The organism is Aliibacillus thermotolerans (genome assembly GCF_027853235.1).
GTDB classification, from domain to species: Bacteria; Bacillota; Bacilli; order Bacillales; family Marinococcaceae; genus Aliibacillus; species Aliibacillus thermotolerans.
Genome location: NZ_WKJG01000025.1, coordinates 1 through 55,733, shown reverse-complemented (window position 1 = coordinate 55,733; position 55,733 = coordinate 1). Strand labels below are relative to the sequence as shown.

Annotated in this window: 70 protein-coding genes, 2 rRNA genes and 2 other annotated features; all 72 genes read right to left on the bottom strand. The window is 42.2% G+C overall.

Features of this window, described 5'->3' with window-relative positions; all coding sequences use genetic code 11:
* A partial coding sequence (locus GJS40_RS02650; protein WP_270895939.1) for a transposase occupies positions 1 to 310 on the bottom strand: 310 nt, incomplete at its 3' end.
* Positions 311 to 753: 443 nt separating this feature from the next.
* On the bottom strand, positions 754 to 1,146 hold the full coding sequence (gene rpsI, locus GJS40_RS02645) for a 30S ribosomal protein S9 (protein ID WP_270895938.1): 393 nt from the start codon (positions 1,144 to 1,146) through the stop codon (positions 754 to 756).
* A 21-nt stretch (positions 1,147 to 1,167) separates the two neighbouring features.
* Entirely contained in the window at positions 1,168 to 1,605 is a 438-nt protein-coding gene (rplM, locus tag GJS40_RS02640) for a 50S ribosomal protein L13 (RefSeq protein WP_270895937.1), read from the bottom strand.
* Positions 1,606 to 1,768: 163 nt separating this feature from the next.
* The gene (truA, locus tag GJS40_RS02635) at positions 1,769 to 2,506 is read right to left on the bottom strand and encodes a tRNA pseudouridine(38-40) synthase TruA (RefSeq protein ID WP_270895936.1); all 738 of its coding nucleotides are present in this window, start codon (positions 2,504 to 2,506) and stop codon (positions 1,769 to 1,771) included.
* Between the two features lie 12 nt (positions 2,507 to 2,518).
* Positions 2,519 to 3,316: an energy-coupling factor transporter transmembrane component T family protein gene (locus GJS40_RS02630; RefSeq protein WP_270895935.1), complete on the bottom strand. Its 798-nt coding sequence runs from the start codon at positions 3,314 to 3,316 to the stop codon at positions 2,519 to 2,521.
* Positions 3,309 to 4,187, bottom strand: coding sequence for an energy-coupling factor transporter ATPase (locus tag GJS40_RS02625; RefSeq protein WP_270895934.1), 879 nt, complete (start codon positions 4,185 to 4,187; stop codon positions 3,309 to 3,311). Before GJS40_RS02625 ends, GJS40_RS02630 begins: the two co-directional genes overlap by 8 nt.
* Positions 4,184 to 5,002, bottom strand: coding sequence for an energy-coupling factor transporter ATPase (locus GJS40_RS02620; protein WP_270895933.1), 819 nt, complete (start codon positions 5,000 to 5,002; stop codon positions 4,184 to 4,186). The genes GJS40_RS02625 and GJS40_RS02620 overlap by 4 nt, the downstream gene beginning before the upstream one ends.
* Positions 5,003 to 5,177: 175 nt before the next feature.
* Positions 5,178 to 5,543 (bottom strand): 50S ribosomal protein L17, encoded by a 366-nt coding sequence (gene rplQ, locus GJS40_RS02615; protein ID WP_270895932.1) that lies wholly within the window; start codon positions 5,541 to 5,543, stop codon positions 5,178 to 5,180.
* Between the two features lie 42 nt (positions 5,544 to 5,585).
* Positions 5,586 to 6,530 (bottom strand): DNA-directed RNA polymerase subunit alpha, encoded by a 945-nt coding sequence (locus GJS40_RS02610; protein ID WP_270895930.1) that lies wholly within the window; start codon positions 6,528 to 6,530, stop codon positions 5,586 to 5,588.
* A 179-nt stretch (positions 6,531 to 6,709) separates the two neighbouring features.
* Entirely contained in the window at positions 6,710 to 7,102 is a 393-nt protein-coding gene (gene rpsK / locus GJS40_RS02605; RefSeq protein WP_270895928.1) for a 30S ribosomal protein S11, read from the bottom strand.
* A gap of 22 nt (positions 7,103 to 7,124) precedes the next feature.
* On the bottom strand, positions 7,125 to 7,490 hold the full coding sequence (gene rpsM / locus GJS40_RS02600) for a 30S ribosomal protein S13 (protein WP_270895926.1): 366 nt from the start codon (positions 7,488 to 7,490) through the stop codon (positions 7,125 to 7,127).
* A gap of 22 nt (positions 7,491 to 7,512) precedes the next feature.
* Complete coding sequence (gene rpmJ / locus GJS40_RS02595) at positions 7,513 to 7,626, bottom strand: 50S ribosomal protein L36 (RefSeq protein ID WP_270895924.1); 114 nt, start codon at positions 7,624 to 7,626, stop codon at positions 7,513 to 7,515.
* A 65-nt stretch (positions 7,627 to 7,691) separates the two neighbouring features.
* On the bottom strand, positions 7,692 to 7,910 hold the full coding sequence (infA, locus tag GJS40_RS02590) for a translation initiation factor IF-1 (protein WP_091663629.1): 219 nt from the start codon (positions 7,908 to 7,910) through the stop codon (positions 7,692 to 7,694).
* 77 nt (positions 7,911 to 7,987) lie between these two features.
* Positions 7,988 to 8,734 (bottom strand): type I methionyl aminopeptidase, encoded by a 747-nt coding sequence (gene map, locus GJS40_RS02585; protein ID WP_270895919.1) that lies wholly within the window; start codon positions 8,732 to 8,734, stop codon positions 7,988 to 7,990.
* Positions 8,731 to 9,384, bottom strand: a complete 654-nt coding sequence (locus tag GJS40_RS02580) for an adenylate kinase (RefSeq protein WP_270895917.1) — start codon at positions 9,382 to 9,384, stop codon at positions 8,731 to 8,733. The genes map and GJS40_RS02580 overlap by 4 nt, the downstream gene beginning before the upstream one ends.
* 41 nt (positions 9,385 to 9,425) lie before the next feature.
* Positions 9,426 to 10,715: a preprotein translocase subunit SecY gene (gene secY, locus GJS40_RS02575; protein ID WP_270895915.1), complete on the bottom strand. Its 1,290-nt coding sequence runs from the start codon at positions 10,713 to 10,715 to the stop codon at positions 9,426 to 9,428.
* Positions 10,715 to 11,155 (bottom strand): 50S ribosomal protein L15, encoded by a 441-nt coding sequence (gene rplO / locus GJS40_RS02570; protein WP_270895913.1) that lies wholly within the window; start codon positions 11,153 to 11,155, stop codon positions 10,715 to 10,717. The genes secY and rplO overlap by 1 nt, the downstream gene beginning before the upstream one ends.
* 28 nt (positions 11,156 to 11,183) lie before the next feature.
* Complete coding sequence (gene rpmD, locus GJS40_RS02565; protein ID WP_270895911.1) at positions 11,184 to 11,366, bottom strand: 50S ribosomal protein L30; 183 nt, start codon at positions 11,364 to 11,366, stop codon at positions 11,184 to 11,186.
* Between the two features lie 13 nt (positions 11,367 to 11,379).
* Positions 11,380 to 11,877, bottom strand: a complete 498-nt coding sequence (gene rpsE, locus GJS40_RS02560) for a 30S ribosomal protein S5 (RefSeq protein ID WP_270895908.1) — start codon at positions 11,875 to 11,877, stop codon at positions 11,380 to 11,382.
* A gap of 18 nt (positions 11,878 to 11,895) precedes the next feature.
* On the bottom strand, positions 11,896 to 12,255 hold the full coding sequence (gene rplR / locus GJS40_RS02555; RefSeq protein ID WP_270895907.1) for a 50S ribosomal protein L18: 360 nt from the start codon (positions 12,253 to 12,255) through the stop codon (positions 11,896 to 11,898).
* 36 nt (positions 12,256 to 12,291) lie between these two features.
* Positions 12,292 to 12,828 carry a 50S ribosomal protein L6 gene (rplF, locus tag GJS40_RS02550; RefSeq protein ID WP_270895905.1) on the bottom strand — a complete coding sequence of 179 codons (537 nt, stop codon included), beginning with the start codon at positions 12,826 to 12,828 and terminating at the stop codon, positions 12,292 to 12,294.
* Positions 12,829 to 12,856: 28 nt separating this feature from the next.
* Positions 12,857 to 13,255 carry a 30S ribosomal protein S8 gene (gene rpsH / locus GJS40_RS02545; protein WP_270895904.1) on the bottom strand — a complete coding sequence of 133 codons (399 nt, stop codon included), beginning with the start codon at positions 13,253 to 13,255 and terminating at the stop codon, positions 12,857 to 12,859.
* A 30-nt stretch (positions 13,256 to 13,285) separates the two neighbouring features.
* The gene (locus GJS40_RS02540; RefSeq protein WP_270895903.1) at positions 13,286 to 13,471 is read right to left on the bottom strand and encodes a type Z 30S ribosomal protein S14; all 186 of its coding nucleotides are present in this window, start codon (positions 13,469 to 13,471) and stop codon (positions 13,286 to 13,288) included.
* 27 nt (positions 13,472 to 13,498) lie between these two features.
* Complete coding sequence (gene rplE / locus GJS40_RS02535) at positions 13,499 to 14,038, bottom strand: 50S ribosomal protein L5 (protein WP_270895902.1); 540 nt, start codon at positions 14,036 to 14,038, stop codon at positions 13,499 to 13,501.
* A 30-nt stretch (positions 14,039 to 14,068) separates the two neighbouring features.
* Positions 14,069 to 14,395, bottom strand: coding sequence for a 50S ribosomal protein L24 (gene rplX, locus GJS40_RS02530; protein ID WP_270895901.1), 327 nt, complete (start codon positions 14,393 to 14,395; stop codon positions 14,069 to 14,071).
* 30 nt (positions 14,396 to 14,425) lie between these two features.
* On the bottom strand, positions 14,426 to 14,794 hold the full coding sequence (rplN, locus tag GJS40_RS02525) for a 50S ribosomal protein L14 (protein ID WP_270895900.1): 369 nt from the start codon (positions 14,792 to 14,794) through the stop codon (positions 14,426 to 14,428).
* 35 nt (positions 14,795 to 14,829) lie between these two features.
* On the bottom strand, positions 14,830 to 15,093 hold the full coding sequence (rpsQ, locus tag GJS40_RS02520) for a 30S ribosomal protein S17 (RefSeq protein WP_270895898.1): 264 nt from the start codon (positions 15,091 to 15,093) through the stop codon (positions 14,830 to 14,832).
* Between the two features lie 23 nt (positions 15,094 to 15,116).
* The gene (gene rpmC, locus GJS40_RS02515) at positions 15,117 to 15,320 is read right to left on the bottom strand and encodes a 50S ribosomal protein L29 (RefSeq protein WP_270895896.1); all 204 of its coding nucleotides are present in this window, start codon (positions 15,318 to 15,320) and stop codon (positions 15,117 to 15,119) included.
* The gene (gene rplP / locus GJS40_RS02510; protein ID WP_270895895.1) at positions 15,310 to 15,744 is read right to left on the bottom strand and encodes a 50S ribosomal protein L16; all 435 of its coding nucleotides are present in this window, start codon (positions 15,742 to 15,744) and stop codon (positions 15,310 to 15,312) included. Before rplP ends, rpmC begins: the two co-directional genes overlap by 11 nt.
* A gap of 2 nt (positions 15,745 to 15,746) precedes the next feature.
* Positions 15,747 to 16,406, bottom strand: coding sequence for a 30S ribosomal protein S3 (gene rpsC / locus GJS40_RS02505; RefSeq protein ID WP_270895894.1), 660 nt, complete (start codon positions 16,404 to 16,406; stop codon positions 15,747 to 15,749).
* A gap of 3 nt (positions 16,407 to 16,409) precedes the next feature.
* Entirely contained in the window at positions 16,410 to 16,751 is a 342-nt protein-coding gene (gene rplV, locus GJS40_RS02500) for a 50S ribosomal protein L22 (RefSeq protein WP_270895891.1), read from the bottom strand.
* A 19-nt stretch (positions 16,752 to 16,770) separates the two neighbouring features.
* On the bottom strand, positions 16,771 to 17,049 hold the full coding sequence (gene rpsS / locus GJS40_RS02495) for a 30S ribosomal protein S19 (RefSeq protein WP_270895889.1): 279 nt from the start codon (positions 17,047 to 17,049) through the stop codon (positions 16,771 to 16,773).
* Positions 17,050 to 17,109: 60 nt separating this feature from the next.
* Positions 17,110 to 17,940, bottom strand: coding sequence for a 50S ribosomal protein L2 (gene rplB, locus GJS40_RS02490; protein WP_270895887.1), 831 nt, complete (start codon positions 17,938 to 17,940; stop codon positions 17,110 to 17,112).
* A gap of 30 nt (positions 17,941 to 17,970) precedes the next feature.
* A complete protein-coding gene (rplW, locus tag GJS40_RS02485) occupies positions 17,971 to 18,261 on the bottom strand; it encodes a 50S ribosomal protein L23 (RefSeq protein ID WP_270895944.1) in 291 nt (96 codons plus the stop codon).
* Complete coding sequence (rplD, locus tag GJS40_RS02480; protein WP_270895885.1) at positions 18,258 to 18,881, bottom strand: 50S ribosomal protein L4; 624 nt, start codon at positions 18,879 to 18,881, stop codon at positions 18,258 to 18,260. Before rplD ends, rplW begins: the two co-directional genes overlap by 4 nt.
* Before the next feature lie 23 nt (positions 18,882 to 18,904).
* Positions 18,905 to 19,537, bottom strand: coding sequence for a 50S ribosomal protein L3 (gene rplC / locus GJS40_RS02475; RefSeq protein WP_270895883.1), 633 nt, complete (start codon positions 19,535 to 19,537; stop codon positions 18,905 to 18,907).
* A 56-nt stretch (positions 19,538 to 19,593) separates the two neighbouring features.
* Positions 19,594 to 19,902, bottom strand: a complete 309-nt coding sequence (rpsJ, locus tag GJS40_RS02470; RefSeq protein WP_270895882.1) for a 30S ribosomal protein S10 — start codon at positions 19,900 to 19,902, stop codon at positions 19,594 to 19,596.
* Positions 19,903 to 20,201: 299 nt separating this feature from the next.
* A complete protein-coding gene (tuf, locus tag GJS40_RS02465) occupies positions 20,202 to 21,392 on the bottom strand; it encodes an elongation factor Tu (protein ID WP_270895880.1) in 1,191 nt (396 codons plus the stop codon).
* A gap of 134 nt (positions 21,393 to 21,526) precedes the next feature.
* Complete coding sequence (gene fusA / locus GJS40_RS02460) at positions 21,527 to 23,605, bottom strand: elongation factor G (RefSeq protein ID WP_270895879.1); 2,079 nt, start codon at positions 23,603 to 23,605, stop codon at positions 21,527 to 21,529.
* Between the two features lie 54 nt (positions 23,606 to 23,659).
* Entirely contained in the window at positions 23,660 to 24,130 is a 471-nt protein-coding gene (gene rpsG, locus GJS40_RS02455; protein ID WP_270895877.1) for a 30S ribosomal protein S7, read from the bottom strand.
* Positions 24,131 to 24,165: 35 nt separating this feature from the next.
* Complete coding sequence (rpsL, locus tag GJS40_RS02450; protein WP_270895876.1) at positions 24,166 to 24,579, bottom strand: 30S ribosomal protein S12; 414 nt, start codon at positions 24,577 to 24,579, stop codon at positions 24,166 to 24,168.
* A gap of 107 nt (positions 24,580 to 24,686) precedes the next feature.
* On the bottom strand, positions 24,687 to 24,938 hold the full coding sequence (locus GJS40_RS02445; RefSeq protein WP_270895875.1) for a 50S ribosomal protein L7ae-like protein: 252 nt from the start codon (positions 24,936 to 24,938) through the stop codon (positions 24,687 to 24,689).
* Between the two features lie 67 nt (positions 24,939 to 25,005).
* The gene (gene rpoC, locus GJS40_RS02440; RefSeq protein WP_270895873.1) at positions 25,006 to 28,620 is read right to left on the bottom strand and encodes a DNA-directed RNA polymerase subunit beta'; all 3,615 of its coding nucleotides are present in this window, start codon (positions 28,618 to 28,620) and stop codon (positions 25,006 to 25,008) included.
* 140 nt (positions 28,621 to 28,760) lie between these two features.
* The gene (gene rpoB / locus GJS40_RS02435; RefSeq protein WP_270895943.1) at positions 28,761 to 32,282 is read right to left on the bottom strand and encodes a DNA-directed RNA polymerase subunit beta; all 3,522 of its coding nucleotides are present in this window, start codon (positions 32,280 to 32,282) and stop codon (positions 28,761 to 28,763) included.
* A gap of 266 nt (positions 32,283 to 32,548) precedes the next feature.
* Positions 32,549 to 33,148: a class I SAM-dependent methyltransferase gene (locus GJS40_RS02430; protein WP_270895871.1), complete on the bottom strand. Its 600-nt coding sequence runs from the start codon at positions 33,146 to 33,148 to the stop codon at positions 32,549 to 32,551.
* A gap of 91 nt (positions 33,149 to 33,239) precedes the next feature.
* Entirely contained in the window at positions 33,240 to 33,605 is a 366-nt protein-coding gene (gene rplL / locus GJS40_RS02425; protein WP_270895869.1) for a 50S ribosomal protein L7/L12, read from the bottom strand.
* Between the two features lie 49 nt (positions 33,606 to 33,654).
* Positions 33,655 to 34,155, bottom strand: a complete 501-nt coding sequence (gene rplJ, locus GJS40_RS02420; protein WP_270895867.1) for a 50S ribosomal protein L10 — start codon at positions 34,153 to 34,155, stop codon at positions 33,655 to 33,657.
* Positions 34,156 to 34,196: 41 nt separating this feature from the next.
* Positions 34,197 to 34,352, bottom strand: a sequence feature (ribosomal protein L10 leader region).
* Positions 34,353 to 34,400: 48 nt separating this feature from the next.
* Complete coding sequence (gene rplA / locus GJS40_RS02415; protein WP_270895865.1) at positions 34,401 to 35,141, bottom strand: 50S ribosomal protein L1; 741 nt, start codon at positions 35,139 to 35,141, stop codon at positions 34,401 to 34,403.
* Between the two features lie 62 nt (positions 35,142 to 35,203).
* On the bottom strand, positions 35,204 to 35,629 hold the full coding sequence (gene rplK / locus GJS40_RS02410) for a 50S ribosomal protein L11 (RefSeq protein ID WP_270895863.1): 426 nt from the start codon (positions 35,627 to 35,629) through the stop codon (positions 35,204 to 35,206).
* Positions 35,630 to 35,835: 206 nt separating this feature from the next.
* On the bottom strand, positions 35,836 to 36,657 hold the full coding sequence (locus GJS40_RS02405; RefSeq protein ID WP_270895941.1) for an RNA-guided endonuclease InsQ/TnpB family protein: 822 nt from the start codon (positions 36,655 to 36,657) through the stop codon (positions 35,836 to 35,838).
* Complete coding sequence (locus GJS40_RS14480) at positions 36,563 to 36,826, bottom strand: transposase (protein ID WP_333723858.1); 264 nt, start codon at positions 36,824 to 36,826, stop codon at positions 36,563 to 36,565. The genes GJS40_RS02405 and GJS40_RS14480 overlap by 95 nt, the downstream gene beginning before the upstream one ends.
* A gap of 155 nt (positions 36,827 to 36,981) precedes the next feature.
* Positions 36,982 to 37,515 (bottom strand): transcription termination/antitermination protein NusG, encoded by a 534-nt coding sequence (gene nusG, locus GJS40_RS02400; RefSeq protein ID WP_270895861.1) that lies wholly within the window; start codon positions 37,513 to 37,515, stop codon positions 36,982 to 36,984.
* A gap of 69 nt (positions 37,516 to 37,584) precedes the next feature.
* A complete protein-coding gene (gene secE / locus GJS40_RS02395) occupies positions 37,585 to 37,779 on the bottom strand; it encodes a preprotein translocase subunit SecE (RefSeq protein WP_270895859.1) in 195 nt (64 codons plus the stop codon).
* Positions 37,780 to 38,134: 355 nt separating this feature from the next.
* Positions 38,135 to 38,284 carry a 50S ribosomal protein L33 gene (gene rpmG, locus GJS40_RS02390; RefSeq protein ID WP_270895857.1) on the bottom strand — a complete coding sequence of 50 codons (150 nt, stop codon included), beginning with the start codon at positions 38,282 to 38,284 and terminating at the stop codon, positions 38,135 to 38,137.
* 941 nt (positions 38,285 to 39,225) lie between these two features.
* Positions 39,226 to 39,876 (bottom strand): RNA polymerase sporulation sigma factor SigH, encoded by a 651-nt coding sequence (gene sigH, locus GJS40_RS02385; RefSeq protein ID WP_270895855.1) that lies wholly within the window; start codon positions 39,874 to 39,876, stop codon positions 39,226 to 39,228.
* Positions 39,877 to 39,964: 88 nt separating this feature from the next.
* A complete protein-coding gene (locus tag GJS40_RS02380; protein ID WP_270895853.1) occupies positions 39,965 to 40,477 on the bottom strand; it encodes an NYN domain-containing protein in 513 nt (170 codons plus the stop codon).
* A gap of 2 nt (positions 40,478 to 40,479) precedes the next feature.
* On the bottom strand, positions 40,480 to 41,229 hold the full coding sequence (gene rlmB / locus GJS40_RS02375; RefSeq protein ID WP_270895851.1) for a 23S rRNA (guanosine(2251)-2'-O)-methyltransferase RlmB: 750 nt from the start codon (positions 41,227 to 41,229) through the stop codon (positions 40,480 to 40,482).
* Entirely contained in the window at positions 41,226 to 41,648 is a 423-nt protein-coding gene (locus GJS40_RS02370; RefSeq protein WP_270895849.1) for a Mini-ribonuclease 3, read from the bottom strand. The genes rlmB and GJS40_RS02370 overlap by 4 nt, the downstream gene beginning before the upstream one ends.
* Complete coding sequence (gene cysS, locus GJS40_RS02365; RefSeq protein ID WP_270895847.1) at positions 41,645 to 43,048, bottom strand: cysteine--tRNA ligase; 1,404 nt, start codon at positions 43,046 to 43,048, stop codon at positions 41,645 to 41,647. The genes GJS40_RS02370 and cysS overlap by 4 nt, the downstream gene beginning before the upstream one ends.
* Positions 43,048 to 43,716, bottom strand: coding sequence for a serine O-acetyltransferase (gene cysE, locus GJS40_RS02360; protein WP_270895845.1), 669 nt, complete (start codon positions 43,714 to 43,716; stop codon positions 43,048 to 43,050). Before cysE ends, cysS begins: the two co-directional genes overlap by 1 nt.
* A gap of 80 nt (positions 43,717 to 43,796) precedes the next feature.
* Positions 43,797 to 44,022: a binding site (T-box leader), on the bottom strand.
* A 6-nt stretch (positions 44,023 to 44,028) separates the two neighbouring features.
* On the bottom strand, positions 44,029 to 45,492 hold the full coding sequence (gene gltX, locus GJS40_RS02355; protein ID WP_270895844.1) for a glutamate--tRNA ligase: 1,464 nt from the start codon (positions 45,490 to 45,492) through the stop codon (positions 44,029 to 44,031).
* A gap of 117 nt (positions 45,493 to 45,609) precedes the next feature.
* Positions 45,610 to 46,086, bottom strand: a complete 477-nt coding sequence (ispF, locus tag GJS40_RS02350; RefSeq protein WP_270895842.1) for a 2-C-methyl-D-erythritol 2,4-cyclodiphosphate synthase — start codon at positions 46,084 to 46,086, stop codon at positions 45,610 to 45,612.
* Positions 46,083 to 46,775 (bottom strand): 2-C-methyl-D-erythritol 4-phosphate cytidylyltransferase, encoded by a 693-nt coding sequence (ispD, locus tag GJS40_RS02345; protein WP_270895840.1) that lies wholly within the window; start codon positions 46,773 to 46,775, stop codon positions 46,083 to 46,085. The genes ispF and ispD overlap by 4 nt, the downstream gene beginning before the upstream one ends.
* Before the next feature lie 181 nt (positions 46,776 to 46,956).
* Entirely contained in the window at positions 46,957 to 48,048 is a 1,092-nt protein-coding gene (locus tag GJS40_RS02340) for a PIN/TRAM domain-containing protein (protein ID WP_270895839.1), read from the bottom strand.
* A 141-nt stretch (positions 48,049 to 48,189) separates the two neighbouring features.
* A complete protein-coding gene (radA, locus tag GJS40_RS02335; protein ID WP_270895838.1) occupies positions 48,190 to 49,590 on the bottom strand; it encodes a DNA repair protein RadA in 1,401 nt (466 codons plus the stop codon).
* A gap of 97 nt (positions 49,591 to 49,687) precedes the next feature.
* Positions 49,688 to 52,132, bottom strand: coding sequence for an ATP-dependent protease ATP-binding subunit ClpC (clpC, locus tag GJS40_RS02330; RefSeq protein ID WP_270895837.1), 2,445 nt, complete (start codon positions 52,130 to 52,132; stop codon positions 49,688 to 49,690).
* 28 nt (positions 52,133 to 52,160) lie between these two features.
* Positions 52,161 to 53,237 carry a protein arginine kinase gene (locus GJS40_RS02325; RefSeq protein WP_270895835.1) on the bottom strand — a complete coding sequence of 359 codons (1,077 nt, stop codon included), beginning with the start codon at positions 53,235 to 53,237 and terminating at the stop codon, positions 52,161 to 52,163.
* Positions 53,238 to 53,239: 2 nt separating this feature from the next.
* The gene (locus tag GJS40_RS02320) at positions 53,240 to 53,785 is read right to left on the bottom strand and encodes a UvrB/UvrC motif-containing protein (protein WP_270895833.1); all 546 of its coding nucleotides are present in this window, start codon (positions 53,783 to 53,785) and stop codon (positions 53,240 to 53,242) included.
* Between the two features lie 22 nt (positions 53,786 to 53,807).
* Positions 53,808 to 54,272 (bottom strand): CtsR family transcriptional regulator, encoded by a 465-nt coding sequence (locus GJS40_RS02315; RefSeq protein WP_270895831.1) that lies wholly within the window; start codon positions 54,270 to 54,272, stop codon positions 53,808 to 53,810.
* Between the two features lie 168 nt (positions 54,273 to 54,440).
* Positions 54,441 to 55,151, bottom strand: a complete 711-nt coding sequence (locus tag GJS40_RS02310) for an MgtC/SapB family protein (protein WP_270895829.1) — start codon at positions 55,149 to 55,151, stop codon at positions 54,441 to 54,443.
* A gap of 253 nt (positions 55,152 to 55,404) precedes the next feature.
* Positions 55,405 to 55,521: ribosomal RNA gene (gene rrf / locus GJS40_RS02305) — 5S ribosomal RNA — on the bottom strand.
* Between the two features lie 87 nt (positions 55,522 to 55,608).
* A 23S ribosomal RNA gene (locus GJS40_RS02300) occupies positions 55,609 to 55,733 on the bottom strand; the annotation flags it as partial.

Here is a 55,733-nt window from a genome sequence, read left to right as displayed (position 1 = left end):
AATAAGATGCTTCAGAAGGGACATTGTCAGAAACGAGAAATCCACAATTCAGCTTGAAAACGACATCATCATTTAGTCGTTTAACTAGGTCTTTAACGGTTGGAATTCGTTCCACGTATCGAATGAAGACAGAAATAATCATCGCGGCATAATTCAGCTCTTCAGGTGCGCCAAAACGCGACTTTTTAGTGACTTCATGGTAAATGGCATCTAAATCTATCGCAGAAATAACGGCTTCATATTTTTGGGTAGGTTCCATGTCATATAATTCTTGGATGCTAAATAGACTAGGTTGTCGTATAATGGTCATAAGAAGCGCTCCTCCAGTCTTTTTATGGTTTTCGTGTTATTACCATTATACAAGATTTGGGGAGGTGCTTCTTTTTTCAACGCTCAAAATCATTGGGAGACAAGGGCTATGAGTTATGAAATTCATTCTAATGTATTACAAAAAAATCATAGAAGAAAAAACATTAATTGACCATGTTTTTACATTCTGCCATAATAGCATATCAGAAAATTGTGATAGGAACATTCCTTTAAATTGCGTTGATAGTCGTAGCTATCTTTACACAAACGGGTTTGAGTGGGTTTATTAATGTTTTTTACAGGGTAATGAGGACCTCAATAAATCTTTCTCAAAAAAAATTATATTCAAATTACATTCACTAGCATTTCCCCAAACAAAAACAGGCTATCTCATCATAAATGAGATAGCTTGTAAACGTTGATAAATCAATTTTTTTATTAAGATTAACGCTTAGAGAACTGAGGAGCTCTACGTGCGCCTTTAAGACCGTATTTCTTCCGTTCCTTCATGCGTGCATCTCTTGTAAGGTATCCTGCCGCTTTTAATGGTTTACGGAAGTCAGGATCTACTTCCAGAAGTGCACGAGCAAGCCCATGACGAATGGCACCTGCTTGTCCTGTAAATCCTCCGCCTTTTACTGTTACTTTTAAGTCATATTGACCTTCTGTTCCGGTTTCCACGAGTGGTTGTTTTACAACGAGTTTTAACGTTTCAAGATTAAAATAGTCATCGATGTCACGGCCATTGATTGTAATTTTGCCATCACCAGGGACGACGAAGACGCGAGCTACTGAGTTTTTACGACGTCCGGTGCCGTAATATTGCACTTGTGCCAAAATGAATACCCTCCTTTAATATTAGCCGCGAAGTTCGTACTTCTCCGGCTGTTGTGCTTGATGTTTATGTTCCGATCCGCTATATACGTATAATTTTTTCGCTTGTTTACGTCCAAGTGGACCTTTTGGTAGCATGCCTTTTACTGCTAGTTCAATCATTCTTTCTGGTTTTTTCTGAAGCATTTCTGCTGCTGGTGTTTCTTTTAAACCGCCGCCATATTGGCTGTGACGATAATATTTTTTGTCGCGTAATTTGTTTCCAGTGAGCTGAATTTTCTCTGCGTTAATAACAATGACATAGTCTCCTGTATCGACATGCGGTGTATATTGAGGCTTATGCTTTCCGCGAAGAATAGACGCTACTTCACTGGAAAGGCGACCTAACGTTTGACCTTCTGCATCAATGACGTACCATTTGCGCTCTACTTCGTTAGGCTTTGCCATATATGTTGTACGCATTCGCTGTACCTCCTCTAAATCATTCGTTCAGTATATATCACAGTCTATTGTTTACGTTCATCATTTCATTCCCGGGGCTGTGGGTTGTGAAATGGTTGAAATGCCAAGTAACATCATATAATACCACAGCGTAAATGTCAATGTGAATAGCGGATGTTTACGCTTATTTTTCATATTGGACATGCCATAAATACAGACCGCGTCCCGGGGCCGTCTTTCCTGCCAGACTGCGATCTTTTCCTGCGATCATGTCGGGAATGTCTTCTGCTTTTCTCTTTCCTTGTCCGACTTCTAACAATGTCCCGACCATGATGCGAACCATGTTGTATAAAAAACCATTTCCTCGACAGATGAAAACGAGCTCATCGTCATGTTCTTCAAAGGTTGCCACAGTAACCGTACGTACCATATCTTCTACTTCTGTATTGGCAGCGCAAAAGGATGTGAAGTCATGAGTTCCGATGAAATAACGAGCCGCTCGCTTCATTTCTGCGATGTTTAATGGATGCGGACATTGGTAAGTATAATGACGGCGAAAAACATCTCCTTCCCCACGTAAAATTCGATACCGGTACTCTTTTTCCACTGCATCAAAACGAGCGTGAAAATTGGATGGGACAAAAGTGACGTCATGGACATAGACATCGCCAGGAAGATGGCTATTCATTGCTTTTGGCCAACGTTCAGGCGGAATGGATAGCGGCGTATCAAAATGAATGACTTGTCCAATGGCGTGGACGGAGGCATCGGTTCTTCCGGAAGCATATACTTTCACCGCTTCTTTATGAATATGTTGCAGCGCCCTCTCGATTTCTCCTTGGACAGTTCGGGCATTCGGTTGCTTTTGAAATCCTGAAAAGTACGTTCCATCATAACTCAAAATAGCCTTCACTCGTTGCAATGTGACCTCTCCTCACTGTCTTAAAAACATACATATCATACCAAAACAAAAAACGACCAAACAAGCAGCTGTGTCTCTTCTTCTCCACGTGAGCTTACGTAATTTCGTCCTTCCAACACCACCGTGATAACCCCGGGCTTCCATGGCATAAGCTAGCTCTTCTGCCCGACGAAATGAACGAACGAATAGCGGAACGAGTAAAGAAATAAACGCCTGCGACCGATCTTTCAAAGACCCTTTCGTAAAGTCTGCTCCCCGTGCTACTTGTGCTTTTAACACTTTCTCTGTTTCTTGTAAAAGCGTTGGAATAAATCGAATTGCAATGGACATCATAAACGCAATTTCATGAGGAGATATCCCAAAACGCTCAAGCGGACGAAAGATTTGTTCTAACGCATCGGTTAAATCAATAGGACTTGTCGTCAACGTGAAAAGAGACGTCATCCAGACGAGTAAAAACAAGCGCATGGCAATAAAAGTTCCTTCTTGCAGTCCCCCGCTATAGACGGAAAATGCTCCTAGAGAAAGCAAAATCGTTCCTTCCTTTGTAAAAAATGCGTGCAACAAAAAAGTAAAAGCAATCAAAATAAGAATCGGAATCATTCCTTTACGCATGTAGCGAAAAGAGACGCCGGAAAGGAAAAACATGATGAGCGTACCGACCCATACCGATCCATACCCAATCCAATCGTTCGTCATAAAGATAATGATGAGAAGGAAAAATAAACATAACAATTTTGCCCTAGCATCCATGCGATGTAAAACCGATTGTCCCGGTAAGTATTGTCCAATGATCACATGTTCAAACATGAGGCGTTAATCCTTTCCTATTTCTTTCCTTCACCCATTCTTTTGCTGCTTGTGCCGGCGTTAATTGATAAGAAGAAAAAGTAACTTGAAATTTCTCTTCGATTTGTTTTAATAAGCGAACGGACTCCGGAATATCTAACCCGAATTGGGCCAGTTCTTCTGTCTTCGCGAATATTTCCGTCATCATTCCTTCCATCACAATCTTTCCTTTGTCCATGACGACAAGACGTTCGGCCAATTGTAAAGCTTCATCCATCTCGTGGGTGATAAGAATCATCGTTGCTTTTTCTTCTTGTTGCCAACCTTTGAAAAGCTTGATCATTTCTTCTTGTCCCTTGGGATCTAATCCGGCAGTTGGTTCATCTAAAATGAGCACTTTTGGCTTCATGAGCAACACGCTTAAAATAGCGACCCGTCGCATTTGGCCACCGCTCAATTCAAATGGAGAGCGCGAAAGAATCGTTTCATCTAGCCCGACTTGTGCTAATCTGTCCGGCAATTCTTTTAACAATCGTTTTTTCGACAAGCCGAAATTTAAAGGACCAAAAAGAAGCTCTTTCTCTACCGTATCTTCAAACAATTGATGTTCCGGATATTGAAAAACCATCCCCACTTTTTGACGCAGTGTTTTTAGTTGCTTTCTTTTTGCTTTGCGATCGATGATTTCTCCTCCAACGATCACTTGACCGGCGTCGGGCTTTAATAAGCCATTTATGTGTTGGACAAGGGTTGACTTCCCAGACCCCGTTTGACCGATAATGGCTGTTGTAGAACCTGAAGGAAACGTTGTTGACACTTGTCGTAACGCATGTGTCTCAAAGGGAGTTTTCTTCATATAAATGTGGTTTGTCTTTCGAAATTCTATTTTCATTGGTCCAAACTCTCCCTCATCAACTCTTCTAACATCGATGACATTTGATGTTCATCTAAATTGCTCAATTGTCGGTACAATGCGAAACGATACGGAAGTGGCACTTGCTTTTTTTCGAGTAAGGGAAGGGAAGAAAATAACTCTGAGGTTGGTATATCAATGGAAATGTTCCCCTTTTCCATATATACGAAGCGATCCGACAACAGCGCTTCCTCGAGATGATGAGTGACAGAAAGAATGGTAAGCCCTTTTGTATGCAGTTCTTTCACCAGTTGAAGAACATCTTTTCGTCCTTTCGGGTCAAGCATAGAAGTTGCTTCATCGAAAACGATAATCTTCGGCTCTAAGGCGAGGATACCAGCAATAGCCACTCGTTGCTTTTGTCCACCTGAAAGTCGGTGTGGTTCTTTATCTAATAGTTCATGTATTTGCACTTCTTTCGCTACCCGATTGATTCGTTCTATCATTTCCTCTCGTGACAGACCTGCATTCTCCATTCCAAAGGCGATATCATCTCTGACCGTCGGAGCAACAAATTGGTGGTCCGGGTTTTGAAAGACCATGCCTACTTGTCTGCGAATCTCAGGTAGATACTCTTTCTTATCCGTCGGTCTTCCGTTGATCATGACACGTCCTTTCGTTGGAAGGAAAAGAGCATTACACATGCGAGCAAAAGTTGATTTCCCCGATCCATTCCGTCCCATGAATGTGACCCATTCGCCTTTTTTAATATTTAAATGGACGTCCTGTAGCACCCACGGCCCGTTATCTTCATAGCGAAAGAATACGTGATCTACCTTTACCGCCACTTCCATTTTCCCGCTCCCCTTATGAAAGTAATCTCATATTGTTAACATGTATATTGTATTAGGTTAACAATTAAAAATCAAATAAAATAAAAAGGGCTGGACCACCTAAATGGTTCGTCCAGTCCTTCCTTCATATTACGGAATCATATAAGAAGAAAAAGAGAGTATAAACGAAAAACGTCTATACAAACTCAATAATAGCCATTTCTGCCCCATCTCCACGACGAGGGCCTAATTTTAAGACACGCGTATAACCACCTTGACGATCTTCATAACGTGGAGCGATGTCATCGAACAGCTTTTGAACAGCGTCTTTTCCTGTTTCTTCATCTGCCACTTCTTTACGAACAAATTGGGCTACTTGGCGGCGGGCATGTAAGTCCCCTTTTTTTCCAAGCGTTACCATTTTCTCGATAAAACCGCGCAATTCTTTCGCCTTTGCTTCTGTTGTTTCAATACGTTCGTTGATGATTAAGTCGGTTGCCAAGTCACGAAACAACGCTTTTCTTGCAGCGCTATCACGACCAAGTTTTGCGTAAGCAGGCATGTATATTCCCCTCCTTTTTCTCAAATAGTAAAAATGCGTAGACTAGTCTTCTTTGCGTAGGCTTAAGTTTAATTCAGCCAGCTTCGATTGTACTTCTTCCAACGATTTCCGTCCTAAATTCCGTACTTTCATCATATCTTCTTCCGTCTTTTGTGTCAGTTCTTGGACGGTGTTAATACCAGCGCGTTTCAAACAGTTGTAAGACCGTACCGATAAATCCAGCTCTTCAATCGTCATTTCAAGCACTTTTTCTTTCTGATCTTCTTCTTTTTCCACCATGATTTCAGCGTTTTGAGCTTGATCGGTAAGACCTACAAAGATGTTTAAGTGCTCCGTCAAGATCTTTGCACCTAAGGAAACCGCTTCTTCTGGACGAATGCTTCCGTCTGTCCACACATCAAGGGTTAATTTATCATAGTTTGTAATTTGTCCTACCCGCGTGTTTTCCACTTGGTAATTCACACGGGAAACAGGGGTATAAATAGAATCAATAGGGATGACTCCGATCGGTAAGTCCTCGCTATTGTTTCCTTCCGCCGGGACATATCCGCGACCACGCTTTGCCGTTAATCTCATCTGTAAACTAGCGCCTCGTGTGAGCGTAGCAATATGCAAATCTGGATTCAATATATCGACATCGCTATCGTGCGTGATATCTTTTGCAGTAACGACCCCTTCTCCTTCTGCACTTAACTCGAGTACTTTTTCTTCATCGGAGTATATTTTCAGAGCTAACTTTTTTAAGTTCAATACAATGGTAGTAACATCTTCTACAACGCCCTCAATCGTAGAAAATTCATGCAGCACACCATCAATTTGAACATTCGTAACAGCTGCTCCTGGAAGGGAGGATAATAATATACGACGCAAGGAGTTTCCTAAAGTTGTACCGTATCCTCGCTCAAGCGGTTCTACGACAAATCTACCGTACGTAAGATCCTCGCTCAATTCAACCGTTTCGATATTAGGTTTTTCGATTTCGATCATTCTACAATATACCCTCCTTCAAAACGTCCACACTCCGGGAAAGAAGTAACATACACCGGAATGTTACACTTAGGCAGTTCCCGACACGTTACCAACCAAAAGTCAACAATGCGTAAGATTCGTCCAAACGTAACCTTACCCATTATTGACATTTCAGGAAAAACTATACCTCTCCCGGGTTACACTCTGCGACGTTTTGGCGGACGGCAACCGTTGTGAGGTACTGGAGTGACATCGCGAATGACGCTTACTTCAAGACCTGCTGCTTGGAGTGAACGAATGGCAGCTTCACGACCTGCCCCCGGTCCTTTTACCGCGACTTCTACTGTTTTTAACCCTTGCTCAACCCCAGCTTTAGCTGCCGTTTCCGCTGCCATTTGAGCTGCGAAAGGAGTCGATTTACGAGAGCCTTTAAAGCCGAGTCCCCCTGCACTTGCCCAAGATATTGTGTTCCCTTGTGTATCGGTGATCGTAACGATCGTGTTATTAAAAGTGGAACGAATGTGAGCAATACCGGACTCAATATTTTTACGTTGACGACGTTTACGTCCCGTAGATTTTGGTTTAGCCATGAAAACAAACCTCCTTTATTTATTACTGTTTTTTGTTTGCAATTGTACGACGTGGTCCTTTGCGCGTACGAGAGTTATTTTTTGTATTTTGTCCTCGTACTGGTAAACCGCGGCGATGACGAATGCCTCGGTAGCTTCCGATTTCGATAAGACGTTTAATGTTCAAGGAAGTTTCGCGACGCAAATCTCCTTCTACCGTCAAATTGTTGACGACGCGGCGAATATTTTGAAGCTCTTCTTCCGTTAAATCACGGACACGCGTATCTTCATTTACACCTGCTTCTTTCAAAATCTTTTGTGCAAGAGATTTTCCAATACCGTAAATATACGTTAAGGAAATGACCACGCGCTTATCACGAGGAATATCTACACCTGCAATACGTGCCATTGAAGTTGCACCTCCTTTTGAATTATCCTTGTCGTTGTTTATGCTTTGGATTTGAACAAATAATCATGACCGTACCTTTACGGCGAATGACTTTGCAGTTTTCACACATTGGTTTCACAGATGGTCTTACCTTCATGTTTCGTTACCTCCTTCATTACGCGGAGTACATGCAAGAACATTACGACGGAATCTCTAATCATTTTATTTATAACGATACGTAATACGTCCGCGGGATAAGTCATATGGTGAAATTTCCACCGTTACTTTGTCCCCAGGCAAAATACGAATGAAGTGCATGCGAATTTTTCCAGACACATGCGCCAAGATTTTATGCCCGTTTTCAAGCTCCACTCGAAACATGGCATTTGGAAGCGGCTCGAGTACTGTGCCTTCCATTTCAATAACATCATCTTTGGCCATGAATTTACTCTCCTTCCATTCAGTAAATATAAACCCTTGGTTACACGTCTTATTGGCTGATAACTTGAGAGAGCTATCTACAATTCCGTTAAAATTTCATAACCAGTTGGAGTGACCGCCACGGTATGCTCGAAATGAGCACAATTTTTCCCATCAGTCGTAACGACGGTCCAATTGTCCGATAACGTGTGGACATATCTTTCTCCTGCATTCACCATCGGTTCAATCGCGAGCACCATCCCCGGTTTTAGTCGAGGTCCTCTCCCTGGTGGTCCGAAATTAGGAATTTGGGGATCTTCATGTAAATTTTGACCAACCCCATGCCCAACATATTCCCGTACGATAGAAAAACCATTTTCTTCTACATACGTTTGAATAGCATGAGAGATATTTGATAAACGTGCTTTCGGCTTCACTTCCTCGAGCCCTTTAAATAACGATTCTCTTGTTACATCCAATAACCGTTCGTCTTCTTTTGAGATGTTTCCTACCGGATACGTCCAAGCAGAGTCTCCGTGATAGCCGTCATAATTTGCCCCAATATCAATGGAGACAATGTCTCCCTCTCGTAAAACTCGTTTACCCGGAATGCCGTGCACCAACTCTTCATTTACTGAAATACAAGTGTTTCCAGTAAATCCATTGTAGCCTTTAAATGACGGTATTGCACCATGTTTTCGAATCGTCTTCTCAGCAATTTCATCCAATTCTTTAGTGGTAATACCAGGTCGAATATGCTTTTTCATTTCTTCGTGGGTTAAAGCAACAATCCTACCTGCTTCCCGCATTATTTTGAGTTCGCGATCCGTTTTAGAAATAATCATGCATGGAGTCCTTTCAGTAATTCATCTACCTCTTCAAAGACTTTATGAATCTCTTGACTACCGTCAATGTTTCGAAGGTAGCCTTTCTTTTCATAAAAATCAATGAGAGGCTGTTGTTGTTCAATGTTTACATCTAATCGTTTTTTCACCGTTTCCGGTTTATCGTCATCCCGTTGTACGAGTGTACTTCCATCGACGTCACAAATTCCTTCCACTTTTGGCGGATTATATTTAATGTGATAGGTTTTCCCTGATGTTGGTGAAACGCGACGTCCAGTGAGTCGCTCTTCTAATTCTTCTCTCGGTACATCAATGTTTAACACATAGTCTAATTGTTTGCCAAGAGAAGCAAGAATTTCTTCCAGAGCTTCTGCTTGCTGAACGGTACGAGGAAAGCCGTCAAGAAGAAAACCGTTTTTACAATCATCTTTTCCAAGACGTTCTTTGACGATACCTACTGTTACTTCATCCGGTACAAGTTCCCCTGCATCCATGTAAGATTTTGCTTTTGCTCCTAGTTCTGTTCCTTCTTTAATTGCTGCGCGAAACATATCACCTGTGGAAATATGAGGTACATGATACTTTTCAACAATTTTTTCGGCTTGTGTGCCTTTTCCAGCACCAGGAAGCCCCATTAAAATCAAATTCATGATAACTCCTCCATCGCTTCGATTTCAGCCAACAGGAATCCCTACTTAATGAAACCTTTATAGCTTCGTTGAATTAACTGGCTTTCAATCTGCTTCATCGTATCAAGCGCTACACCGACAATGATCAATAAGCCGGTTCCGCCGATTTGAATCGTCTGAGGAAGTCCCATTTGGGTTGTGAAGAACACAGGGATAATAGAAATAACCGTTAAAAAGAGTGCTCCGACAAAGGTTAATCGATATAACACTTTGCGGATGTACAACTCTGTGGTTTTTCCAGGACGTATTCCCGGTATATAGCCGCCTTGTTTTTTGAGGTTCTCTGCCATTTGTTCTGGATTTACTTGAACAAAGGTATAGAAATAGGTAAATCCAATAATAAGTAGCGCATATACAACTAACCCGAATGGTTGCGTATAATCGAAGTTTTGAATGATCCAACGTGCCACAGGATTATCCTCACCGATAAACCCGGCAATCGTCGGCGGAAAAATAAACAGAGACAAAGCAAAAATAACAGGGATTACCCCAGCTGAGTTTACTTTTAAAGGAAGGTGAGTCGATTGACCACCTACTGAACTACGTCCGACAAGACGTTTTGCATATTGAATCGGCACTTTCCGTAACGCTTGCTGTACATAAATCACTCCGACAATGATAAGAAGCACAGCTAAAGCGAGTAACAGAACGGTGACAATTCCCATGAACAGTTGATCCGCACCTTCGAGTTGGGTCGCGTAAATTTGGTTGATTCCGTTTGGTATTCCAGCTGCAATACCAGCAAAAATTAAAATAGAAATACCATTACCGACGCCACTCGCAGTGATTTGTTCTCCTAGCCACATTAAGAAAGCCGTTCCCGCTGTTAACACAAGCGCAATAAAAAGGTATTTTGGAATGCTTGGGTCCGGAATGAGACCCGGAAACAAATTATTAAAACCAATTGACATTCCAAGCCCTTGAATAAAAGCAAGGATAACAGTGAAATAACGAGTGAATTGCGCTAGCTTACGACGTCCTGCTTCCCCTTGTTTCGCCCACTCCGTAAATTTCGGAACAACATCCATCCGAAGTAATTGTACAACAATGGATGCTGTAATGTAGGGCATCACACCCATGGCGAAAATAGAATAATTGAAGAGCGCTCCGCCTCCAAAAGTATTAAGAAAGCCGAACGCGTTTGCTTGATCTTGAAAGTTTAACACATCCCGATTGGAACCCGGGATCGGGATGAAGCTACCAATACGGAAAACGACGAGCATAGCTAAAGTGAATAAGATTTTTTTACGCAAATCTTTCACGCGGAAAACATTGGAAATAGCGCGAAGCATTAGATCACCTCTGATTTTCCGCCGGCAGCTTCTATCGCTTTCACTGCAGAACCAGAGAATTTATTTGCTTTTACGGTTAGCTCTTTTTCAAGTTTTCCGTTCCCAAGAATTTTTACGCCATCTTTTTTGTTAGAGATGACACCTTCTTTTAATAAAAGTTCTGGGGTGACTTCCGTTCCTGCATCAAATCTGTTCAATGTCTCCACATTCACAATCGCGTATTCTTTGCGGTTCATATTTGTAAATCCTCTTTTTGGAAGACGTTTGTAAAGCGGGTTTTGTCCCCCTTCAAAACCAGGACGAACGCCTCCTCCAGAACGCGCTTTTTGTCCTTTATGACCTCTTCCAGCTGTTTTTCCATTTCCAGAAGATGGACCTCGTCCGACGCGATTGCGAGATTTATTGGCATTCGCTGCAGGTTTCAACTCATGGAGTTTCATGATTCCACCTCCTTACCATTTTTATTGATTACGCTTCTTTTACGGTTACTAAATGAGACACTTTATTAATCATCCCGCGTATGGCAGGGTTGTCTTCTTTCACTACGCTGCTGTTAATTTTTGAAAGGCCGAGTGCTTCCACCGTCGCACGTTGGTCTTTTGTGCGACCAATTAAACTACGAGTGAGGGTGATTTCCAGTTTTTTTGCCATCCTGTATCCCTCCTTATCCTAACAACTCTTCTACGCTTTTGCCACGAAGCTTAGCAACTTCTTCAGCTGTTTTTAATTCAGAAATACCTTGTAGCGTCGCACGAATCATATTAATTGGGTTGTTGGAGCCGTGAGATTTAGAAAGAATATCTCCAATTCCGCCAAGCTCAAGCACTGCACGTACCGGACCTCCGGCAATAACTCCCGTACCTTCTGCAGCTGGTTTTAAAAGCACGCGACCTGCTCCGTATCTTCCTACGATCTCGTGAGGAATCGTCGTTCCTACCCGTGGAACTTCAATCATATTTTTCTTTCCGTTTTCCACAGCTTTCCGAATCGCTTCCGGAACTTCCAGAGCTTTTCCAATTCCTAAACCTACGTGACCATTTTGGTCTCCTACTACAACGATTGCTGCGAAACGAAAGTTACGACCACCTTTTACTACTTTCGAAACACGATTGATCGCCACAACACGCTCTTCTACATCTAATTTACTTGCATCGATTTGCATTCTTTTCCCTCCTTACTTTTAAAATTTCAGCCCATTTTCTCTCGCCGCGTCAGCAAGTGCTTTCACTCTTCCATGGTAAACATAACCACCACGATCAAACACAACGGATTCATAACCTTTTTCCACCGCTCGCTTAGCGATGAGTTCACCAACTTTTTTAGCAGCTTCTTTATTTCCGCCATGGTTTACATTCACATCGTTTTCCAACGTAGACGCTGCTACAATCGTCTCCCCTTTAACATCATCAATTAATTGGGCATAGATATGTTTGGAAGAACGAAATACGTTTAAACGCGGACGTTCAGCTGTTCCTTTCACCGTTTGGCGAATTCTTAAATGACGCTTTTTACGTTTTTCGTATTTCTCAGGTTTACTCATGCTGCGTTCCTCCTTTCCTTACCATTCACTGGTCCGTTACTTACCTGTTTTACCTTCTTTCCGACGCACATATTCATTTTCGTATCGAATCCCTTTTCCTTTGTATGGTTCAGGGGGACGTACGGCACGAATATTAGAAGCAAGTGCACCGACTCTTTCTTTATCAATTCCTTTGACAACAATGCGTGTATTGGAAGGAACTTCAATCTCAATTCCTTTTTCTGGTTCAAATTCCACCGGGTGAGAATAACCGACGTTCACCACAAGTTTTTGTCCAGATTTAGAGGCACGGTAACCGACACCTGAAAGTTCAAGGGCCTTTTCAAAACCTTTCGTAACACCTTCAATCATGTTGTTGATGATGCTGCGAGTTGTTCCGTGAAGGGACCGATGCTCTTTACTATCAGATGGTCTTTCTACAGTAATTTCTTTTTCATTGATGTTTACGATCATGTCCGGGTGTATATCTTTTTTCAGTTCACCTTTAGGACCTTTTACTGTCACAGTATTTCCGTCTTTTGTTACTGTCACACCGTCTTTCATTTCGATCGGTTTGATACCAATACGAGACATTCACTTGCACCTCCATTTCCATCTATGATTACCAAATATAAGCGAGCACTTCTCCGCCTACTTGTTGTTTGCGAGCTTCTTTATCCGTCATAACACCTTTTGAAGTAGAAATAACGGCAATTCCTAGTCCACCGAGGACACGAGGAATTTGGTCTGCTTTCGCATACACGCGAAGCCCTGGTTTACTAATACGTTTCAGTCCAGTAATAACTCGTTCGTTTTCTGGACCATATTTCAAAAAGATACGGAGAATCCCTTGCTTGTTATCATCGATACTTTCATAATCACGAATGAAACCTTCGTTCTTTAAAATCTCTGCAATCTCTTTTTTCATGTTAGATGCAGGAAGTTCCAATTTTTCGTGACGAACAGTATTCGCATTACGAATACGTGTCAGCATATCTGCAATTGGATCAGAAACGGCCATATTAATTTACCTCCTTCCCAAAAACGGGTTTTACCAGCTAGCTTTTTTCACGCCAGGAATTTGTCCTTTATATGCAAGTTCGCGGAAACAAATTCTGCACAGTTTAAATTTGCGAATAACAGAATGAGGACGTCCGCAACGTTCACAACGAGTATATTCACGCACTTTAAATTTTTGAGGACGCCGCTGTTTGGCGATCATTGATTTTTTTGCCAAGGCGAGTGTTCCCTCCCTTTCTAAAAATTATTTTCTAAATGGCATACCCATTTGTGCTAACAGCTCACGAGCTTCTTCGTCGGTTTCCGCAGTAGTCACAATGACGATATCCATTCCGCGTACTTTATCCACTTTATCGTAATCAATTTCAGGGAATATTAGTTGCTCTTTGATTCCAAGCGTATAATTTCCTCTTCCATCAAAAGCATTTTTAGAGACCCCACGGAAGTCACGAACCCGTGGTAATGCCACATGAATTAATTTTTCAAGGAAATCATACATCCGCTCTCCACGCAATGTTACTTTTGCCCCGATTGGCATTCCTTCACGAAGCTTAAAACCGGCAATTGATTTCTTCGCTTTCGTAATTAAAGGTTTTTGACCGGTAATTGCAGCAAGTTCTTCTACCGCTTTGTCTAATGCTTTTGGGTTTTGCACCGCATCGCCGACACCCATGTTTACGACAATCTTTTCAATTTTCGGTACTGCCATCACGGAAGAGTAACCGAACTTTTCATGCATGTGAGAAACAATTTCGCTTTTAAATCTTTCTTTTAACAGGCTCATTGCAAAGACCTCCTTTCATCAACAGATCCATTACTTATCAAGTGGTTCGCCAGATTTCTTAGCGATGCGCACTTTTTTTCCGTCCTCAATTTTATATCCTACGCGTGTAGGTTCTCCTGTTTTAGGATCAATTGGCATCACATTGGATACATGAATAGGTGCTTCTTCGTTGACAATACCACCTTGTGGATTATCTTGAGAAGGTTTTGCATGTTTTTTAACGATATTAACCCCTTCTACGAGCACCCGTTGTTTACTTGGGAAAGCTTTTAAAATAACCCCTTCTTTCCCTTTGTCTTTTCCCGTAATCACCTTCACTTTATCTCCTGTTTTTACATGGAGTTTCGGTTGAGTCATCATCGCACCTCCTTCATCCGCGCATTTTGTTTAAAGTACTTCCGGCGCTAAAGAAATAATTTTCATATAGTTCTCATCACGTAATTCTCTTGCTACCGGACCGAAAATACGAGTTCCTCGCGGGCTTTTATCATCTCTTACAATCACTGCTGCATTTTCATCGAAACGGATATAAGATCCATCTGCTCGACGTGCGCCACTCTTAGAACGTACAACTACCGCGCGAACGACGTCTCCTTTCTTGACAACGCCGCCTGGTGTTGCTTCTTTCACAGAGCAAACAATCATATCCCCGATATTTGCAGTTTTGCGACCGGAACCACCTAGCACTTTAATGCATTGTAATTCGCGCGCACCAGAGTTATCTGCTACCTTGAGTCTGCTTTCTTGTTGAATCATCGTCCGTTAACCTCCCTTCGTCGAAGAAAAATTCATTATATAATAACCGCTTCTTCTACTACTTCGATCAAACGAAAACGTTTTTCTTTCGAAAGTGGACGGGTTTCCATAATTCTCACGATGTCTCCATTTTTCGCTTGGTTATTTTCATCATGAGCTTTAAATTTTTTCGAATACTTTACGCGTTTCCCGTAAAGGGGATCCATTTTGTACGTTTCAACAAGCACTGTGATGGTTTTATCCATTTTGTCAGAAACGACGCGTCCCGTATACACTTTTCGTTGGTTGCGTTCAGCCATTATTCTGAACCTCCTCCCATAAATTACGATTTATTCAATCCGAGCTCTCTTTCCCGTAAGATCGTTTTTGCGCGGGCAATGTCTTTACGGACGTGCTTGATGCGGGCTGGGTTATCTAATTGACCAGTTGCCAATTGGAAACGTAAGTTAAACAGTTCTTCTTTTAAATCTTTTGTTCGTTCTTCTAATTCAGCTGTTGTCAGTTCGCGGATTTCTTTAGCTTTCATTTGCCTCACCACCCACTTCTTCGCGCTTTACAAACTTCGTCTTAATAGGCAGTTTGTGAGACGCAAGTCTTAGTGCTTCCCGAGCAACATCTTCAGAAACCCCAGCAACTTCAAATAAAATTTTCCCTGGTTTTACAACAGCTACCCATCCTTCAGGAGCACCTTTACCGGAACCCATCCGCACTTCGAGAGGCTTTGCTGTGTAAGGCTTATTTGGGAATATTTTAATCCATACTTTACCGCCACGTTTCATGAAACGAGTCATCGCAATACGTGCAGCTTCAATTTGACGGTTTGTAATCCATGCAGGTTCTAGTGCTTGGAGTCCGTATTCACCAAATGAAACTTCCGTGCCACCTTTTGCGCGCCCTTTCATTCTTCCACGATGTTCACGACGGTATTTTACACGCTTTGGCATTAACATAGTTATTTTCCTCCTTCCTCATCGTTCGAAGCTTTTGCAGGAAGGACTTCCCCACGGTAGATCCAAATTTTCACACCTAATTTTCCATACGTTGTGTCAGCTTCTGCAGTTCCGTAATCAATATCTGCACGCAACGTATGAAGAGGAACCGTTCCTTCACTGTATCCTTCACTACGAGCAATATCCGCTCCACCTAGACGACCGGAAACTTCCGCTCTAATTCCCTTCGCACCAGCACGCATTGTACGCTGAATCGCTTGTTTTAGGGCGCGACGGAAAGAGACACGGTTTTCCAGTTGACGAGCAATATTTTCCGCAACAAGTCTTGCATCTAAATCTACTTGTTTTACTTCAGAAATGTTGATGTGCACTCGTTTACCGGTTAATTGGTTCAACGCTTTTCGTAACGCTTCAACTTCCGATCCGCCTTTACCAATCACCATTCCTGGTTTCGCTGTATGAATCGTAATGTTTAATCGTTTCGCCGCACGTTCAATTTCAATTCTTGAAACAGAAGCATCTTTTAATCGTTCTTCAATGTACTCTCGGATTTTTACGTCTTCATGTAATAAATCCGCATAGTCTTTCTCTGCATACCACTTCGAATCCCAGTCACGAATAACGCCGATTCGAAGTCCAATTGGATTTACTTTTTGACCCACGAATTATCCCTCCTTCTTTTCTTTTACAACAACCGTAATATGACTTGTTCGTTTATTAATACGAGTGGCACGTCCCATCGCACGAGGACGGAATCGTTTTAACGTAATTCCTTCATCTACGTATGCTTCGCTAATGTATAAATCTTCCGGTTCCATTTCGTAGTTGTGCTCCGCATTTGCGACAGCAGACATGATGACTTTTTCAATAATTGGCGAAGCTGCTTTGTTTGTGTTTTTTAAAATTCCAATTGCCTCACCGACTTCTTTGCCCCGAATGAGATCAACAACTAACCGAGCTTTACGAGGGGCAATACGAACTTGTTTAGCAACTGCTTTTGCTTCCATTGTAAAACCTCCCCTCTAATTAACGACCTGTTTTCTTATCGTCAGACTTGTGACCTTTAAAAGTTCGTGTTGGTGCAAATTCTCCAAGTTTATGACCTACCATATCTTCTGAAATGTAGACAGGCACGTGTTTCCGTCCATCATACACAGCAATGGTATGCCCAACGAATTCCGGGAAAATCGTCGAACGACGCGACCAAGTTTTAATCACACGTTTCTCGTTTTTTTCGTTTAAAGCTTGAACTTTTTTCATCAAATGATCATCGACAAAAGGGCCTTTTTTGACACTACGTCCCACGAAAAAACCTCCCTTCGTGATTGCGCTGCGATTCATAAGAACCGCAGTTCAATCCGTTTATTATTTGCGACGACTACGTACAATATATTTGTTTGAGTCTTTATTTTTCTTACGTGTTTTATATCCAATGGTTGGCATACCCCAAGGGGACACTGGAGATACTCTTCCAATTGGGGCACGTCCTTCCCCACCACCATGTGGGTGATCGCTTGGGTTCATCGCAGAACCGCGAACAGTTGGACGTTTACCAAGCCAGCGAGAACGTCCTGCTTTACCGATCGTAATTAATTCATGCTCGAGATTACCAACTTGACCAACAGTTGCACGGCAAGTTCCTAAAATTAAGCGTGTTTCTCCAGAGCTCAAACGTACAAGGACATACTTTCCTTCTCTTCCAAGCACTTGCGCTTCCGCTCCAGCAGCACGAGCCAATTGCCCACCGCGACCTGGCTTTAATTCAACGTTATGAATAATCGTACCGACAGGAATATTTTGTAGTGGAAGTGCGTTTCCTACTTTAATATCTGCATCCGGACCAGAAACAACCTCTTGCCCTACTTGAAGTCCTTTTGGAGCAAGAATGTAACGTTTTTCTCCGTCCTTGTAATGAATGAGTGCGATGTTGGCTGAACGGTTTGGATCGTATTCAATCGTTGCCACACGCCCAGGCACTCCATCTTTGTTTCGTTTGAAATCAATGACACGGTATTGACGTTTATGGCCACCACCTTTGTGTCGAACAGTCATGCGACCTTGATTGTTCCGACCTGATTTTCGGTTGAGTGGCTCAAGCAATGTTTTTTCCGGCTGGTCTGTTGTAATTTCGCTAAAGTCAGATGATGACATATTACGCTGACCATTTGAGGTCGGTTTATGCTTTTTAATAGCCATGATTGTTTCCCTCCTTCACACTGTTATTCATTAAACACCTTCAAAAAATTCAATTTCATCGCTATCCGGTGTAAGGGTGACAATAGCTTTTTTCGTGTTTGGTCTATACCCTTCATAACGACCAAAGCGACGAAGTTTTCCTTTCTGATTCATGGTGTTTACTTTTTCTACTTTTACATCGAAGATTTCTTCAATCGCTTTTTTTATTTGGACTTTGTTTGCTTTGCGGTCCACTTCGAACGTATATTTTTTCTCTTCCATCAAATCAGTAGAACGTTCTGTGATTACGGGGCGCTTGATAATATCTCTTGCTTCCATTATGAGAGCACCTCCTCTACCTTCTCCGCTGCACTTTTCGTAAGAACAAGCTTATCATGCTTTAAAATGTCAAGTACGTTGACATGATTTGCAGTGATCACTTGTACACCAGGAATGTTGCGGGCAGATAAGGCTACTTTTTCGTCGTAGTCGGCTGTCACAATTAACGCGGTATGTTCTACTGAAAGGTTTGACATGATAGAAACCATTGCTTTTGTTTTCGGTGCATCTAATTGTAACTCGTCTACTACGATGAGCGCGTCTTCTTTCACTTTGCTGGAAAGAGCGGATTTGAGTGCAAGACGACGAACTTTCTTAGGCAATTTATAGCCGTATTCACGCGGAGTAGGTCCAAAAACAACGCCGCCTCCAACCCATTGTGGAGAACGAATAGACCCGTGACGAGCGCGCCCTGTCCCTTTCTGACGCCACGGTTTACGTCCGCCTCCTCTCACTTCTGAGCGGTTCTTCACTTTGTGATTCCCTTGACGAAGAGATGCCTGTTGCATCACTACTGCTTGATGAAGGACATGTTCATTAGGTTCAATACCAAAAACTGTATCTGACAGCTCAATATCTCCTACTTGAGTGCCTGATTGATTTAACAATGCTACTGTAGGCATCGTACAGCCTCCTTTCTATCCGTTTATTTCGTTGCTTTCACAGCTGATTTTATCGTGACAAATGATTTCTTCGGTCCAGGAACATTTCCTTTCACAAGAAGCAAGTTGCGCTCTTTATCTACTTTCACGATCTCTAAGTTTTGGATTGTTACTGTTTGACCCCCCATACGTCCAGGAAGGTTTTTCCCTTTCCGTACGTGTGCCGGGTCAACCGGTCCCATTGTACCCGGTCCTCTATGATAACGGGAACCATGTGACATCGGTCCACGTGCTTGGTTATGGCGTTTTATGGCCCCTTGAAAACCTTTCCCTTTAGATGTTCCGGTAATATCTACAATGTCACCTTCAGAAAACGTATCGACACTGACTTCCTGACCAACTTCAAACTCACCGCTATTCACGCCACGGATTTCACGAACGAAGCGCTTGGGAGTTGTGTTTGCTTTGTCTGCATGACCTTTTTCCGGTTTGTTTGTCCGGGATTCTGATTTATCAAGGAAACCTAATTGAATCGCATCATAGCCGTCCGATTCTACTGTCTTTTTTTGCAAAACAACGTTTGGTTCTGCTTCGATGACAGTGACAGGAAGAAGCTCTCCTTGTTCATTAAATAGTTGGGTCATGCCAATTTTTCTACCCAAGATTCCTTTGGTCATTCGTCACACCTCCTAAAATAATTTCCATTTTTTATTTTCACACATGATAAAATGTCTTATAGTTTAATTTCAATATCGACACCGGATGGTAAGTCCAAACGCATCAAGGCATCAACGGTTTGTGGTGTCGGTGTCAAAATATCGATCAAACGTTTATGTGTACGCATTTCAAATTGTTCTCGCGCATCTTTATATTTGTGCGTAGCACGAAGAACCGTGTACACAGAGCGATCCGTAGGTAACGGAATCGGTCCAGACACACTTGCACCTGACCGTTTTGCAGTATCCACAATCTTTTCAGCAGATTGATCCAATACGCGATGATCATATGCCTTTAAACGAATTCGAATTTTATCTTTTGCCATAATGAAAGCCCTCCTTTTTCGCCCGATTTAACAGACATACTCCGTGAAAATTTCCTGACCGCCGGCCATGGCAAAGGGGCCTGGCGTGTCAGCAACCTTTCACATCATTGCAATTCCCACATGACATTCGCAATAAACACGTGGTCACACTTTACCTATTATAGAGATTAGCCCTTGAGATTGCAAGGTTTTTTTAAAAAAATCAATTGCTATTTTCTAAAACAACAAATGATACTCTTCCACAAAATGGAAAGCCCCCGATAATTTGAACGGGGGCTATCGAGAGTCGTTATCGCTATTTATTTTTCAATAGAGGAAACGACACCAGCACCTACAGTACGACCACCTTCACGGATAGAGAACTTTGTACCGTCTTCGATCGCAATCGGTGCAATCAATTCTACTGTCATTTCTACGTTGTCACCAGGCATTACCATTTCTACCCCGTCTGGAAGCTCAATAACGCCTGTTACGTCTGTTGTACGGAAGTAGAATTGCGGACGATAGTTCGAGAAGAATGGAGTGTGACGTCCTCCTTCATCTTTAGAAAGAACGTACACTTCTGCTTTAAACTTCGTATGCGGTGTGATGGAGCCTGGCTTTGCAAGTACTTGACCGCGTTTAACTTCTTCCCGGTCAATACCGCGGAGAAGTGCACCGATGTTGTCTCCAGCTTCTGCATAGTCAAGAAGCTTACGGAACATTTCTACTCCTGTGACAGTTGTTTTCTTCGCTTCATCAGCAAGCCCGATGATTTCTACTTCATCACCTACGTTAAGAACTCCACGTTCTACACGGCCAGTAGCAACTGTTCCGCGTCCTGTGATTGTAAATACATCCTCAACAGGCATCATGAATGGCTTATCTTTGTCACGTTCTGGTGTTGGAATATATTCGTCAACTGCTTTCATGAGCTCAAGAATTTTTTCTTCGTACTCTTCTTCTCCTTCAAGCGCTTTGAGAGCAGAACCAGCAATGATTGGAATGTCGTCTCCTGGGAATTCGTATTCGGAAAGAAGGTCACGAACTTCCATTTCTACAAGCTCAAGAAGCTCTTCGTCGTCTACCATGTCAACTTTGTTAAGGAACACAACGATGGATGGTACCCCTACTTGACGAGAAAGCAAAATATGTTCACGTGTTTGTGGCATTGGGCCATCCGCTGCAGATACTACGAGAATCGCACCGTCCATTTGCGCTGCACCAGTGATCATATTTTTCACATAGTCTGCGTGTCCTGGGCAGTCCACGTGTGCATAGTGACGATTTTCTGTTTCATATTCTACGTGAGAAGTAGAAATGGTAATACCGCGTTCACGTTCTTCTGGAGCACCGTCAATCGCGTCATACGCCATTGCTTCTCCAGTACCAGATCTTTTGTTAAGAACTGTTGTGATAGCAGCAGTTAATGTTGTTTTTCCGTGGTCAACGTGACCGATAGTACCGATGTTGGCATGTGGTTTGGAGCGATCAAATTTTTCTTTAGCCATGATTCATTTCCTCCTTAATCCTAGGTAATTAATATAGGTATTCATTTAATATAGAAGCCGGAAGGTGCGCCGAACTGGGTCACCGTCCTTAGCTTACAACAAAACAGTGGGACAAACAATCTTTTCAAGAAAAATTACTCTCCACTATATTTGGAAACAATTTCCTCGCTCACGCTTTTTGGAACTTCTTCATAATGATCAAAAATCATTGTATAGTTTCCGCGTCCTTGCGTGTTTGAGCGAAGACTTGTTGCATAACCAAACATTTCTGCAAGTGGTACGAATGCTCGGATTAATTGAGAATTTCCACGAGCTTCCATTCCATCTACGCGACCTCGACGGGAAGTAATATCTCCCATGACATCTCCCATGTATTCTTCAGGCACAACTACTTCTACTTTCATGACTGGTTCAAGCAAGACTGGATCACAAAGATCTTTTGCTTTTTTCAACGCCATGGAAGCAGCAACTTTAAATGCCATCTCATTGGAGTCTACATCGTGGTAGGATCCATCGTAAAGGGTCGCCTTCACGTCGATTACTGGATAGCCGGCAATCAAACCGTTTTCGAGCGCTTCTTTGAGACCTTGTTCAACGGCAGGAATGTACTCACGCGGTACAACTCCTCCAACGATGTTGTTGACAAATTCGAAGCCTGCTCCTTCTTCGTTCGGTTCAAATTCAATCCACACGTGACCGTATTGACCACGTCCACCGGATTGACGAATAAATTTCCCTTCACATTTGCCCGCTTTACGGATTGTTTCACGATAAGAAACTTGTGGTGCACCGACTGTTGCTTCCACTTTAAATTCACGTTTTAAGCGGTCAACGATCACATCAAGGTGCAACTCACCCATTCCTTTAATAATCGTTTGACCTGTCTCGCTGTTCGTTTCTGTTTGGAACGTAGGGTCTTCTTCTGCAAGCTTACCGAGAGCAACCCCCAATTTATCTTGGTCCGCTTTCGATTTTGGCTCTACAGATAAAGAAATAACAGGTTCAGGAAATTCCATGGATTCTAGAATAACACGGTCTTTGTCATCACAGAGTGTATCCCCTGTACCGGTATCTTTCAAACCAACCCCGGCAGCAATATCTCCGGAGTAAACGGTTGAAATTTCTTCTCTCGAGTTTGCGTGCATTTGAAGAATACGTCCAATTCGTTCACGTTTCTCTTTCGTCGTGTTTCGGACGTAAGAACCGGCATCTAACTTACCGGAGTACACGCGGAAGAAAGTGAGCTTTCCGACATATGGATCCGTCATTACTTTAAATGCTAATGCGGAGAATGGACCATTATCGTCTGCTTCTCTTTCCACCTCTTCATCACTATCTGGACGAATTCCTTTAATCGGAGGAACATCCAGTGGAGATGGTAAATAATCTATTACTGCGTCAATCGCAAATTGAACCCCTTTATTTTTAAAAGCAGAACCGCATAGTACCGGATAAAATTCTACTTGGAGCGTTGCTTTCCGGATTGCTGCTTTCAATTCTTCGACGGTGATTTCTTCTCCCTCTAGGTATTTCATCATTAAATCTTCATCGAATTCAGAAACCGCTTCAATGAGTTTTTCACGGTACTCTTCAGCTTGCGCTTGGTATTCTTCCGGAATATCCCGCGCTTCTGTTTGGGTACCGAGATCATCCGTATAATAGACTGCTTGCATCGTTACAAGGTCAATGATGCCTTCAAAATTATCTTCCGCACCGATTGGTAATTGGATTGGATGTGCGTTTGCATCAAGACGTTCATTTAACGTGCCACAAGCATATAAGAAGTCTGCCCCTACTTTATCCATTTTGTTAATGAAAACGATACGTGGAACATGGTACGTTGTCGCTTGACGCCATACCGTTTCGGTTTGTGGCTCTACCCCAGACTGTGCGTCAAGTACCGTAATGGCGCCGTCGAGGACACGAAGGGATCGTTCTACTTCCACGGTAAAGTCAACGTGACCAGGGGTGTCAATAATGTTGATACGGTGATCTTTCCACTGAGCAGTTGTAGCCGCCGAAGTGATTGTAATCCCACGCTCTTGTTCTTGTTCCATCCAGTCCATTTGGGCTGCACCTTCATGGGTTTCCCCAATTTTGTGAATGCGCCCTGTATAGTAGAGAATACGTTCCGTTGTTGTTGTCTTACCGGCATCAATGTGAGCCATGATCCCGATATTCCTTGTTTTTTCTAAGGAGAATTCTCTTGCCATGAACTTTTCTCCTTCCTTCCATCCTAGGTTAATAAGTTTATGAAAAAAAGTAGATTACCAACGATAATGAGCAAATGCTTTGTTTGCTTCGGCCATTTTGTGTACTTCTTCTCGTTTTCTTACCGCAGCTCCAGTGTTGTTCGCTGCATCGATGATTTCATTCGCTAAACGCTCTTCCATCGTTTTCTCACCGCGAAGGCGAGCATAGTTGACAATCCAACGAAGTGCAAGGGTGGTACGTCGATCCGGTTTTACTTCAATCGGCACTTGGTAGTTTGCACCACCTACCCGGCGAGCTTTTACTTCAAGTACCGGCATGACGTTTTTCATCGCTTGATCAAAAACTTCCATTGGATCTTGCCCGGTACGTTCCTTGACTAAATCAAATGCTTTGTAAAGAATATTTTGCGCTTTCCCTTTTTTACCGTCAATCATAATGCGGTTGATGAGACGAGTGACCAATTTAGAATTGTAAATTGGATCGGCTAGCACGTCTCGACGTGGTACTGGTCCTTTACGTGGCATACTCACACTCCCCCTTTCCTGTTCAATTTATTACATTATTTTTTCTCGCGCTTCGTACCGTATTTCGAACGACTTGTTTTGCGATCTTCGACTCCTGCTGTGTCAAGCGCTCCACGGACAATGTGGTAACGAACCCCTGGTAAGTCTTTCACACGACCACCGCGGATAAGAACAACGCTGTGTTCTTGTAAATTGTGACCGATTCCAGGAATATATGCTGTCACTTCAATTTGGTTCGTTAAACGTACACGAGCATATTTACGAAGAGCAGAGTTCGGTTTCTTAGGGGTCATTGTTCCTACACGTGTACATACTCCACGTTTTTGTGGGGAGTTTAAGTTTGTTGGTCGCTTTTTCAGGCTGTTGTAGCCTTTATTCAGCGCCGGGGAGTCAGATCCTGTCGGCTTTGTGCGACGTCCTTTGCGAATTAATTGGTTAATTGTAGGCATCGCTTTCCCTCCTTTCATCCTTTCATTTTTAAGACCACCGTTCCAGGTGTTTCAACCGAAGCAAAAGGAAAGTTTTTGCTAATAGAAAGCTTCTATTAGCAAAAACATCATTGCATTTTCAACGCAACCGCGGCCGCTCCTACATCAATTCCACACACTTTACCGAGTTTGCGCATGGAAGGGACGGTATAAATACGAACGCCATTTGCTTCCGCTAATTGGAGTACTTTATGAACCACTCTCTTTTCCGCATCATCAGCAACTACTACCGCATGGACAGCGTTCGCTTCTAGCGCTTTTAACGTTTGCTTCGTTCCTATTAAAACCTCTGCAGCCTGTGAAACTTTTTCATAAGACATTCTCTATCCTCCAAAGCACAGGTTGTTCAGGCACACTTTGATAGCTTATCACCACGTTTTTAATCTGTCAATACTCTTTTGTTTCTTCTTCCAGTACTTTTGCGTCAATGTCTTCCTCATCTTTTACTTCTAATTCCAAGTTACGGAAACGTTGCATTCCTGTACCCGCAGGAACAAGCTTTCCGATAATCACGTTTTCTTTCAATCCGAGCAGCTCGTCTTTTTTCCCTTTGATCGCTGCATCGGTAAGAACACGTGTCGTTTCTTGGAAAGATGCTGCGGATAAGAATGAATCCGTTTCAAGGGATGCTTTTGTAATTCCGAGAATGACTGGATGGCCAACGGCTGGCTGTCCGCCATTTTCTAATACCTTTTCGTTGGCAGCATCAAAATGGTGTACTTCAATCAAGCTACCTGGCAATACATCGGTGTCTCCTGAATCGGTGACACGGATTTTACGAAGCATTTGTCGCACCATCACTTCCACGTGCTTGTCACCAATTTCTACCCCTTGCATACTATACACTTTTTGCACTTCTTTTAACAAGTACTCCTGTACATCTTGTAATCCGGTTACTTTAAGTAACTCTTTCGGATCGATGGAACCTTCTGTCAGCGGATCTCCTGCTTTTACTTTGTCGCCGACGTCTACTTTTAACCGGGCAACGTACGGGGCGGAATAGCTACGTGTTTCCAATTCACCTTTAATGACGATTTCTTTTTTATCGCGCATTTCTTTAATGTCGATCACTTCACCGGCTAGCTCCGAAATGACCGCTTGCCCTTTCGGATTACGTGCTTCAAACAATTCTTGAATACGAGGCAAACCTTGTGTGATGTCGTCCCCTGCAACCCCACCTGTGTGGAAAGTACGCATCGTCAATTGCGTACCTGGCTCCCCGATCGATTGGGCAGCAATAATTCCTACTGCTTCTCCAACTTCTACATCAGAACCGGTCGCAAGGTTTTTACCATAACATTTTTTACAAACCCCATGTCTCGTTTCACACGTAAAGACAGAACGAATGGTAGCGCTTTTTACGCCGGCCTGCTCAATTTCTTTCGCTTTATCCTCACTAATTAGCTCACCTTTTTTAGCAAGCACTTCGGATGTTTCTGGATGACGAATCGTTTTAAAGAGAACCCTTCCTTCCAATCGGTCTGCTAAACTTTCTATCAGTTCATTGCCTTCTTTTAAAGCTTCTACCTTTAATCCTTGATCCGTATGACAATCTTCTTCTCGTACAATGACATCTTGTGCCACATCTACAAGACGACGAGTCAAGTAACCTGAGTCCGCCGTTTTGAGCGCAGTGTCCGCAAGACCTTTTCGAGCACCGTGGGTAGAAATAAAATATTCAAGAACCGTTAATCCTTCTCGGAAGCTCGATTTAATCGGAAGCTCGATAATTCGGCCAGATGGGTTCGCCATTAAACCGCGCATTCCCGCAAGTTGGGTGAAGTTCGATGGGTTCCCCCGAGCACCGGAATCGCTCATCATGTAAATTGGATTCGTTTTTTCAAGACTGCCCATCAACTTATCTTGAATGGTATCTTTTGCTTCCGTCCAAATCGAGATCACTTTGTCATAACGTTCTTCTTCGGTAATTAAACCACGACGATACTGCTTCAACACGCGTTCTACTTTTGCTTCCGCTTCATTTAAAATATCTTCTTTATCAGGAAGCACAACGACGTCCGTGATACCGACCGTAATACCTGCTTTGGTCGAATAATAGAACCCTAAGTCTTTCATTCGGTCAAGCATTTTTGACGTTTCAATAATTTGGAAGTTCTTAAATACAGCTGCAATAATATCTCCAAGGAATCCTTTTTTAAACGGTGGGACTTCTTTTCGTTTCTTTAGTTCTTCTTTTACATTCGCCCCTCGCGGAATCATATATTTCTCCGGCGTCGCTTTTTCCAAGTTCTCTGCTGTTGGTTCATTAATATAAGGGAAAGAGTCTGGTAAAATTTCATTAAATATTAACTTACCGACTGTCGTGAGAAGCAACTTATTATTTTGTTCTTCCGTGAAATTCCCTTTATTTAAGGAAGAGACCGGCAAGGCAATTCTTGTATGAAGATGAACATATCCATTGTGATAAGCCGCCAACGCTTCATTCGTATCTTTAAATACCGACCCTTCTCCTATCGAACCTGCTCGTTCTAACGTGAGATAATAGTTGCCGAGAACCATATCTTGCGAAGGTGTCACGACCGGCTTACCGTCTTTCGGATTCAAAATGTTTTGCGCTGCAAGCATTAAAATCCGCGCTTCTGCCTGCGCTTCCGCTGAGAGCGGGACGTGTACGGCCATTTGGTCTCCGTCAAAGTCAGCATTATAAGCGGTACAGACCAGCGGGTGTAATTTGATCGCTCTTCCTTCGACCAGTACCGGTTGAAACGCTTGAATCCCTAGACGGTGCAATGTCGGCGCTCGGTTTAATAACACTGGATGTTCTTTAATGACTTCTTCTAACACATCCCATACTTCCGCATGGACTCTTTCCACTTTTCGTTTTGCGCTTTTAATGTTATGAGCAAGCCCTCGTGAAACTAACTCTTTCATCACAAAAGGTTTAAAGAGTTCTAAAGCCATTTCTTTTGGAAGACCACATTGGTACATCTTCAGAGCCGGACCTACAACAATGACTGAACGTCCGGAGTAGTCTACCCGTTTTCCTAACAAGTTTTGGCGGAAACGTCCTTGTTTCCCCTTTAACATATGGGATAGAGATTTGAGCGGTCGGTTTCCCGGTCCTGTGACTGGACGCCCACGACGACCATTGTCAATCAAAGCATCCACCGCTTCTTGCAACATTCTTTTTTCATTTTGGACGATAATGTTCGGCGCCCCTAAATCAAGAAGACGCTTGAGACGATTGTTTCGGTTAATGACGCGACGGTATAAGTCGTTCAAATCTGAAGTCGCAAAGCGTCCTCCGTCTAATTGCACCATCGGACGCAATTCCGGGGGAATAACCGGCAATACATCAAGTACCATCCAATGAGGTTTATTCCCTGAATTCCGAAATGCTTCTACCACTTCCAGTCGTTTGATTGCTCTCGTTCTCCGTTGCCCTTGTGCGACTTCCAATTCTTCTTTTAACGCCTTCGCTTCTTTGTCTAAGTCAATATCGTACAGAAGTTTACGAATCGCTTCTGCACCCATTTGTGCCGTAAAAGAGCCACCGTATTTATCATAATAAGCGCGGTATTCCTTTTCGGAAAGCAACTGTTTATATTCTAGTGGCGTATCTCCTGGATCGGTCACCACATAAGAAGCAAAATAAATGACTTCTTCCAGCGAGCGTGGAGACATATCCAACAGCAGTCCCATTCGACTTGGAATCCCTTTAAAATACCAAATATGAGAAACAGGAGCCGCAAGTTCAATATGACCCATTCTTTCCCGGCGAACTTTTGCGCGGGTTACTTCCACCCCACAACGGTCACAGACAACTCCTTTGTAACGAACTCGTTTATACTTTCCGCAGTGACATTCCCAATCTTTTGTCGGGCCGAAAATCCGCTCACAAAACAACCCGTCTTTTTCCGGCTTTAACGTGCGGTAGTTAATCGTCTCTGGTTTTTTTACTTCCCCTCGAGACCAGGAACGAATTTTATCCGGAGAAGCTAGACCAATTTTCATGTATTCAAAATTATTTACATCAATCAAAGGGTTAACCTCCCTTACCATCTTTCGGTTCTCGCGCGAACGATGATTCGATGTTATCTATCTCTATCCATCTAAAAAATCAAAACATAGAGAGTCTTGCTGTCTCTTCCTGAAGAGACAGCAAGATCCATGATTACTCTCTATGAATTCGCAGATTCAACTTTTAAGTTCAATTTATCCGTTGCTGGATCGTCTTCATCATCCAGTTCTTTCATTTCAATCTCTTCTTCTGTACTGGAAAGCATCTTGACGTCCATTCCTAGACTTTGTAACTCTTTGATCAATACTTTAAACGATTCCGGAACACCTGGTTCTGGTACGTTTTCCCCTTTTACAATCGCTTCATACGTTTTCACACGACCAACCACGTCGTCAGACTTCACCGTAAGAATTTCTTGGAGCGTATAAGCTGCTCCGTATGCTTCTAATGCCCACACTTCCATCTCTCCGAAACGTTGCCCGCCAAATTGTGCTTTTCCGCCCAGTGGTTGTTGCGTAACAAGCGAGTATGGACCTGTGGAACGAGCGTGGAGTTTATCGTCTACCATATGAGCAAGCTTAATCATATACATGACACCAACAGAGACGCGACTATCAAACGGCTCTCCGGTACGACCGTCATACAATACCATTTTTCCATCGCGTGGAAGACCTGCTTCTTCTAACGTCTCCCAAACATCTTCTTCGTTGGCACCGTCAAACACGGGCGTGGCCATGTGAAGGTTTAGTTCACGCGCTGCCATCCCTAAATGAAGTTCCAGCACTTGCCCGATGTTCATGCGCGATGGCACACCAAGCGGGTTTAACATAATATCTACTGGCGTTCCATCCGGAAGATAAGGCATATCTTCTTCTGGTAAAATTTTTGAGATAACCCCTTTGTTTCCATGGCGTCCTGCCATTTTATCTCCTTCGTGAATTTTCCGTTTTTGTACTAAATACACACGGACAAGCTGATTCACTCCCGGAGGCAATTCATCGCCGTCTTCCCGGTTAAACACTTTGACATCAAGAACGATGCCATCGGCTCCGTGAGGAACGCGTAAAGAAGTATCTCGTACTTCCCGCGCTTTTTCCCCGAAAATCGCATGCAGAAGTCGCTCTTCCGCGGTTAACTCCGTCATTCCTTTTGGCGTTACTTTTCCGACAAGGATATCGCCATCTTTCACTTCCGCTCCGATGCGAATGATCCCACGTTCGTCTAAGTTCTTTAACGCCTCTTCACTTACATTTGGAATGTCTCTTGTAATTTCTTCCGGACCTAATTTCGTGTCCCGAGACTCCGATTCATATTCTTCAATGTGAATCGACGTGTACACGTCATCTTTCACTAACCGTTCGCTTAAAATAATCGCATCTTCGTAGTTATACCCGTCCCAAGTCATAAAGGCAACGAGAACATTTCGTCCAAGAGCCATTTCTCCTTTATCCATTGACGGACCGTCTGCTAGTACTTCCCCTTTTTCAACACGTTCGCCTTCTTTGACAATTGGGCGTTGGTTATAACTTGTTCCTTGGTTCGAACGAATAAATTTGGACAACTTATACTTATCTAATTCCGTTTCCACTTCTTCTAAGCGGCGCACCCAAATCTCACTCGCTGTTACGCGCTCGACAATACCATTTGACTTAGATACGATCGCAGCACCAGAGTCTTTGGCGGACACATATTCCATTCCTGTTCCAACAAGCGGTGCTTCCGGTTCAATGAGAGGAACCGCTTGACGTTGCATGTTCGCTCCCATCAATGCCCGGTTGGAGTCATCGTTTTCCAAGAACGGAATACACGCCGTCGCTGCTGAAACAACCTGTTTTGGAGAAACGTCCATGTAGTCGACTTTTTCTTTTGGAACGACGATGTTTTCTCCTCGGAAACGAGCGATAATTTGATCTTCGGCAAAAGTACCATCTTCATTCAGTTTCGCGTTTGCTTGTGCGACCACATAGTTGTCTTCTTCATCTGCCGTCAAATAATCACACTCGTCCGTCACCACTCCTGTTTCCGGATCCACCCGGCGGTATGCTGTTTCAATGAATCCGAAACGATTCACGCGGGCATACGTAGATAAGGAGTTAATAAGTCCAATGTTCGGGCCTTCCGGCGTTTCAATTGGACACATCCGACCGTAGTGGGAATAGTGTACGTCACGAACTTCAAATCCGGCTCTTTCTCTCGTCAATCCTCCGGGACCGAGGGCGGAAAGACGGCGTTTATGTGTTAATTCTGCAAGCGGATTCGTCTGGTCCATAAATTGCGACAACTGAGAACTACCGAAAAACTCTTTGATCGACGCAATCACTGGACGAATATTAATTAACGCTTGCGGCGTAATAGAACCTGGATCTTGAATGGACATCCGTTCGCGCACAACCCGTTCCATTCGTGACAAACCGATTCGAAATTGGTTTTGCAATAGTTCACCAACGGAGCGCAGACGACGGTTACCTAAATGATCAATGTCATCCGTTAAACCGACACCATGCAATAAATTGAAAAAGTAATTAATCGTTGCAATAATATCTTCTGGTGTAATATTTTTCACGTCATCGGGAACATTACCGTTGCTAATGACTTTAATATAATCGTCCTCGTCTTGTGCATCTTCTGGATAAATTTTGATGGACTGGATATGGAGGGTTGTATCATCGACTACTCCTCCGGAAACTTTATACCGTTTAAAACCGGTATTATTTTCTAAATAAGGGAGTAGGCGATCGAGCGTTCTGCGATCTAACACCGTTCCTTCTTCCGCTAAAATTTCGCCTGTTTCCGGATCAACAAGCGTTTCCGCTAACCGTTGATTAAAGAGACGATTTTTAATGTGTAATTTTTTATTTACTTTATAGCGACCGACATTGGCAAAGTCATATCTTTTTGGATCAAAAAAGCGCGATTCTAATAAGCTTTTAGCACTTTCCACAGTAGGGGGTTCCCCAGGGCGCAACCGTTCATAAATCTCGAGCAGCGCTTTTTCACTGGAGTCAGTGTTATCTTTTTCCAGCGTTGCACGCAAGTATTCATCTTCTCCGAGCAAATCAATGATTTCTTGATCAGACCCGAATCCAAGTGCGCGCAGAAGAACAGTCACCGGAATTTTCCGCGTGCGATCAATTCGCACGTACACGACGTCTTTTGCATCTGTCTCTAATTCCAGCCAGGCTCCTCGATTCGGAATAACGGTGGCTGTGTATCCTTTCTTCCCATTCTTGTCCACTTTTTCGTTGTAATAAACGCTCGGTGAACGGATAAGCTGGGAGACGATGACTCGTTCTGCACCGTTGATAATAAACGTACCTGTTTCCGTCATGAGCGGAAAGTCACCCATAAACACTTCCTGCTCTTTTACTTCTCCTGTCTCCTTATTCATTAACCGAACTTTGACCCGTAACGGGGCAGAATACGTCACATCTCGCTCTTTCGCTTCATCGATAGAGTACTTCTCTTCACCTAAACTATAATCGATAAACTCAAGAACTAGATTGCCTGTAAAGTCTTCAATCGGTGAAATGTCTTGAAACATTTCCCGCAGACCCTCATCAAGAAACCATTGATACGAAGCGGTTTGAATCTCAATTAAATTAGGGAGTTCAAGCACTTCATTAATTCTTGCATAACTTCTTCTTTGGCGGTGGCGTCCAAACTGAATAAGTTGACCTGTCAACTGAGTCACCCCTTCAATATATCGCATAATCTTTCCCCGTCTAAAGACGGGTTAGGCATCCCAAGAAAACATTTTTTCGTTCTTTATTTGTTTTTAAAAGCAAGAAAAAAATGGTTTCTTCTAAAAAACCACTATTTTTTTACCCGGGAGGCTGATTATATAATTGTTACCTATTTCTTCCTTTTCCATACACGCACAGAAAATCTGCTCGGAAAATGAAGTTAGTTATATGCATTAAATAACAATACCACAAATATTTTTTTTGGTCAATATTTGTGTGCCACAAAAATGTAATATCCTTTTTTCTTTTGAACGGTAATGACGTCATCAAAAAGTTCCGCTAATTTTGCTTTGGCGGAAGCAGCGCCTTGCTTTTTTTGAATCACAGTCCAAAAAGACCCGCCAGGAAGGAGATGATCATATGCGTCTTCAAACAAAGTGTGCACCACTTTTTTACCGGCACGAATCGGCGGATTAGTTAATATCGCAGCAAAACGACGGTCAGATAAAGCCGCAAATAAGTCACTCACAAGAACTTGGACGTTTAGAAGTCCCTTTCTTTTTATATTTTCTTTCGTTAGTTGCACTGCTCGCTCGTTCACATCGACGAGCCACACAGTCCGGTCTGTCTCTTCTGCTAACGTAAGACCAATCGGACCGTAGCCACACCCTACATCTAACAAATCACCTTCAACTTTCGGAAAAGTAAAAGAATCAATTAAAAGCCGACTTCCAAAGTCTACTTCTTTTTTGGAAAAAACCCCGTGATCGCTCATAAACGTCCGTTGTTTCCCACGTAAATAGCTAACTACTTCAAAAGGGTCGCTGGCTATTTTGGGCTTTTTGTTAAAATAATGATCTCCCACCGATTACCACCTTCCTGTCACAAACCTTTGTCTTGTAAAAAAAGGTGCCCTAAAAGGTGATATGGACCTTTTAGGACATCCGCTTTGTCAACTATTTAAGTTCTACTTTGGCACCAGCTTCTTCAAGCTTACCTTTCATTTCTTCTGCTTCTTCTTTCGCAACGCCTTCTTTAATTGTTTCAGGCGCACCGTCTACGAGAGCTTTCGCTTCTTTCAAGCCGAGACCTGTGATTTCACGAACGGCTTTAATCACGTTAATTTTAGAGCCGCCAACTTCTGCAAGAACAACATCAAATTCAGATTGCTCTTCCGCTGCTTCAGCGCCTCCTGCACCGCCAGCTACCGCTACTGGAGCAGCTGCTGTTACTCCAAATTCTTCTTCAATTGCTTTTACAAGTTCATTTAACTCAAGAACAGACATTTCTTTAATCGCATCAATAATTTGCTCTTTACTCATTGTAAATCCTCCTTAAAAAAATATTGGATATCCGTACATTCGTTTTACCTTATTCAGCCGCTTCTTCCTTCTGGTCAGCCACCGCTTTGGTCGCAAGGGCAAAGTTTCTAATCGGCGCTTGCAATACACTAAGAAGCATAGAAACCAATCCGTCGTGAGAAGGTAAGGAAGCAAGTTCCTTAATTTCGTCGAGGGACGCTACTCGACCTTCAATGACACCTGTTTTAATAACAAGATTTTCATGTTCTTTCGCAAAGTTATTTAATACCTTCGCCGGAGCAACGACATCTTCTGTGCTTGTTGCAATCGCTGTTGGACCAACAAGGTATTCATCGATATCCGACAAATTCACTTTTTCTGTCGCACGACGAATCATTGTGTTTTTGTACACTTTAAAGTCCACGCCGGCTTCGCGAAGTTGCTTTCTAAGTTCTGTTGCTTCCGCGACATTAAGTCCGCGGTAGTCTACAACAATCGTCGAAATACTGTTGTCCAGCTTTTCCGCGATTTCTTGTACGACTTGTTCTTTTTGCTCAATCACTTTGCTCACTTGTTACACCTCCTGTCTTCTTCTCGTACATACCGCATCAAGGATAATAAAAAAGAACCTTCATGCACGCAGACATGAAGGTTCTGTTCTCGTCACAAGAGACCCATGGCATCCCATGAGCTTTATCCGAAAACTACCTCGGCAGGAAATTAAGCCGTAAAGGCACCTGCTGTCTGCGGTAAATGATTTATTTTATGAAAGACGCTCTTATTATAACGACTTGTTGGAACTTCGTCAAACAATTTTTACGCACTAAATTGAGAAACGTCTACTTTTATGCCAGGACCCATCGTAGAAGAAACGGTGACATTTTTCATGAACTTCCCTTTAGCAGCGGCAGGCTTTGCTTTTAACACGGCATCAACAATCGTGTTGAAGTTTTCAACAAGTTGGGATGTTTCAAAAGAAACTTTTCCAAGTGGCGCATGAATATTTCCCGCTTTATCAAGCCGGTACTCTACTTTCCCTGCTTTAATTTCTTCCACTGCTTTTTTAATGTCCATTGTCACTGTTCCGGTTTTCGGGTTTGGCATCATTCCTTTCGGACCGAGGATTTTTCCAAGTCGTCCCACTTGTGCCATCATGTCAGGAGTAGCGACAACGACGTCAAAGTCGAGCCAACCTTCTTGTACTTTTGCGACAAGATCTTCTTCCCCGACAAAATCAGCGCCGGCGGCTTCCGCTTCTTGTGCTTTTTCACCTTTCGCAAATACAAGCACGCGCTTCGTTTTTCCTGTTCCGTGCGGAAGTACGACTGCTCCGCGAATTTGCTGGTCGTTTTTCCGTGGATCGACGCCTAAGCGCAAAGCAATTTCTACCGTTTCATCAAAAGAAGCAGTAGACGTTTTCTTTACAAGTTCAAGCGCTTCTTCCGCGCTATATTGTTGCTTTCGATCAACAAGTTTGATCGTGTCTTCGTATTTTTTCCCTCTTTTAGCCAATTTCATTTCCTCCCTAGTTGTGGTTTTATCGGTCAAACCTCCCACTTGAAAAGGCTGCGCACACATCCTTCAACGGACACGCAGCCTTTCAATCAAACACAGTCACATTAGTCTTCAACGGTAATTCCCATGCTACGTGCGGTACCTTCAACCATACGCATCGCCGCTTCAACGTCTGCTGCATTTAAGTCTTCCATTTTCGTCTCAGCGATTTCGCGTACTTTGTCTCGTTTTACCGTTGCTACTTTATTACGGTTGGGTTCACCAGATCCGCTTTTAATACCAGCTGCTTCTTTTAGCAATACGGCAGCAGGTGGCGTTTTCGTAATAAAATCAAAAGAACGGTCTTCGTATACCGTGATCTCCACAGGAATAATCATTCCTGCTTGATCGGACGTACGAGCGTTAAATTCTTTACAAAATCCCATGATGTTAATACCTGCTTGTCCTAAAGCCGGTCCAACAGGTGGTGCTGGATTCGCTTTCCCCGCAGGAATTTGTAATTTTACAACAGTCTCGACTTTTTTAGCCACGCGACACACCTCCTTCGTCCGTGATGTGGTTTGTCGGACATTTGTCCTCCCACTCTTGAGAGAGAAACCTCTCAATGACTATAACAGTCATCTACTGAACATTAAAATCTTATCACTTCGTCTCCTGAACTTCAAGTCATAATTCCAGTAGATATCATTAAAAATTGATGTGAACTACTCGTCATTGAAATGACGAGCTTCCAGTTCTACGCTACGAACTGTTGTCTGTTAAACGTATACACTGTCGGCGTGTCCAACACCACTACTGATTGAGATAGGGAGCCTATCTCTTTCAGATACTTTTTGCCGATGTTCATTGCACCGTTAACATCAGCATTAATCACACGTTGACAATCGTCACACACATACAAACCACGATGTTTACGATTAGATTTTTTCGCAAACTTTTTGGATGGATAAGGCTTGCACATAGAACAGGTTTGTGATGTGTATTCTTTGGACATTCGAGCAACAGAAATCCCTTGTTCTTCTGCCTTATACGTCAACATTTGGATGATTTTCACGAAAGGTAACTGATGAAACTTTTGATTCGTTTTCTTACCGAGCTGAACATTCTTACGTATACCTGTTATATCCCCTATGACAATGGTTTCTACCCCTTGTCTTACGGCAAGGTCAATTACCTTTTTCGTCATGCAGTGTAAAAGGTGAAACGTTTGTGCTTTCCTTTTACGATATAATTGCAACACTCGTTTTGACTTCTTTGGATATTTCACACCTTTGGCGACTTGCTGAGCGTCAGAAATAGCTTGAAAATGCGCTATTTTCTTGTGAAAATACCGTTCCACAGACAGCCATTGTCTACCAGAAATAATATGTGAATTCCCTTTGTAGTCATAACAAGTGAGCGCATTGGTAATCCCTATATCAACGGACATATATTTCACACTATTCTGTTTTATTGGCACATCTTCATATTCTTGTGCGAGGATAATTTTGTATTCTTTTTCTGTTACAGGCTTCACTTCTACTGTTTTGACTTTCGTGATTTTGATATGTTTTGGAATAGGAAAACTTGTTTTGAATACGATATTTCTCTTTTAAAACTTCAGCGATTTCTTGAAAAAGTGTTTTTAAATACTGCTCAATTTCATGATCGAGAACCTTTCTTCGATATTTCACCGACCATACAATGTGATAATTGACGTTATAAACACAAGTTCCAGCATGGGTGATTTTAGATTTTTATTCATACATATAGTATATATTTAAAGATACATATTATCAATATTAACAACTATTATCATAGTTACATATGGTATGGGGTAACTCAAAGAAGGCGACGGATTCATCTCCTCATTGAAATGAGGAGATGAATCCGTCGCTTTGTCCTAAATTTTTTCTACTTGATGAAACTCCAGCTCCACTGGTGTTTCTCTTCCAAACATATTGACATGTACTTTTACTTTTTGTTTTTCTACATTTATTTCTTCGATGGTTCCGGTAAAATCCGCAAATGGACCTTCTTTTACCTTGACAGATTCCTTCAATTCAAAATCCACCTCGGTCACTACATCTTGTTCACCCATTTGTTTTAAAATCCGATCTACTTCTTCCGGCAAAAGTGGGGTAGGTTTAGAACCTGCTCCTGACGATCCGACAAACCCGGTCACCCCGGGAGTATTTCGAACCACATACCAGGAATCATCGGTCATAATCATTTCTACAAGAACATATCCCGGAAACACTTTCCGCGTTACCGCTTTACTTTTCCCATTTTTTACTTCTGTTTCTTCTTCCACGGGTACGAGCACTCGGAAAATTTTATCGCTCATTTCCATCGACTCTACCCGTTTTTCCAAATTTGTTTTTACTTTGTTTTCATAACCGGAATACGTATGTACGACAAACCAGTTCTTTTCCATTCATACGGACAAATACGTCCTTCCCTCCTCCTTGTTGGGTTCTATCGTCACATATATTCCTGCAGCACGTTAGTCCAAAAAGATACGAACAAGCTCTGACAATCCTAAATCAACGAGCGCAAAGAAAATAGTAAAGAATAAAACAGTTAAAATAACGACAATCGTGTATTTTATCAATTCATCTCGTTTCGGCCACGAGACCCGTTTCATTTCTTTCGCTACATCCCGAAGAAATTTGACCGGATTTTTTGTTCCTTCCGCCACACTGCCACCTCCATGCCATACATATCAACTTCTCTCATTTTACCAAGCGCTATCATCTTTTTCATTGACTTTTCTATTAATTTTTCATTAGAAAAACTCGGCTTACCCGCCCGCCGAGTTACATGGCGAATCTTTCCTTTCTGCCTAAACGACCGAGTGCGTTTTTGTCATCTTGAGTAATTCAGAAGTCAAAAGCGCCTAATCGTTTTTCTCCGTCTTTCTGTCTAACTTCACTCTCAGGTGCTCGGGTGAAGATACTTTTACTAACTGCGAAAGTCAGGTTAGAGCAGATCTTTCAACATCTAGCACACCTAACCAGTCGTCTCTGCTTTTCATAACATAAAAAAACAGCCGCTTATTTTGTTTCTCGATGAAGAGTATGTTCGTTACAATATTTACAAAACTTCTTCATCTCCATGCGGTCTGCCTTGACGTCTTTCCTTTTTTCAGTTGTATAATTGCGTGATGCACATTTCGTACAAGCAAGGACAACTTTTGCCCGCATCGAGTTCCTCCTCTAGCTGAAGCTTACCACTTCTACTTTGAAATTAAACACCTAACGTGTCCTTCACTTTACCATAAGGAAAAAACCGTGTCAATTTGTCTTGTAGAAAATCAAGTAGGAGGAGGTGATTAACCTCCGTCATCTCACACCACCGTACGTACGGTTCGCGTATACGGCGGTTCAATTAAGATGGGTAACGCAAGACTTCCTTCCGTGAATAGCTTATCTTCTTATGCCAGCAGTCACTCCACCCTCCAAGAGGTCTTTTACGGAATGGATAAGAATGTCGTCTTTCCTTCCATCTATCCGCTTCATTTACTCTGTATCACCTTTGGCAGAAAGGACTTTGTTTTGTCTTGCAAACTCATCCAATGATACCTAGCCTTGTATGAAGTTCGTGTTCCTCGGACCGGAAGTTTGCCGCCCGCTTCCTTCAGATTCCGCGTCGCCACGGACACCCTTGCGTTAAGCTAACCACTACTTCTGCCTTCGTGGCTCGGGACTCTCACCCTATAGATTACACCCATGCCAGGCGCACGAGAAAAACTCGCTGGATGCGAGTTGATGGAACGCTTATTCAATTGAGCGCTCAGTCAAAATATATGTGAAAAAAGAGCAACGCGTGGTGAGTTTCATCTATATAACGATTCGTTAGATGGGGAGACGTTTCCGCTCGGAAGTGAGCGAAAAACGTCTCCATCTGCGACATGACGGCACTTCCATAATAAGGAATACCGCGTTACCATATCCCACAATCAGCTCTACGAAGTATTTCTTCCGCATAAATACGAAGATGAATGAAAGAAGAATGTTAGCCACGATGCGAAACGACACTTATCAATGTAATCGTTTTCTTTTTGAAAGATTCTGAAAGTAAAGATGCCATTTCAAACATCAATAGAATGATACAATAATTTATATGATTCCATCCCACTTTGCACTTAACTAAAGTGGAGTACTTTGACATGTCTTTCTAGTTTCCGCTTCACTCGTTGAAGCGCGTTATCAATTGATTTTACGTGACGGTTCAATTCGGTCGATATCTCTTGATACGTCCGACCGTCTAAGTATAACATTAATACTTTCTGTTCTAAATCACTCAAAATCTCTTGAATTTTCATCTCAATATCATCAAATTCTTCTCGATTAATATATAATTCTTCCGGATCACTCATTTTTGAACCGCATAATACATCTAGCAATGTTCTTTCAGAATCTTCATCATAAATTGGCTTATCCAGCGATACATATGAATTAAGGGGTAAATGTTTTTGACGCGTCGCAGTCTTAATAGCAGTAATAATTTGTCTCGTAATACACAATTCCGCAAAAGCTCGAAACGAAGAAAGCTTGTCTCCTTTATAATCACGAATAGCCTTATACAAACCAATCATGCCTTCTTGAACGATGTCTTCGTAATCTCCGCCAATGAGAAAATAAGATCTTGATTTTGCTCGGACAAAACTTTTGTACTTATTCATTAAATATTCTAATGCGCTGTGATCTCCCAACCGGATTTGTTCTACGAGTTCTTCGTCTTCTGCATGTCCAGTATCGTAATGATGTTTCTTCTCTTTGAGGTGTAAGCTCAATACAATCCCCCCGCCCTCGCTGATTGTATGAATATAGTAATACGGAATAACCACATTATATAGTACCGTGAATGGAGGCGTCAACCGCTCAACCATCGCCTCGACGCCATTTGTCAAAAATTTCAGCCATTTCTTTTGTAAGGGTAAAATTCGTCATTTTTCGTGGTTTTTGATGATTTTTTAGTTCATCAGTAATATTTCGCTCTACTGCTTCCATTTCCAACCGAAGCTCCCTGGCCGATTTTCTTAGTCCTCCGCTCCCAAAAATAATGCGCTGTTCTGCATAATCCGATGTGGCCACATGGACTCTCGTTTCTACATTTTTTAATTCCCGTACGAGCTTCTCAATTCTCTCATCCGCAGTTTCATTTTCCCGTGTATATATAATTTCGACAAGATGATTATTGTAATTTTTTCCGAGTCCTGGAACCATATGAGCATCGAAAATAATCTTGACTTCCCATCCTTTAAACGCTTGATATTCTGCCATTTTTTCAATTAATAAATCCCGCGCTTGATCGAGATGTTTTTCACGAAGAGATTTAAATTCGGGCCAATCACCGATAATATTATAGCCGTCCACAAGAAGAATATCTTTCATCGCTACGCACGTCCCAATGGTGAACGTTTTCGATAGATTTCATACATGAGTAAACCCGCTGCTACAGAAGCATTGAGGGAAGACACTCTCCCATTCATGGGGATTTTAACCAACAAATCACACTTTTCCTTTACGAGACGGCTCATCCCTTTCCCTTCGTTTCCAATGACAAGACCAATGGGCATGTCACTATCTAACGTACGAAAGTCATCCCGAGTTTCCATATCCGTGCCAACAATCCACAAGCCTTGTTTTTTCAAGGCATCAATTGTTCTTGCCATATTCGTTACCCGAACAACAGGGACGTACTCTATCGCTCCCGCGGATGCTTTTGCGACTACTTGCGTTAAACCAGCGGAACGACGCTTCGGGATAATAACGCCATGTACACCACTTGCTTCTGCCGTACGCAAAATGGAACCAAGATTGTGGGGGTCGGAAATTTCATCAAGCAAGACGAAAAAAGGATCTTCTCGCCGTTCCGTAGCGAGGGCAAATAAATCGTCTAACTCCTTGTATTCATAAGCGCTAACGACAGCAACAACGCCTTGATGGCGAGTTGTTTGTGCTAGTTCGTCTAACTTTTTTCGGGGTGAATATAAAAGGGTAATGTTCTTTTCCTTCGCCCGTTGTACAATTTCTTGGACATGACTTTTCTTCGTCCCGTCAGCAATCCAAATTTTATGAATGGAACGATTGGATCGCAAAGCTTCTGTGATTGGATTTTTCCCAAAAATCCATTCTTCTTTCATCCTTCTTCCTTCCTCTCTTTATGTGCAATCGCAAACATCATTAGTTCGTCAAGACGTTTCGTTCGTTCCAGTAAATACGTGTAACCAATTAACGCTTCCAATGCGGTACTATAACGATACGTATGATGATCCGTATTTTTTGGCAGCGAACCGGATTTTGCATTTCTTCCCCGTTTCGCCACCGCTTTCTCTTCTTCCGTCAGTCTATTTTCTGATAGGAGGGATTGTAAGACGGCCGCTTGTGCTTTTGCCGACACGTAAGTAGACGCTCGTTCGTGTAATTCATTGGGGCGAACATATCGGTGCGCTAATAAATAATGACGAACATACAAGTCGTAGACTGTATCTCCCATGTAAGCGAGGGCAAGGGCGTTTAATTGTTTTGCGTCTACTTGTTTGTCAGTCGCTTTATATATCATGCTTCTTCCCTCTTCCAACGCGTTCCTTGAGCCGTATCCTCTAAAATAATACCTTCTGCTTTTAACATATCCCGAATTTCATCTGCCCGGGCAAAATCACGATTTTTTCGTGCTTCGTTTCTTTCTGCAATCAATTTTTCAATCTCTTCGCTGAGTACTTCTCGTTTTTTCTCTACTGGGATGTGCAACACGTCCCCCATTTCATGAATAAGGGCAAGAAAAGCTTCTAATACTTGTTTTGAAGACTGTTTTTCTCGTAAATACTGGTTCGCACATTTTACGAGTTCAAATAATGCAGTAATCCCATTTGCGCTATTAAAGTCATCGTCCATCGCTTCGATAAATTGTGTCTTATAACGAGCGATGCGATCCAACCAATCGGCTTTCTCACCAAGATCAGCGCTCTGATCGAGACGATATTTTAAATTTTCAGTTGTGGATTGAATGCGGTCGAGTCCGTGTGCTGCGCTTTGAAGAGATTCTTCATCGAAATTAAGCGGGCTGCGGTAATGGGATTGCAGGATAAAAAAGCGTACTACTTCCGGGCGATGTCTTTCAATAATGTCTTCCACGAGAATGAAATTGCCAAGTGATTTGGACATTTTTTCATTATTCACTTGAATATAGCCATTGTGCAACCAATAGTTTGCCATCTTTTTCCCGGTTAATGCTTCCGATTGAGCAATCTCATTTTCATGGTGAGGAAATGTTAAATCTTGCCCACCTGCGTGGATATCAATCGTCTCCCCTAGATATTTTTTTACCATGGCGGAACATTCAATATGCCAGCCCGGTCGACCTTTTCCCCACGGGCTATCCCAAGAAATTTCCCCTTCTTTCGCTTGTTTCCACAAAGTAAAGTCCAAAGGTTCTTTTTTCTTTTCCCCAACTTCAATGCGCGCACCTAATTGCAAATCTTGAATAGATTGTGACGATAATTTTCCATAATCTTTAAATTGACGCGTGGAAAAATAGACGTCTCCATCCGCTTCATAAGCGTATCCTTTCTCGATCAATTTTTTGATAAACTCAATAATCTCCGGCATCGTCTCTGTCACACGTGGATGCATATCTGCCTTTTTTACTCCCAGTGCTTCCGTATCTTTAAAATATGCTTGAATATAACGTTCTGCCAGTGCCTTTACGTCTTCCCCTAATTCCCGTGCTGCTTTAATAATTTTATCATCGACATCGGTAAAGTTAGAGACAAATTGCACTTCATATCCTCGGTACTCTAAATAACGACGCACCATATCAAACACAATCGCCGGGCGCGCATTGCCAATATGAATTTTGTTGTATACCGTTGGACCGCATACATACATTTTTATTTTTCCTTCTTCGATTGGAATCAGCTCTTCTTTTTTTCTAGTAAGCGTGTTATATACCATGATTGCCATCATTCATCACCCTTTCTTACGAGCACATCCTTTTGTTTATAGGCTTCCAACTCTTCCCGCAGTTGTTTAATTTCTTTTTCTAGTTCTAAAAATTTATCTTGTACCGGGTCTGGGAGAATATGATGATCTAAATCGTCATGTTTTACCTTCATTCCATCTTGAACGACCACTTTTCCGGGGATTCCGACAACCGTCGAGTTTTTTGGTACTTCTTTTAAAACGACCGAACCTGCGCCGATTCTTGAGTTTTCACCAATGGTCATCGAGCCTAGAATTTTTGCTCCACTCGCAATCAGAACATTGTCTTCAATGGTCGGATGTCGCTTCCCTTTCTCTTTTCCCGTTCCTCCTAATGTCACCCCTTGATAAATGGTGACATTATCTCCTATTTCACAAGTTTCTCCAATGACAACACCCATGCCATGGTCGATGAACAGTCTCTGCCCAATCGTTGCTCCGGGATGAATTTCTATTCCAGTCAAAAAACGACTCACTTGGGAAATAAAACGGGCAATAAAGTAGAGCTTTTTTTTCCAAAACCAATGGGCAATGCGATGCATCCAAACGGCGTGTACCCCGGAATATGTGAGCACTACTTCCAGACGACTTCTGGCCGCAGGGTCCCTATCAAATACAACGTCGATGTCATTTTTAATTGTCTTCCACATAATGTCCCTCCTCTTCTCCTTTTGCAATAAATGAAATGTCCGTATTTACATAAAAAAGCGTCTCGATGTGCATGTCATTGCACAGAGACGCTTCCCACGCGGTTCCACTCTGTTTAAAGATCCTTCGTATTTCCTAAGGAACTTTCCCTTTCTCATGATAACGGTCAGACTACCGCCCTTGCCTACTCATTTCAGCAAGAGACTCCGGGAGGCATTTTCAGAGTGCGCCCTTGAAATCACTTTCAGCAACTGTGATTTTCTCTGTGCAAGGTACACATTCTTACTTTTTCCCTTCAACGCTTTGGATCTATTTTATTGTTCTTGGACCGCTTTCTCTAAACGGGCCATCGCTACTTCTTTTCCTAATAAGGAAATCGCCACAGGCAATTCCGGGCCGCGAGTTTCCCCTGTGGTAGCGACTCGAATTGGCATAAACAAATTCTTACCTTTTTGTCCCGTTGCTTTCTGGGTTCGTTTCGTCGCACTTTTAATTTCTGCCGGGGTAAACTCGTTCACCGCTTGCATTTCTTCCATAAATTGCGTGAGAACTTCTTTTGCGCCTTCCGCTTGAAGAACTTCTTTTGCTTCTTCATTATACGTTATTTCTCTTTTAAAGAACAAGGAAGTAAGCTCCACAATTTCTGCAGCGTAATGCATCTGTTCTTGATAAATTCCGACGAGCTTTTTCGTCCATTCATATTGTTCGTCATCTAATTCTTCCGGTAACTTTCCTGCTTTTTGTAAATGCGGAATCGCTAATTTTGTTAAACGATCCAAATCTGCTTGTTTTACGTATTGGTTGTTCATCCATGCTAATTTATCCGTATCAAAAATAGCTGGTGCTTTTGAGACTCGTTCCAAGCTAAATTGCTCTTCCAATTCTTTCAATGAAAAAATTTCTTCTTCTCCTCCTGGCGACCAACCGAGAAGCGCAAGGAAGTTTACAATGGCTTCCGGTAAGTAGCCTAATTCTTTATACTGTTCGACAAATTGAATAATCGATTCGTCACGCTTACTCATCTTTTGACGATCTTCATTTAAAATAAGCGAAGCATGGGCAAATACCGGTTTTTCCCAGCCAAAGGCTTCATAAACGAGGGCTTGACGGGGAGTATTGGAGAGATGCTCTTCCCCACGAATAACGTGAGAAATTTTCATTAAATGATCGTCTACGACTACGGCAAAATTATATGTTGGAATACCGTCTCGTCGTGCAATGACAAAGTCTCCAATATCATCAGTTTCAAAGGTGACTTTTCCGCGAACAGCATCTTCAATGACGATCTGCTCTCCTTCCGGGACGCGGAAACGGACTACCGGTTTTAACCCTTGCGCTTCATATGCTTGGCGTTGTTCTTCAGTTAAATCCCGATCGCGCCCACTGTACTTCGGCGCTTCTCCGCGAGCCAGTTGTTCTTCCCTTTCTTTTTGCAGTTCTTCTTCCGTCATGTAGTCATAATATGCCTTTCCGCTATCCAATAGTTCTTGTAAATATTTTTCATAAATCGATAATCGTTCCATACTTTGATACGGAGCATACGGGCCACCAATATCGACACTTTCATCCCATTCAATGCCGAGCCATTTTAAACTATTCATTAACTTTTCTGTGGCATCTGAAACGTTACGGGCTTGATCGGTATCTTCAATTCTAACAATAAATTTTCCGCCTTGACTTTTCGCAAATAAATAGTTAAAAAGAGCCGAACGAGCCCCACCAATGTGTAGGTGTCCGGTTGGACTTGGAGCAAAACGCACTCTTACTTCTTTATTCATGATTGTTCTCCTTTCTATCATCGTTCCTTATTTCTGTCTAGCTTTCAGGGCGCTGAAGAAGCCAATGAGCGGCTTCTTGCACCGCTCCTCCATCGCTTGTCGCGGCTAAACGGCTTTCTACGCTTTTCGTTTCAGCAACACGACGGCGTGGGCTGCCATTCCTTCTTCCTTTCCCACAAAACCGAGCTTTTCGGAAGTCGTTGCTTTCACATTCACTTGCGTCTCCACAGCTTCTAATGCGTTTGCAATATGTTTTTTCATTTCGGGAATGTATGGCTTCATTTTTGGCTTTTCCGCCAACACAGTGGCATCGACATTTCCTATTTGATACCCTTCATTTTTCACAAGTTCATACACTTTTTTTAATAACTGAAGAGAATTTGCATCTTTAAAGGTTGGATCGGTGTCAGGAAAATGTGTGCCGATATCTCCTTTTCCGATCGCGCCGAGTAAGGCATCGGTCACTGCATGCAACAATACATCCGCATCGGAATGACCCAATAATCCTTTTTTATAAGGTATACGGACCCCTCCTACAATGAGGGGGCGATTTTCGCTAAATTGATGTACGTCATATCCGTGTCCTATTCTCATGACTTTTCTCCTTTTTTTCGTTTCTTGAGAATCATGTGGGCAATATCAATGTCTAGCGGGGTCGTTAACTTTATATTTTCATCCGATCCTTCCACAATATGTACTTTTTTTCCACATTTTTCGACAAGACTGGCATCATCGGTTCCTCTAAACTGCTCACTAGTAGCTTTTTCATACGCTTTTACAATCAAATCTTTTTGGAACGCTTGCGGTGTTTGTGCTGCCCACAATGCCGTGCGCTCGGGAGTATTCGTAATAAAACCATTGTTCACTTCTTTAATCGTATCTTTTACCGGAACAGCAAGCACAGCGCTGCCTTTATCCGCTGCTGTACGAACAAGCTCGTGAATCGATTCCTTGGCAACAAAGGGTCTTGCTCCATCATGAATGAGAACAATTGCTGCCTCGGCACGTTTTAATCCTTCCAACACGCTATCCTGTCTCTCTTTTCCACCAGGAACGATCGCTCTCACTTTCATCATTTGCCATTCTTTCATCAGAGCAGACATCGCGTCACACTCTTTTTCATTCGCAACGAGGATGACCCGTTCACACCAAGGATCTTCTTCAAAAACCGCCACAGTGTGTACGATCAGCGGACGGTCGTCTAGTTTAATAAACTGTTTGTTGTAGCCGGCTTTCATCCGACTTCCTTGTCCAGCAGCAGGAATAATGACGTCATATTTCATAATACCTCTCCGTCTCTACCCGAACTTTCCATTATCCTTATTTATCATACACTTGAAAGCTTTCTTCATCAATAATCAAACATATTTTCATGAACGATACCGTTTTGGAGTCGACTACTGTTATGAAGAAAACCCCTAATTGTAAGAGTTGGTCTCTTCAATTAGGGGATAAAAGAATAAATTATAGCGCTTTTTCCATCATTTTCGGTTTTGCAAATATCATCCGACCTGCACTAGTTTGTAACACGCTTGTCACGATTACTCCGATTGTTTTGCCGATATACTCTCTGCCACCTTCGACGACGATCATTGTACCATCATCTAAATAAGCAATTCCTTGGTTTTGTTCTTTTCCGTCTTTAATGACGTGAACTTCCATTTCTTCTCCAGGGAGAACAACCGGTTTCACCGCGTTGGCAAGATCATTAATATTTAAAACCTCCACTCCTTGCAAATCACATACTTTATTTAAATTAAAATCGTTCGTAACGACGATTCCGTTTTTCACTTTTGCCAGTTTGACAAGCTTGCTATCTACCTCTTGAATTTCTTCAAAGTCTCCTTCATAAATTTCCACTGCAATGGGCAATTCTTTTTGAATTCGATTTAAAATATCTAACCCCCGACGCCCTCGATTTCTTTTCAAAACGTCTGAAGAATCGGCAATATGCTGTAACTCTTCTAACACGAATCCCGGTATAACGAGTGTTCCTTCAATGAATCCGGTACGACAAATATCAGCGATGCGCCCATCGATAATAACACTTGTATCTAATATTTTTATTTTCGGCTGCGGAGAAGAAGGGACTTCTGCTTCTTTTTTCTTTAATGAGCCTCGGCTAGCAGGTAACAAACTCATTAATTCGTCCCGTTTTTTAAAACCAATCTGAAAACCAAAATAACCTAAAAAGAAAGTAATGAAAATAGGAAGAACAGAACTAATCACCGGAAAATCAACCGTATTTAAAGGAATGCCGATTAAGTAAGCAACAACGAGTCCAAATACGAGTCCAAGGGTGCCAAATAAAACGTCTGTCACTGGCGCTTTCACAATAATTTCTTCTAGCATTCTCATTCCACGAACGAGATGGCCTACGAGCCAAAACGTTGCTAAAAACAAGATGAATGCACCAATTAAGCCACCAACATACGGATTGCCTAGCCAATGCGGAACAGATGAATAATTTAATAATGAAATAAGTTCTGGTATGAAAATAAACCCTAACGTTGCACCGGCTAGAATAAAAAATAATTGCATACTCCATTTCAACACGATACGAACACCTCCTTTCACCAGTATAGGCAATAAAATTTTTTTCAAACCTTCTTCCAAATGTAATGAAAAGTATACTATCATCTCTTTCTTTTAAGGTGGATGTTACAGAATCGAAGGGAGATTGTAACCTAGATGAGATTAACGATACCAGGCAGAAGAGCTATCAATGAGTGCATAATCTAATGCTTCTTCTAATGTAGATACCCCAATTACTTCCATTTCTTCTGGGGGTTTCCAACCTTCCACATTTTTCGCTGGAACAATGGCGCGTTTAAATCCTAATTTTGCGGCTTCTTGAATTCGTTCTTCAATGCGAGAGACTCGACGGACTTCTCCCGTTAAACCAACTTCTCCAATGACGACATCGCCCGGATAAGTCGTATGATTACGATAACTGGAGGCAATACAAATGGCTAATCCTAAATCAATGGCAGGCTCATCTAGTTTGACGCCTCCTGCTACATTTAAATAAGCGTCTTGATTTTGAAGAAGCATTCCTATTCGTTTTTCTAATACAGCCATTAAAAGAGCAATGCGATTGTGGTCTATTCCTGTTGCAGTACGACGGGGATTGGCATAACTTGATGGAGCAATGAGCGCTTGCACTTCAACTAATACGGGCCGGGTTCCTTCCAACGAAGCAACCACAATGGATCCGGAGCTTCCTTCCGTACGATCTTCTAAAAAAATTTCTGATGGATTTTTTACTTCTGCAAGACCTTTTTCTCTCATTTCAAATATACCAATTTCATTTGTGGATCCAAAACGATTTTTTACTGCTCGCAAAATGCGGTAAGTATGATGTCTTTCTCCTTCAAAATAAAGAACCGAATCCACCATATGTTCTAACAATTTTGGACCCGCAATGGCACCTTGTTTCGTCACATGACCGACGACAAAAATAGCAATGTTTCTCGTTTTGGCATACTTCATCAGTAAAGCAGTTGATTCTCTCACTTGAGCTACACTACCTGGTGCGGATGTAATGTTTGGATCATGAACCGTTTGAATGGAATCAATAATCACTAAGGTAGGGGCTACTTGATCGATCGCTTTTTCAATCAGCTCCATGTTCGTCTCAGCAAAGACATATAGTTTCTCCGCCGATACCCCGAGTCGATCTGCGCGCAATTTCGTTTGTTTTACCGATTCTTCCCCGGAAATATACAACACTTTATTTCCTTGGTTGGCAAGTAGCGATGATATTTGAAGCAATAAGGTGGATTTTCCAATTCCCGGGTCTCCTCCGACCAAAACGAGGGAGCCGGGCACAATCCCACCACCGAGGACGCGATTGAACTCGGGCAACGTTGTATCTATTCGTTCTTCTTTTGTGCTCGTTACTGATGTGATCGGTTCAGGAAAGGAAACCGTGGTCGTCCCTGACCAAGTATGATTCCGCGTTCCTTTTTTAGGTGAAGGGGCTTCAAACTCTTCCACTAATGTATTCCATTCTTGACAACCTGGACAACGACCCATCCACTTATGAGACTCGTACCCGCATTCTTGACAAACAAACTTTGTTTTCTGTTTTGCCACCCTTTCTCCTCCTTCCCTATAAAAAATAACTGTAAAAAGATCCGGGGAAATGGTCACTATTTCTCCCGGATCATTAGTCGTTTTTTACGTACATTCGTTACGTTGTCGCTCCGGATTTTGTTTGTACAGTATACTCATCATTTTTCACATCAATGACAGCTGTATCTCCTTTTTGGAGCGTACCACGCAATAGTTCTTCAGACAGTCGGTCTTCCACTTGTTTCTGGAGCGCGCGGCGTAACGGGCGGGCACCGTACTCTGGGTCATATCCTTCCTCCGCAATTTTATCAATAGCAGCTTCTGTCAATTCTACCTTTACTCCTTGTTCTTCCAGACGTTTTTGCAACTCTTTAATCATTAAGAGAACGATTTCTTTAATATGCTTCTTCTCAAGACTATGGAAGACAATAATTTCATCCACTCGGTTTAAAAATTCCGGGCGGAAAGTATTTTTCAACTCTCCCATCACTTTATCTCGCATATCTTCAAATTTTTCCTCTTCGTCTTGAGTGGTAAAACCGACATATCTGCTACGATTTAACAGGTTCGCACCGACGTTGGAAGTCATAATAATGGCTGTATTACGGAAGTCAACACGACGTCCTTTTGAGTCTGTTAAAAACCCATCTTCTAGCACTTGAAGCAAAATATTAAACACTTCTGGATGTGCTTTTTCAATTTCATCCAAGAGAATAACTGAATACGGTTTTTGACGTACTTTTTCCGTTAACTGTCCGCCCTCTTCATATCCAACGTACCCAGGAGGGGAACCAACCAAACGACTTGTTGCATGCTTTTCCATATACTCTGACATATCAATCCGAATGACGGAATCTTCATCTCCAAACAACGTTTCGGAAACCGCTCGTGCTAATTCAGTTTTTCCAACCCCGGTCGGTCCTAAAAAGATGAAGGAGCCGATTGGACGTTTCGGATCTTTCAGCCCTGCTCGCGCCCGGCGAACCGCTTTTGAGATTGCTTTTACCGCTTCTTCCTGTCCTACTACGCGACTGTGTAATATTTCTTCCATCTTGAGTAATCGATCTGTTTCTTCTTCAGCAAGTTTCGATACCGGAATTCCTGTCCAGCTTGCCACCACCTGTGCAATATCTTCTGAAGTCACTTCCGTATTCTCTGTTCCTTGCTTTTCTTTCCATTCATTTTTCATCTTTTCTAACTCTTCCCGTAGATGTTGCTCTGTATCGCGCAAGGACGCTGCCTTTTCAAATTCTTGGCTTTGTACTGCCGCATCTTTTTCCTTCCGTGTTTCTTCTAGTTTCTGCTCTAATTCTTTTAAATTAGGCGGGGCGGTGTATGAACGCAAACGTACTTTTGAACCGGCTTCATCAATTAAATCAATCGCTTTATCCGGTAAGAAGCGGTCTGAAATATAGCGATCAGACAATTTAACCGCGTCTTCAATCGCTTCATCCGTAATCTTCACGCGATGATGTGCTTCATACCGATCGCGTAATCCTTCAAGAATTTGAATGGATTCTTCAATCGTTGGTTCGTCTACTTTTATTGGTTGAAAACGACGTTCAAGCGCTGCATCTTTTTCAATATATTTACGATACTCATCGAGCGTTGTTGCACCGATACATTGTAATTCTCCTCTAGCAAGGGAAGGTTTTAAAATATTGGATGCGTCAATGGCGCCTTCTGCTCCCCCGGCTCCAATCAATGTGTGCAACTCATCAATAAACAAAATAACATTGCCCGCTTGCCGAATTTCATCCATCACTTTTTTCAACCGATCTTCAAATTCTCCACGATATTTCGTGCCCGCAACGACCGTTCCCATATCCAAAGTCATTACTCGTTTATTGCGAAGGGTTTCAGGAACTTCATTGGAAATTATCGCTTGGGCTAGCCCTTCTGCTACAGCTGTTTTCCCAACTCCCGGCTCTCCGATTAATACCGGATTATTCTTTGTACGACGACTTAATACTTGAATGACGCGTTCAATTTCTTTACTCCGACCAATCACCGGATCCAGTGCCCCTTCTTTTGCGACCGCTGTTAAATCTCGCGCTAAACTATCCAGCGTAGGGGTGCTGGCATTGGAAGAACTTGCCGCTTGTTGGTTGTTTGCGCCGGAAGAATCGTGATTTCCAAGCAGCTGTAACACTTGTTGACGGGCTTTGTTCAAACTCACTCCTAAATTATTCAAGACGCGCGCAGCAACGCCCTCTCCTTCCCGAATCAGTCCAAGCAAAATGTGCTCTGTTCCAACGTAGGAATGACCTAGTTTTCTCGCCTCATCCATCGATAGCTCAATCACTTTTTTCGCCCGTGGCGTGTAATGAATCGTCTTCGAACCGACTTGACCTGTCCCGATGAGCGCTTCCACTTCTTTTTGAATTTGATCAGGTTCTAAGTTCAATACTTGCAACGCTTTGGCAGCAATACCTTCTCCTTCTCGAATAAGTCCGAGTAATATATGTTCTGTTCCTATATTGTTATGTCCAAGGCGAATTGCTTCTTCTTGTGCTAACGCTAATACTTTTTGCGCTCGTTCTGTAAACCTTCCAAACATCATATCCGTCCACCTCCGAATAAATAACTCTCTATTTATTTTCTTTTTCTAAATGCAATCTATCACGAATTAATTTTGCCCTTTCAATGTCTCTTTCCGCAGGTGTTAATGCTTTCTTTGCATATTGTTGCAGAAATCCTGGTTGTGTTAAGATCATGAGTTCATTTAAGATATTACCCGAAATTCCATGAATTAAATCCAAATCAATTCCTAGTCTGACATCGGACAGTCGATTGGCAGCTTCCTTTGATTCCATAATACGGCTGTTTGCCAATAAACCGTACGAACGGAAAATTTTATCTTCTAATTGAATTCTTGAATGCGAAAGAAGAGATTGACGAGCAGAACGTTCTTGTTGAATGAGCTGAATGACGACTCCCCGTAAATCTTCAATGATGTCTTGCTCTGACTTACCAAGCGTCATTTGATTTGATATTTGAAAGATATTTCCTAATGCTTCGCTTCCTTCTCCGTAAATGCCTCGAACTACTAAACCTATTTGGTTAATCGCAGGTATGATGCTATTTAACTGTTTCGTTAATACGAGAGCCGGCAAATGCATCATGACCGAAGCTCTAAGACCCGTTCCAACATTCGTCGGGCAACTCGTTAAGTATCCTCTTTTTTCATCAAAAGCATATGTTACTTTTCCTTCAATCCAATCGTCGAGACCGTTCGATAAGACAAATCCTTCGTTTAATTGAAACCCACAAAACAAACATTGCAAACGAATGTGATCTTCTTCATTAATCATAATGCTAATGGACTCATCTTGACTAAGCATGACAGCCCCGTAATTCGATTCTTCTGCCAGATGAGGACTAATTAAATGTTTTTCTACTAAGACTCGCTTTTCATTCGGTGACAAATCATTCATTTGTATTAACTCTAGTTTTCCAATGGATTCATCATACGGTTCCGACAACACTTTGGAAACGTAATGCAAAAGTGTGGAAGCAGAGTGGTCAGAAGCTGCTATCGGAAAAGGGAAGTTTTCTAAGTTTCGCGCTAGACGAATCCGCGTGCTTAAAACGATGTCGTCCTCTTCCTTGCAGTTTTTTTTCATCCATGGACTGATCGCTTCATTAATAAATTGATCGAGCGACATGACTACTCCCCTCCTTCCTTGTTCTCCATTTTCATTTCAAGCTCGCGAATTTGATCACGAATTTTTGCTGCTTCTTCAAACTCTTCCTTTTCCACGTGCATTTCCATTTGGTTTCGAAGTTGTTGAATCTGTCTTTTCATTTGCATTTTGCCACCAGTTCTTTTCGGTACTTTCCCATGGTGACGGACGTTTCCTCCATGCACTCTTCTAAAAATCGGATCCAGTTTTAAAGAAAAACTTTCATAACAATGGACACAGCCAAAGCGCCCTTTATCGATAAATTGCTGATAGGATAAACCGCATTCCGGACATACAAGAGGTTTTCGTCGCGAACTACTGGATGGATGAGAGCTTTGTTGATCAAAAGGATGATCCCCATGCAATAAACCCGATAACAATTCATGAATGGAATACCCAGTAGAACCCGGTAAATGCTCTCCTTTATCCCTCGCACATTCATCGCATAAATGCATCTCTTTCTTTTGACCGTTAATAATCTTTGTAAAATGAAGTGTGGCTTCGTTTTTTTGGCATTCTTCGCATATCATTGCATCTCCTCCCTCCGAAGCCTTACTTGTATCGTAAACTCTGAAGCATTGCCCGGAGAAGCCTTGCGCGAATCATATCACGATCTTCTGCATAACGAAAGGATAATGTCTTCTTATCAATAACAGAAAGCATCAACTTCGCTTCTCGTTTAGAAATCACTTTTTCTTCAAAAAGTCGTATAATAATACTTTCGGCTGTTACTTGGTCAATTCCTTCTTTAATTAAGTCCATCAGCTGATCAATTAATTCCGCATGATCTTCGACTTTCACTCGCGAAATGCGAATATACCCGCCCCCACCCCGTTTGCTCTCCACCACATACCCTTTTTCCGCCGTAAAACGAGTACTGATCACATAATTAATTTGGGACGGCACGCATTCAAACCGCTTCGCTAGTTCACTACGTTTAATTTCAATTAAGTTCTTGTCACTTTGCATTAAAATTTCTTTTAAATATTTTTCTATCACATCCGAAATATTTCTCATGCAAGGTGCCTCCCTTCACCTTGTGATAGTATCAGTCATCATTTTGACCTTGACTATCTTTGACTATAAATATAATATAATGGACCCGATTTATCAAGAAAACGATACTACTGTTAGTGTAGCCAAAATTTCCATGAACGAATCATGGAAAGGAAGAGAGACAAGTCATTATGACTCCATTTCTAAAGAAATAACTCCTTCACAAGATAATATTTCTTCTTGTAACTTCACCCGAGCGGAAGCGTCCAAATTCCCAGGTTTCATATGGATAATGTAAGCATATTGTTCTTTGTCTTTTTCTTCCATCAGCATTCCTTTTATTCTCTTTACTTTAATGTGATGCTCTTCCAGTACTGCAATAATATTCGCTAAAGAAGAGGTGTCAGCTTTTACATAAATTTCTAATTTGTTTTTTTGTATTGACTTTTTAATAAAATGATCGACATTATTTAAAAAGAACAAGCTCAACAATACAATGATCGTCGTAAAAATCGCCGGAAAATACATCCCCGCCCCGGTTGCTAAACCAATCGCTGCCACCACCCAAATCGAAGCAGCAGTAGTTAAGCCTTTCACAGATACACCTTGAACAATAATTGTCCCAGCTCCTAAAAAACCGACGCCGCTTACTACGTAAGAAGCAAGTCGCGAAGGGTCATAGCGAACAACTTCTTGGTTTTCCGCTAAATACGATTGAAAACCAAATAAAGCAAGTAACATAAGTAAACATGAAGCGGTTCCTACTAGTAAGTGTGTTCGAAATCCTGCCGGATGACGTTTATATTCTCTCTCAATCCCTATAAGTCCTGCTAAAGAAGCAGCAATTAATATTCGAGTAATAATGACAATGGTTTCATCATTCAGTTGAAAAAAATCCATACATGCTCTCCTTTCATTTTTTATTTACTGCGCCATCACAACCATTCCTCCTTGAAAAGGTAAATATGATATAAACGCTTATCCATTAGGTGGACAAACCCTCCTAAAAATTTTCTGATTTTCAAAAATTAACGTTCCTTATAATATATGTTAATAAACACGCGCTATGATACTACAAAGACAAGTATAACTCTCGTGTGAAGAAATATACAAAAAAACCGTCAGAGTGTTGATTCTGACGGTTTTTCTCATTGCCCGGCAACGTCCTACTTTCACAAAGGGTCGCCCCTTCATTATCATCGGCGCTAAAGAGCTTAACTTCCGTGTTCGGCATGGGAACGGGTGGGTCCTCTTTGCTATGGTCACCGGACAAGTATGAATTTGTCGCTTCCACTTGGCGTGGAAATCCTTCAAAACTGGATAATCGCTACTACGAGTGCGAGACGTTCATCTTTGTTTGGATAAGTCCTCGACCGATTAGTATCTGTCAGCTTCACGTGTCACCACGCTTCCACCTCAGACCTATCTACCTCGTCATCTTCAAGGGGTCTTACTCTGACAAGATGTCAGATGGGAAATCTC

What these genes read in the sequence shown, in the direction of transcription:
- rplM (WP_270895937.1), bottom strand. Translation starts at nt 1,605, where the DNA reads ATGCGTACAACATATATGGCAAAGCCTAACGAAGTAGAGCGCAAATGG.
- GJS40_RS02630 (WP_270895935.1), bottom strand. Translation starts at nt 3,316, where the DNA reads ATGTTTGAACATGTGATCATTGGACAATACTTACCGGGACAATCGGTT.
- GJS40_RS02625 (WP_270895934.1), bottom strand. Translation starts at nt 4,187, where the DNA reads ATGAAAATAGAATTTCGAAAGACAAACCACATTTATATGAAGAAAACT.
- GJS40_RS02620 (WP_270895933.1), bottom strand. Translation starts at nt 5,002, where the DNA reads ATGGAAGTGGCGGTAAAGGTAGATCACGTATTCTTTCGCTATGAAGAT.
- rplQ (WP_270895932.1), bottom strand. Translation starts at nt 5,543, where the DNA reads ATGCCTGCTTACGCAAAACTTGGTCGTGATAGCGCTGCAAGAAAAGCG.
- GJS40_RS02610 (WP_270895930.1), bottom strand. Translation starts at nt 6,530, where the DNA reads ATGATCGAAATCGAAAAACCTAATATCGAAACGGTTGAATTGAGCGAG.
- rpsK (WP_270895928.1), bottom strand. Translation starts at nt 7,102, where the DNA reads ATGGCTAAACCAAAATCTACGGGACGTAAACGTCGTCAACGTAAAAAT.
- rpsM (WP_270895926.1), bottom strand. Translation starts at nt 7,490, where the DNA reads ATGGCACGTATTGCAGGTGTAGATATTCCTCGTGATAAGCGCGTGGTC.
- rpmJ (WP_270895924.1), bottom strand. Translation starts at nt 7,626, where the DNA reads ATGAAGGTAAGACCATCTGTGAAACCAATGTGTGAAAACTGCAAAGTC.
- infA (WP_091663629.1), bottom strand. Translation starts at nt 7,910, where the DNA reads ATGGCCAAAGATGATGTTATTGAAATGGAAGGCACAGTACTCGAGCCG.
- map (WP_270895919.1), bottom strand. Translation starts at nt 8,734, where the DNA reads ATGATTATTTCTAAAACGGATCGCGAACTCAAAATAATGCGGGAAGCA.
- GJS40_RS02580 (WP_270895917.1), bottom strand. Translation starts at nt 9,384, where the DNA reads ATGAATTTGATTTTAATGGGGCTTCCTGGTGCTGGAAAAGGCACACAA.
- secY (WP_270895915.1), bottom strand. Translation starts at nt 10,715, where the DNA reads ATGCTTCGCGCTATTTCCAATGTTTTCCGCGTGAAAGATTTGCGTAAA.
- rplO (WP_270895913.1), bottom strand. Translation starts at nt 11,155, where the DNA reads ATGAAACTCCATGAGTTGAAACCTGCAGCGAATGCCAATAAATCTCGC.
- rpmD (WP_270895911.1), bottom strand. Translation starts at nt 11,366, where the DNA reads ATGGCAAAAAAACTGGAAATCACCCTCACTCGTAGTTTAATTGGTCGC.
- rpsE (WP_270895908.1), bottom strand. Translation starts at nt 11,877, where the DNA reads ATGCAAATCGATGCAAGTAAATTAGATGTAGAAGAGCGTGTTGTGGCG.
- rplR (WP_270895907.1), bottom strand. Translation starts at nt 12,255, where the DNA reads ATGAGTAAACCTGAGAAATACGAAAAACGTAAAAAGCGTCATTTAAGA.
- rplF (WP_270895905.1), bottom strand. Translation starts at nt 12,828, where the DNA reads ATGTCTCGTATTGGTATCAAACCGATCGAAATGAAAGACGGTGTGACA.
- rpsH (WP_270895904.1), bottom strand. Translation starts at nt 13,255, where the DNA reads ATGGCCGTTTCTGATCCAATTGCAGATATGCTGACACGTATTCGTAAT.
- rplE (WP_270895902.1), bottom strand. Translation starts at nt 14,038, where the DNA reads ATGAGCCTGTTAAAAGAAAGATTTAAAAGCGAAATTGTTTCTCACATG.
- rplX (WP_270895901.1), bottom strand. Translation starts at nt 14,395, where the DNA reads ATGACTCAACCGAAACTCCATGTAAAAACAGGAGATAAAGTGAAGGTG.
- rplN (WP_270895900.1), bottom strand. Translation starts at nt 14,794, where the DNA reads ATGATTCAACAAGAAAGCAGACTCAAGGTAGCAGATAACTCTGGTGCG.
- rpsQ (WP_270895898.1), bottom strand. Translation starts at nt 15,093, where the DNA reads ATGGCTGAACGCAACCAACGAAAAGTGTATACGGGACGCGTCGTTTCT.
- rpmC (WP_270895896.1), bottom strand. Translation starts at nt 15,320, where the DNA reads ATGAAAGCTAAAGAAATCCGCGAACTGACAACAGCTGAATTAGAAGAA.
- rplP (WP_270895895.1), bottom strand. Translation starts at nt 15,744, where the DNA reads ATGTTAATGCCAAAGCGTGTAAAATACCGTCGTGAACATCGTGGAAGA.
- rplV (WP_270895891.1), bottom strand. Translation starts at nt 16,751, where the DNA reads ATGGAAGCAAAAGCAGTTGCTAAACAAGTTCGTATTGCCCCTCGTAAA.
- rplB (WP_270895887.1), bottom strand. Translation starts at nt 17,940, where the DNA reads ATGGCTATTAAAAAGCATAAACCGACCTCAAATGGTCAGCGTAATATG.
- rplD (WP_270895885.1), bottom strand. Translation starts at nt 18,881, where the DNA reads ATGCCTACAGTAGCATTGTTAAATCAATCAGGCACTCAAGTAGGAGAT.
- rplC (WP_270895883.1), bottom strand. Translation starts at nt 19,537, where the DNA reads ATGACCAAAGGAATCTTGGGTAGAAAAATTGGCATGACCCAACTATTT.
- rpsJ (WP_270895882.1), bottom strand. Translation starts at nt 19,902, where the DNA reads ATGGCAAAAGATAAAATTCGAATTCGTTTAAAGGCATATGATCATCGC.
- tuf (WP_270895880.1), bottom strand. Translation starts at nt 21,392, where the DNA reads ATGGCTAAAGAAAAATTTGATCGCTCCAAACCACATGCCAACATCGGT.
- fusA (WP_270895879.1), bottom strand. Translation starts at nt 23,605, where the DNA reads ATGGCAAGAGAATTCTCCTTAGAAAAAACAAGGAATATCGGGATCATG.
- rpsG (WP_270895877.1), bottom strand. Translation starts at nt 24,130, where the DNA reads ATGCCACGTAAAGGACCAGTACCACGTCGAGACGTGCTAGCCGATCCA.
- rpsL (WP_270895876.1), bottom strand. Translation starts at nt 24,579, where the DNA reads ATGCCTACAATTAACCAATTAATTCGCAAAGGACGTCGCACAAAGCCG.
- GJS40_RS02445 (WP_270895875.1), bottom strand. Translation starts at nt 24,938, where the DNA reads ATGTCTTATGAAAAAGTTTCACAGGCTGCAGAGGTTTTAATAGGAACG.
- rplL (WP_270895869.1), bottom strand. Translation starts at nt 33,605, where the DNA reads ATGAGTAAAGAGCAAATTATTGATGCGATTAAAGAAATGTCTGTTCTT.
- nusG (WP_270895861.1), bottom strand. Translation starts at nt 37,515, where the DNA reads ATGGAAAAGAACTGGTTTGTCGTACATACGTATTCCGGTTATGAAAAC.
- rpmG (WP_270895857.1), bottom strand. Translation starts at nt 38,284, where the DNA reads ATGCGGGCAAAAGTTGTCCTTGCTTGTACGAAATGTGCATCACGCAAT.
- GJS40_RS02380 (WP_270895853.1), bottom strand. Translation starts at nt 40,477, where the DNA reads ATGAAAGATATTCTTCTTGTGGACGGCTATAATATTATCGGTGATTGG.
- rlmB (WP_270895851.1), bottom strand. Translation starts at nt 41,229, where the DNA reads ATGAAAGAAGAATGGATTTTTGGGAAAAATCCAATCACAGAAGCTTTG.
- GJS40_RS02370 (WP_270895849.1), bottom strand. Translation starts at nt 41,648, where the DNA reads ATGATATATAAAGCGACTGACAAACAAGTAGACGCAAAACAATTAAAC.
- cysS (WP_270895847.1), bottom strand. Translation starts at nt 43,048, where the DNA reads ATGGCAATCATGGTATATAACACGCTTACTAGAAAAAAAGAAGAGCTG.
- cysE (WP_270895845.1), bottom strand. Translation starts at nt 43,716, where the DNA reads ATGTGGAAGACAATTAAAAATGACATCGACGTTGTATTTGATAGGGAC.
- gltX (WP_270895844.1), bottom strand. Translation starts at nt 45,492, where the DNA reads ATGAATAAAGAAGTAAGAGTGCGTTTTGCTCCAAGTCCAACCGGACAC.
- ispF (WP_270895842.1), bottom strand. Translation starts at nt 46,086, where the DNA reads ATGAGAATAGGACACGGATATGACGTACATCAATTTAGCGAAAATCGC.
- ispD (WP_270895840.1), bottom strand. Translation starts at nt 46,775, where the DNA reads ATGAAATATGACGTCATTATTCCTGCTGCTGGACAAGGAAGTCGGATG.
- clpC (WP_270895837.1), bottom strand. Translation starts at nt 52,132, where the DNA reads ATGATGTTTGGAAGGTTTACAGAACGAGCGCAAAAAGTATTAGCGTTA.
- GJS40_RS02325 (WP_270895835.1), bottom strand. Translation starts at nt 53,237, where the DNA reads ATGTCGCTCGATCAATTTATTAATGAAGCGATCAGTCCATGGATGAAA.
- GJS40_RS02320 (WP_270895833.1), bottom strand. Translation starts at nt 53,785, where the DNA reads ATGATATGCGAAGAATGCCAAAAAAACGAAGCCACACTTCATTTTACA.
- GJS40_RS02315 (WP_270895831.1), bottom strand. Translation starts at nt 54,272, where the DNA reads ATGAGAAATATTTCGGATGTGATAGAAAAATATTTAAAAGAAATTTTA.
- GJS40_RS02310 (WP_270895829.1), bottom strand. Translation starts at nt 55,151, where the DNA reads ATGGATTTTTTTCAACTGAATGATGAAACCATTGTCATTATTACTCGA.